This window comes from Vibrio sp. 10N.247.311.49 (assembly GCF_041467655.1).
Taxonomy (GTDB): Bacteria; Pseudomonadota; Gammaproteobacteria; order Enterobacterales; family Vibrionaceae; genus Vibrio; species Vibrio crassostreae_C.
The window spans coordinates 57,672-115,342 of the sequence record NZ_JBFSVA010000002.1; the positions used below are offsets into that span (position 1 = coordinate 57,672).

Below are 57,671 nucleotides of genomic sequence, written 5' to 3' on the forward strand. Positions count from 1 at the left end.
GTCGCAAATTTTGGGCTACGATTTAGTTATCACGTACGAAAGGGAATCCGTCAGTGAAAGCGTTTTGCGTATCAATACTTGCGTCAACATCCTTTTTGGCTAGCCCTGTATTTGGCCAGCAGCATGATATTTATCTCTACAATTGGGATGAATTTTTATCTGACAGCGTCGTTACCCAGTTGAGTGATACCTACGGCATCTCACTAAAGCAGCAATATTTTTCTGACGAGTCCATTCGTGATGAAGTGCTATTGAGTGAACGACGAGGTGCGTTTGAATTGGTTGTCATTGAAAGTATTAAACTGAAAGCGCTGGCTAAACAGAACTTATTCCACAACCTGAGCGACTTGCAGCAATCCCTTTCAAGCAACTTTGACTCAAGATGGGTGGATGGGTGTGGCGAATATGGAATCCCCTACGCTTGGGGGACATCCGGCATCTTATACCGAAGCGGAAAAGTTGAGACTCCCAAGTCTTGGGGCGCTCTTCTAGACCCTGAAACCAAAACCAGCGGCCGAATCAGCATGTATTATGAGCCTACGGATTTGGTGAGTGCTGCGCTTCTGATGAATCAATTTGAGCCGTTTACCAACAACGAACAAGAACTTCGAGTCGCTTACAAAACGCTACAAGCACAGAAGCCTCACCTTGAAAGTAATGAATACGTTGTCGATTATATTCGTCATCCCGAACACTTAGCCAACATCGACCTCGCCTACGGATACTCAGGTGACAGCTATGTGCTTAATGATGCCGAACCTGAGGCATCTTGGGCCTACACAGTGCCTCTAGAAGGAACAACCTTATGGTTAGAGTGTATGGCTGCAATTAACAACGGAGAGCGATCTCCACAGGCAACCACGATTCTCTCCTTCTTATCGCAACCCGAAATCGCCGCTCAAAACGCAATGGATTCATGGTTTGCAACGCCAAGTTCAAAAGCAAAAGCACTCACTTCTCAGGAGTATCAAAACGATCCCGAGCTTTTCCCGAATAAAGAAGTATTAGATCGCAGCTACCTTTATCAGCCGTTAGAACCGAGTAGCATTCAAATTCGCAATCGTATTGTCGACAGTTTGAGATAACTCATGCCAGTATTGAAGAAGCTCTATTTTGTACTTTTACCAACGCTGACATTTGTGCTCCTGATAGCAGGAATCGTGATGTACAACTTCGCATCAAATCATGCTAAGCACATGTATTTGGACAAGGTGCAATCTGATGTGAACACCGCTTTAGTCGCGGCGGAATACGAGCAGCTCGGCTTGTCCTTACTAGTTAAAGATATCGGTTCTTCGTTGCAGTTCCTCCGCTACATTCAAAACCCTGGCGACTACACGACTCTATCGCTATTGGAAAAACGAGTACTCCGAGTATTAAGCCAGAATCACGTCAATCAATTTGGGCAACGCAATGTTTATATCATGGACCCTAAGTTCAAATTAACGCTTTCGACTCTCAGAGCCGATCCTTTCGAGGGGTTAAAGATCCCTGACAAGATTTACGAAAGAGTCTTCGATATATACACCTCGTTAATCAGCAAAAATGAACTCTCCTACGAAGGCTTCTCTTATATCTCGATCAGTGGAGAGCTCAGATACTCGTATGTTGCAGCAATTGACCCTTACCTCCTTCCTCAAGACAAACGTGCAAGTAACAGTTTAAATCGCTACATCTTGATTGCTGACGGGCCTCTGATGCAACTCTCTAGCCTGCTAATCAAATACAATGACGATGACAATATTCAGTTCTTAATCGAGCCATCCTCAGACGCTGCCAACATTGAAAATACCCAATTCGTTATCAAATCAATTGAGCAAACCCAAGATAATATCAATGTGCAGATGACCAGCCGACATCTCATCGCGCAAGTAAATATTCGAGAACAAAAGTTCAACCATGAGAAAGCCATCATCGCTAAACAAACCTTGTTAGGTGGCTTTGGTACTCTCTTTACGATCATGTTGATCGTACATTTAGTGGTACGTTACCAACTCGTGCGCCCGCTTAAAGACTTACTGCAAGAGATATCGATCGGCGGGCTCAAACTTAGATACTTCAAACGCTCATCAGGGCAAAGTGAAGTTGATGGTTTAAAGAACGCGTACATAGACTCATTAACAGAGTTGAAGTTCGAAGCCGAATTCGACCAACTCACCAAGCTAGCTAACCGACGCTCTTTCATCAGACACCTTGATGTACGACTAAAAAGCTCGATGAGCCCACACTGCTATGTGGTTTGTTGGGACATCATCGATTTTCGTAAAATTAACGATCTCTACGGGGCAAAAGTTGGTGATAATGTACTGATAAGCTTAGCTAAAGCACTGAAAGAGACACTACAAAACCAACAAGCCTCTTTGGGCTTTAGTTGCAGTGATTACTCTTTAGCCAGACTGGGAGGGAATCAGTTTATCGCGATCTTGGAGATGGGTAAGAACCAAGTGATAAACGAAGAAATTGAGAACATCAACAATACGCTGACTGGCACCACCTTCCTTGACTACTATGGGTTTCGATTATCACTCGCAACAGGTGTTTTACCGCTCGACACGCCAAAGTTCGATGAGATTTGGCACCGATGCATCGATGAAATGTTAGCTAATGCGAAGTCTCATAGTGATGGCGAAAGTCGTATTGTTTATGGCGAAGAGTTGTTGCATACCTTGGAACGCCATGACGTTGTAGAGAAAAGACTCTTAGAGTGCTGCGAAAGTGACAACTTTGAACTTCGCTTTATGCCTATTTTTAACGCCAAGACACTTCAGATAGATGGCGCGGAGTGCCTGATTCGTTGCCCAGCCTTATTCGATATCGATGCGGGGCCAGAAGAATTTATCCCAGTTGCAGAAAAGAGTAACCTTATTGCCAGGCTCGACATGTGGGTCATTGGCACCGCGATCAAAAGCTATAAAGAGCTTTCAGAACTTCATAAATACAAGGGCACTCTGTCAATTAATATCTCGGCGATGGAGCTCTACAACCGTAATTTTGCCGACAACATCCGTAAAGTACTCGAACGTTATCAAGTGCCACCTGGCAACATTATTATAGAGATTACCGAGACCAGTTACGTGAAAAGTACCAAGCTTACGGTGCAGACTATCGAGAGCCTCAGAAGCTTAGGTTTAAAGGTCTCCCTTGACGATTTTGGTACGGGCTACACAGCGTTTAACCAACTTCTCCACTACCCTGTGGATGAGCTCAAAATTGATAAGAGCTTTATCGATAACATGGTAGACGACAAGGCCGCCCGCAAGATGGTCGAATCTATGGTTAACTTAGGCCACTCTTGTGACACGCTAGTCGTCGGAGAAGGTGTTGAGTCGATAGAACAGTATCATTACCTCAGAAAAGCCAACTGTGACCTAATACAAGGCTACTTCTTCAGTCAGCCACTCACTTACCTGGAATTCATCGAGTTTGTTCGAAACCATAACCCGCAAGCAATTTTAAACCCGCAGTCTGTTAGCAGTTCGAGATCTAACGAGCGAATCGTTGCACTCACTCAAAAGCAGTAACCTTAAACCTAAACCTCAAAGCCTCTCTTCCTATTCAAGCGCGGAAAGCCACTATAGCTATAACTAGTAGTAGAACTATCTTCATCAGAGCAGGAGCTCTCTATTGGCTGCACATTGAATGAGGAGGCAAATAAAGAATGGCAAAAGCCATGATAGTGAAGCGGGAGAATGGTGAGCGTACAGTCAACAAAACCTAATGATCTAACTTATCGCTGATGCGGGGATTAACTCTGCATTGTCGTTAGTAGCTCCATCATATCTTTAGAGCTGATGTTCTTCTTATGCCTGACTACAGCGTCAATCATCAATTCTAAATTCCCCGCAGAGATATAATCCTTGAGCACGTCATTGAATTTTTCCTGTATCTCATCACTTGTGTACAATTGCTCAGGAATGAAGAATAGAAACTGACTGCCACTACTACGAAACGAGATAGTACTTTCCGGTACCTTTGCCGTCAGGGACTTAGCAGCTGAACTCACCACCAAGTCTCCATATTCAAGTCCATACTTTTGGTTTATCTCACTAAGGTTTCTGATTCTTACAAAGTAAAGGTCGAAATTACCGTTTGTTGGATAGCTGTTCTTAACAAACTGCATGAGCGAGACTCGATTGCGAAAGCCAGTAATGAAGTCGGTAGAATGAAGTTTTCGTTTGATTGCAAAGTCGACGTAAAAAATCGCTCCTGTCACAAGCAGTAGCAACACCAGAAATACGCTGCTTATCTGATGCATCATCACCAACTTGTCGACCATTGTGGTGTTTTCTTCAATAACCGGGCTTTGAAGTCGAAACTTTTCGTTAATAAATTCGACCAGCGTGTTGTAACAAATATCAATTTTCTTCTGCAGTGATTCCTTAGGCAAAGCGCCTTGATTCACCAACTTAATTGAGGATTCTAGCGACTTAAATTTCTCAAACTCTCCGGTGAAATAAGGTTTGAAGTTGGCAGATTTAATGAAGTTAGAAGATTCGGTACTGTTGATCAGAATATCAAAGCGGCTCCACGTAATATCATAGGCTAACCACAAATCGTCGTAATTGAGATTATCCGAACGGCTCACCATCAAGAAATTCGCGTATTCCTTTACCAATTGGAAAACAAACCATGTTGCCTCATTTTGGCGATTAGAAAAGCTCTTGTTGATGTCATTAATTCGAGTAACGCTGTAGATATTGACGGATAGAACAACCACGGCCAAAGACAAAACAACGACTTTGATTGCAGCCATAGACAACAGCTTCTTCATAATTAGCCTCTACAGGTGAATATCACGAATCTGCCAAATCATCTTGGCATGGAAATCAGGGGTATTAGTCTCAGGATTCGCAGAGAGTGGGTAAATCAACCAAAACGGGCCTTTTTCTCTCACAGACATAAACTCACCATTCTTTTTAATCGCAATGATGGGTTCATAGGTATCAAAATCTTCTTTGGGCACGGCAATTTTATAGTCATTCAATGCCACAAAAGTAACTTGTGATGATATCGGTAAATCCATATTTCCAAGCACCGTTTGTAACGTCACGCCACTATAAACGGTCAGACCCTCGACCCAAGGCAAGGTGGTAGTAATTTCTTTTTGAGGAAGTGACAGGAGTTGCTCTCTACTAAAACCATGCTTTTGCCCAGAGTGGTCGAAAACCGTTAACTCTGAGGCTGCAAAAATCGAAAACGAGCAAAGCCAAAGCATCAACAAGAATACAGTTCTCATTCTAAACTCCATTTAAAAGGTCACTAAATTGAGTCTAGTATAAATTGACCATTTAACTTGTACCGATACCACTCAGATTGATTGGTATCACTTTATTCCGAATGCTCCTACACCTCGCTGTTTTTCAATAACTTCGCCGTTTCTCTGTCTCTTCCATCACCGCTCTCGTTCAGCGCTCCCTACCCGCTTGACGTATTTCTTCTCGACTGGTTAGTAAGAAAAACTCGTATTTTACTCTGCGTAAGTAAACCAATCAGCCTTATGAATACGTATCAAACAACAAAATTAACAATAAATATGAGTAAGTCAGTGGCGAGAATGCTGGTTGCTGCATAACCTTTAATCGAACGTAAGCAGCTTTAAGAGACTTAATAACGAGTTCCAGTCGTTTCTACTTCACCAGTTGATCTCGTGTATTGATCTTAGAAAGCTTACTCATTTCATAATCAAGGGAATCGAGAATGAGTTTGAATATAAAAAAATTTAACCCCATGGCGACACTTTCTACCCTAGTAATGACGCTGGTCATGTTTCCTGTTTCTGCTGAAGTTAATCAAGAACAATTCGAATTAGGTAAACAAAAAGCTAAAGTGTGTATGACCTGTCATGGCGCTGATGGCATCTCAACACAAGATCCCTACCCGAACCTTCGCGGTCAAAAAGTGGGTTATCTCATCTCTTCATTGAAAGATTACCAGACTCGAGAAAGAACCAGTGGCTTAGCGATTCTCATGCAACAACAAGCCGACACGCTCTCAGACCAAGACATCCGTGACATTTCCTATTTCTATTCTGTGCTCGGCAACGAAGCAGGCTCGCTCAGCGATTCAAATTAAGTCAGCGATTCAAAACCTCTAGGCAAGGAGCCTTGTTATGGAACAAGTGACAACGCAATACAGCATTAAGGTCGTGAAGTACTTCATCATTGCATCCTTAGTGTGGGCGATTGTAGGTATGATCATCGGCGTGATTCTCGCCGCGCAATTATATTGGCCAGTCTTAAACTTTGATTCTCAGTATTTCCAATTTGGTCGACTGCGTCCGCTACATACCTCTGGAGTAATTTACGGCTTCGTCGTGAATATCTTGATGGGGACGTCTTTGTACATTGCCCAGCGAACAGGCCATTGTGACTTGTTCAACAAAAGCCTTTCATGGATGGTATTTTGGGGCTGGCAATTCATCCTGTTACTTGCGGTCATTTCCTTACCCGCAGGCCACACTACCTCAAAAGAGTATGCGGAGCTTGAATGGCCAATCGACTTGATGATTGTGTTGGTTTGGGTGCTGTACGCGGTGTTGTTCTTTGGCACCCTTGCTAAACGAAAGGTCAGCCATATCTTTGTGGCTAACTGGTTCTTTGCTGCATTCATTATCGTCGTTGCAATGATTTTCATCGTGAACAACCTCGCGATGCCTGTGTTGGCGATGAAGTCCTACTCTGTGTTTGCAGGCGCTCAAGATGCGATTGTTCAATGGTGGTGGGGACATAATGCCGTCGGTTTCTTGCTGACCGCTGGTGTGATTGGCATGAACTACTATTTCATACCCAAAGCGGCGGATCGACCTATCTACTCGTACCGTTTGTCTGTGATCCATTTCTGGGGCTTGGTCGGCTTTTACACGTGGGCCGGAACGCACCATTTGGTTTATTCTTCTGTTCCCATCTGGATTCAGAACATCGGCATCGTTATGTCTTTGATCCTGTGGCTCCCTTCTTGGGCAGGCGCGTTCAATAGCGCAATGACCCTCCTACAAAATAAAGAAAAGCTGAAGTCCGACTACATTCTTTTATTCTTTTTCTCAGCGATTCTTTACTACTGCTTGGCAACATTCGAAGGTCCGCTACTCGCTATTCGCTGGTTCAACATGGTGGCACACAACACCGAATGGATCATCGGGCACGTACATTCCGCGGCTCTCGGATGGGTTGGGATGTCAGGGATAGCGGTTTTTTACTACTTCATTCCACGCTTATGGGGCCAAACCGATCTATGGTCACGACGACTGATTAAATGGCACTTTTGGCTTGCTCATGCTGGCGTCGCCGTCTATGCAATAGCACTTTGGATCGCAGGCATCGGCGAGGGATATATGTGGCTCGCTCAAAATGAAAATGGCGAACTGATTTACAGTTTTGTAGAAGCTATGGACTTTAAAGCACCTTGGCTATTCATGCGTTTCTTTGGTGGCGCGCTGTTTGTACTTGGATTGTTCTTAATGGCTTTCAACTTGTACAAAACGGTTCGTATGCCCGTAACAAATGATGCTAAACACACTGTTAATGAAGGAGCTTAAATGATGAGTAAAGACTTTACACATTCAATCGTCATTTTAATTTTGACCACTGTTGTCGTGGCCTCCTTCTCTTTATTGGTCTGGGTAGTGCCAAGCATTGTCCGTGGCGATGATATTGCCAAAGGCAGCTTAGCGATGCCTCTCACACCGATTGAGTTAGCAGGCCGAGACATATACATCAGTGAAGGCTGCCATGTTTGTCACACACAAATGGTTCGCCCTCTAGAGCCAGAAGTGAAGCGTAATGGTCGCCCGAACCAAGAAGCAGACGATATCTATGAGTTTCCTAACTTGTGGGGCTCTAAACGTACTGGTCCTGACCTCACTAACTTAGGTAGAAAGTATTCTGACCAATGGCATGCTATTCACTTAATTGACCCTCGAAAAGTCGTACCGACCTCGATCATGCCCTCTTACCCGTGGCTATTTGAGCAGACTCTGACTGGCGATGATATTAGCGCCAAAATGGAAGTGTTACGTACCTTAGGTGTGCCTTATACCGATCAAGAAATTGGTGATGCCCGTTTGCAAGTAAGAGGCAAAACCAAAGGTGAAGCTCTGATTCGCTATTTACAAAGCCTGGGTAAAGATACGTCACAGGAGGTATCACAATGAGCACATTCTGGAATCTATGGGCGGTACTCTTAACCTTAATATTCTTTGTTCTGATGGTGTCTGTTGTCGTTAAATACTGGCGTAGCAATCACAAGGCCGATCACGACCACACCATTGGCACCTTTGATGGTATTGAAGAGAAAGATGCGCCTCCACCTAAGCTGTTATTTATCAGTTATGCAGTGGCATTTCTTTTGTCTGCGGGTTATTTGGTGCTCTACCCCGGGCTTGGAGAATGGGAAGGCTTAGTCGATTGGGAACAAAGCGACGATAAGCTCAGTTCACCATCCACCACTCTCAATGAGCAATTTGCACAAACCAGCGAAACCACGTTAGAGGGATTAGCTGCTGTCCCAGAGATCGTGAACAGCGGTAGGATTCTATTCCAAACTCACTGTGCCGCTTGTCACCGAGATAATGCACAAGGTCAGAAACACTTCCCTAATCTTATCGACCAAGAATGGTTATACGGCGGCAGTGATGAAGCTGTGACCCATTCGATTGCCAAAGGGCGAAATGGAGCGATGCCGGGTTGGAGTGAAATCATGCGCCCAGACGAGGTGGCAAAAGTCTCCTACTATCTAGCCTCCCTCAACCAACGTCATACCGATGTGCCGGAGATTAAAGTCGAGCTCGGTAAAACCTTGTTCGTCCAATACTGTTCGTCTTGTCATGCCGATGGTGCTGTCGCTAACCCAGCGATTGGCGTACCTGATCTTTCCGATGATATCTGGCTTCACGGAGGGAGTATTGAAGAGATTCAGCACACCATCAATTACGGTTTGAACAACCTAATGCCTGCGTTTGATGAGCAGCTCAGTGAGAACGAGATACTCGCGCTTGGGGCTTATATCCGACACGCTGGTGACGTAGAGCAACAAAGGCTCGCGAGTTTGAAAGCGTCATCTGTTGAGCGCGGAGAATATCTCGCTTATGCCGGTGACTGTGTGGCTTGTCATAGTGCAGAAGGTGGCGAACCCTTTGCTGGAGGCCTACCGTTTGTGACCCCTTTCGGTACCGTGTATTCAACCAACATAACGCCACACACCACCGAAGGGATCGGGACTTATGACTTCGACGATTTCCGAGCTGCGTTAGTTGCAGGTAAAGGTAAGAATGGTTACCTGTACCCTGCAATGCCCTACACCTCTTATCAATACCTCACCGACCAAGACATGGTCGATTTGTGGGAATACATGCAGTCAATCACTGCCGTGCCACGACGCAATGATGACAACAGCATGATGTTTCCATCCAATATTCGCTTAGGTTTGCTTGGCTGGAACATCGTATTTATGGATACAGACCCTATTGATTATGAAGTACCAGAAGAGCTCAAAGGAGAAATTGAGGATGTCGATAAGTGGCAACAAGGCAAATATTGGGTCGCAGGACTTGGTCACTGTTCGGAGTGCCATACGCCAAGAAACATTGCCCAAGCACTGATACCAGAACGTATTTTCCAAGGTAACTTGATTGACGGTTGGAACGCGCCTGATATCACAGCTAATGAGCTCTACGTCGATGGTTGGGATGAAGCAACACTCACCGACTTTTTACACACCGGACATTCAGACAAAGGCACCGCTTTTGCGGGTATGGCTGATGTAGTGAAAAACAGCCTAAGCTTGATGACGCGTGAAGATATCGAGTCGATGTCCTATTACCTACTCAGTGGGGACATCAACAACACCATTGCCAGTGATGCCGTTCAGTTACAGCCTAAAGGGTTTGATGAAGCTGCGTATGCCAGTGAAATCTACACCACGTATCGTCAAACTTGTGGGGCGTGTCATGGTGACGATGGTAAAGGTCGCGACCCAATCGCCCCTACTCTGTTGAATAATGGCATTATCATGCACAGCGACCCATTCAACACCATTGCGGTAACGGTGCGCGGCTTGCAACCTACCTATCTCGACAAAGATCGAAACTTCATGCCGATGGCAAGTTTCGAGGATGTATTGTCGGATCAACGCTTAGCTGAGTTAATCACGTTTGTGCGTTTAAACCTTGGCGACCGAAATGAACCAGTCACGGCTGAACATGTTCGAGAGGTAAGAGAAACACTTGAAGCAGCGGGTTATGCGGGTGGATTACACACCACGCCTGAAATGTACGAAAATCGAGATAAGAACATTAACATACGATAGGCGCTGTAGCTGTGCGTAGCCGATTGGCTCAATAAACAGCGAACAGCACGTAACTTTTATCTTTGCTAACAAGCCAAAAGGAGACCACTGTGTCTCCTTTTCTTTTGCCCAAACCCAAGTTTTCGATACTTTGCCATACAACACAATTGTAACTAACTGATTACACAATTAAGCAGAGCTGCACATAATGCGATCAATCTCGCAGAACAAAGATGACACCAAGTGCATAATATGCAAAATTTTCTAAAGATGTACTAAGGACAGTTATGGATACAACTACACTCATCTACGATACGTTGGAAGGCCTATCGAGCGCAAAGCCACAGCAACACGCTCAAATCCGCCAAAATCTATATAACCAATTAGATTTATCATTTGAGAAGCAGTTGGCTTTGTATTCATCAGTTCTTGGTCCAGCAAGTGCTGGTAGATTGACCGATTTGGATAGTGCAGTGATGTCTGCACGCAAGATTGTTGGCTTAGAAAACAGCTAAGCAACCTTTAACCTATCTCAACTTTAACGCTGCCATTGTGCAGCGTTTTTTTATGGACGCTATTTACGATAAGTAAGGTTGGTTACGATAAATGCTGTTAGTTGCGATAAATACGGTTAGTTGCGATAAACGCGGTTAAGAAGATAAGTGCAGTTGGGTCTGTTTTTCAAGTTACACGTATTCTCATTTGGTTAATCTTATGTTCCATTTTTAACAGGTGTGTAACCACAATAATGGCGCTAATGTTAGTAGCACGTTAACCACACATCGGATGGAAGAATCATGAGAGTACTTATTGAATATACACAAACAGGCAAATACCGTGATCATGCGTGGGAAGCATTAACGATTCGTTCAAAAGGCGAAATTCAAGCTGTAACTCCCTCTTATGCGGCTCAGCTTATCGAACAGAACCGCGCCAGCTTATCGACCACTGAAAATCAAGATATCGTCATCCAACCTTAATGGCTTCAAGGGCTACCCCTCCTAGTTCCTTAAATCGAATAGTTCGATGACATAAAAAAACGCTGCATGGGTGCAGCGTTTTCTTGTTTCTGGCGTATCGTATTTCTAACGTAGATAGTTTCTAAAGTAGAAAGCTTCTAACGCATCTTGTTTCTAGTGCAAATAGCTTGATTACTTTGGCAGATTTTCTAACGCTTCAACCATCGTCATCAATTTATCGACAATCCTTTCGCCGTCTACTCGCAAGCCATTGTGTTCATATTCATTGGTGATCCACGCTTTCGAGTTAGGAATGTTCGCCAATGTTTCACGGCTGTAATCCAACTCAACGTACATGTCATCTGCGTAAACGGCACACGCCATTGGCACTGTATTCTTGCTCAACTGCTCTGCATTGTACAAAGTACCCCAATCCGATTTCTCAGCTAATAGATTGGCGGCTTCACGCAATGGCTTCAACGTTTCTAGTTGGTCGAACATCCATGGGTAGACCATTTCTCCGGTAAACCAGAACTCACTACCCGATTGGTAGTTGAAGTGTGGGTACTGCTCACGAACACGATGTGCAGCCCAGTTAGACGCTGTACCTTGACAGTAAATCGATTCATGCAAGATTGCGTAAATTGGGTTAGTTAAGTAACCCTGCTCTTGCTGCATTTGATTTAGGAAGCTGTAGCTCAGCTGTCTGTTACCGTTCACTTCAACAAACGCACTCTCCAGTGTGAAATACATTGGAAGGTTTGCTTCGCCGCCACCAAGATTAATACCTATTAGCTGGAACTGTTCAACTGTGAACACCTGACCGTTTGGCAGTCTCACATCGTTGTTGAGCAGGTAATCAGAGATCTCGCGACACATAGCTTGTGCTTGTGGGAACTGAGCAAAGAAAGCTCTGTTTTTGTCTTCTACACGCTTGTAAGTCGCACGATAAACATCGTCAGCTTCTCGTTCAATAGAAGGAATACCGCCCGTCACATAACAACGCTGCAAGCTCTGTGGGAACAGTGACAAATAGCTCAGTGTACAGAAGCCACCAAAGCTTTGACCAATCGTCGACCATTGCTTAATACCAAACTGTTCACGAATCGCTTCAGCGTCACGAACGATGTTATCCGCTCTGAAATGCGTTAAGTATTCGACTTGTTGTTCTGGAGACAAATGCGCCAAAGTTTCATGGCTGATAACCGTGCTGTTGCCAGTACCACGTTGGTCTAGAAGCAGAACACGGTAGTTTTGTAATGCACGCTTTAGCCAACCCGATTGACCACTCACCCGTGGAGAAGGAAAACCTGGGCCGCCTTGAAAGTAGATCAACCACGGCAGCTCTTGCTCATCTTTAGCGAGATCAACCAGCTCACGTGCGAAGACTTGGATCTGTTGTCCATCTTTGGCTTGATAATCAAGTGGCAACTCGAAAGAGTGCTGACGATACAGGGTGGTTCCATCAATAAAGTTAGCTTGCACGCTTCATTCCTTTTTATCTGATTCTAAAGTCATTGGTACGAATAAAAAAATGGCACCCTTTGGCACCGTAGTTAGCAAGATACGCATACTAGCTTGTAAATGAAACCGTTTGTTTAACCTGAATGTGAAGGTACTTCATTAAATCGGCAAATTAGCTTTATACGCGTAACAACTTGTTTCAAAACAGAAGGTTTAAGATGTGATCTATTGAGAAGAAGAACAAAAGTGGGACACAAATAAAAAGAGCTTAACGAGGTGAGGATACGTTAAGCTCTTTGGTTTTATCTGTTATAGCGTGTGTTATCAATAATGCTATCGATTCACTAAGCACTAAGCACCAAATTATGAAGTCGTTAGCTCCCCTGCACCTTGAATCGAACGCTGGCTGCTTTCAACAAGAATGGCCGTTGCGGTTTCTTTCAACGCGCCCCACTCTGCCTCATCAACTTCAATGCCATCGTTCCACGCTTTCTCTTGAGTTTTGAAAAGCGCTTCCGATTCAATGTGTGTTTGGTAGCCATCTGACAAACGTTCGATATCGAAATCCTGGACGGAAAGCTCGATGGTCATATTGTGGATATGATCGTCCGATGCCAGAGGCAAATCTGATAAAAACAGTTCTGGTGCAACGCAACCACGGTTAAGCACATACAAGGTGCTCTTAGGATTTGAGCCATTATCCCAACGTGCGGTACATGCGATGCCTTTCGCTGCCAGTTTTACAAGCTCACTGTACGCTAACCAACGGTTATGGCAGTTGTTTAGCTCGATTTTCAGCGTCTTTTTACCGACCATTTTTTCAATGGCGTAATCCATCACCACAGGAAGATGACACGCTAAGCTCGCCTTGTGCAGGTCCACTTCAACTGTGTTGTCGCTTGTCACTTGGATGTCTACAGGGCAATCGTCTTCTAGCCCCATAAAGTTGCTCGCATTGTTAAAATGACGAACACCATCCAAGCCAACCATTTGTAAATCTGCCACCATGTTCGCTATCACATCGGCTTCACCACATGTACGACGCATACCCAGAAAGGCTTTATTAACGGCCGCTACCAGTTCATTGTGAGAAACGATCATAACGATTTACCTCCATGTTGAGCGTTGATATGTGTAGGAACTTTATTTGAGTCAGCGATCTCCGCTTCACTTGGTAAGATTGGGAACACCCATTCGTCCTGATGAATTTCATCAAGCAACGGTGCACCTTGGAAAAACGTCACTCGTACCCAACGGTCTGAGCGAGGATCAAACTTAGTCGCTCCAAACATCGCTAGCTTACAACGCAGCAAATGCATTGGTGGCGAGTCTTGGTGCAGCACGTTCATTTGAATGTCGCCCATCGCCTTGTTACCTAACGTCCACACACGGCGCGCAATGGCACGATGCTGCGGTTGTTTAACAAGGAATTCAGCCAATGAAAGCTCTGGCGCGAATTGCAATAAAGCATGGTACAGACGGTAAGCTTGACGGCCGATATCCAACGGCAGTTCGCGCTCTTCGCCGAGTTCCTCGCCTCGAACACCGAGCCTTGGCTCTTCTTTGTCCTGAGAGCGATACCAGAACCAGTAGTTATTTTCTGCTTTCGTAAAGTCAGTCGTGATCGCCCAACGGTACTTTTCTTCTAACACAACCAATAGGTCTTGGATCTTTTTGCCACTAGGAAGCGAGAGTGTTTCGCTACAATTCATTTGCTCTTGATGGGCGTCCACTAATTCTGGGTACAATTCCATCAAGCATGAGATAAGGATTTCTTGGGCTTCCATACTCATGTGCTTAGATTGTTCAACTAACTGCGCCCATGTATCGCAATGGTTTACAGAAGCTTCTAGTGACTGTTCTGCGTGTTTCAACTCATCAACAGCGGTTTTGTTCAACTCTTGCTGATTTTCATTGATGGTAACAACTTGTTCTAAATGACAAATCGCTTTTTTAACTAATGTACGTAGGGGCTCAATCAATGCCGTATCCGTGTGATTAGCTAACACGTCAGCTAATGCATGCTCACGGGTTGTCATCCATTGATCGACAATACTTGGGTGGTTAATCAGATATGGCGCCATACCTAAACCTGTGGCATTACCCACACCTAGGTAGCGTTGTAAGCCTCTGTGCAAGGTAATCGCTTGTTCACCGCCTTGTTGCTCCGCTAGGTAATGAACCCAATCTAGGCTGAACTCACGCAGCATATAAACAGCACACATTTGAGCACTGAACGATTGATTAAAATCTGGATTCTTTTCCAAGATTTTAAAGTCAGCAATACCAAACTTACCATTACCATAAACCGCTGTGGTTCGTAGGATGTAGCCAACTTCCGCTAGCTCTTTTGGCGTTGGTTGAACACCTTTAGCCAAGTGACTAACAATATGTTCAAACACTCGTACACTTTTGTTGGCACGCGCTAAAACAAGCACATTGTTAGGGTTACGGCCTGCTTCTTGTAGCGGTACATTCGCACGAAGTCTCTCAAGTAGGGTGACATCAACATCACCAAGAACCAGAGCAAACGTTACGTCCCACTTTTCAGCAATTACACGGTCATTTCGTTCGTCGTCTGCAATCTCATCGCAGAAAACAACCAAATGATAAACATGGTTTGGCGTCGCAAGCTTATAGATAACATGACCAAAGCCCTGAGCGTCTAATTGCCATTCATGCTTAGTCACTTTCCATTGCTGTTGCGCCATTTTACGAATCAGAGTTCTTACGAAGCTGATGCGTGTTTGGTGCATAGCACCCAGTCTTTCCGGTGCCATGACGACCGTTGCGTCACGTAGTGCTGATTCAGTGTAGGTAGAACGATGTGCATCCATTTTGCTCACCACCTTATAGTTATAGGATTTTGCTAGCCATTCAGAACCGATCGTTGCTGTCTTTTGAAGCATATATAGCGACAGTATGTTGGTTAGCTTTCACGTTTTTAATCGTTATTGATATTATCGAGGCAAGCGAACTCGCCACTTATTATTTGTCCTGACTAGATCGATTGACCTAAATACGTGCCGCCCGGTGTATCTTCACCAGTACGGTTTTTATCTTCCTTCCGGAATCTTGTATCAGCCTTCTTTCAAAGGCTCACACCTTGTTTATCTTCAGTTTTTAGAGAGCTTTATCTCTACATTTTCTTCTTTATACCGGCATTGATGTTTTATAAGCCTTGATCTTTCGCCATCTTGATTGCGATTTGAGGCGCATTCCAAAGTGATGGCAGCAAGATTAAGGACACCGGTACCGCTGTGATAACTATGAATGATTGCAGCGCTGAAATACCGCCGGAACCTAGGGAAATCAGAATCAATGCTGTTACCCCCATCATCACACCCCAGAAAGTACGAATAATTGCGTTAGGCTCTGTCTCACCGCTGACTACCACACTGATGGTGTAAGTCATTGAGTCACCTGTCGTTACGATGAAGATCGTCGTCAAGATCAAGAACAGAATAGAGATAAGCATTGGCATTGGTAGTTGCTGAGTTACTGCCAGTAGCGCGCCAGGTAAATTAAAGCCTTCGAACGCTTTACTTACGCTGCCTGGGTCTGCAATTTCAAACGCAAGGCCAGAACCGCCAACAATGGTGAACCAGAAACATGTTACGAACGGTGCAATAAGACTGATGGTTGATACCAATTGGCGAATACTACGACCGCGTGAAATACGTGCGATGAAGATTGCCATCATTGGGCCGTAACCTAAGAACCAACCCCAGAAGAATACTGTCCACCAGCTCAACCAACCTTCGTCACCACGGTATGTTGCCATTGGGATGAAGTTGTCTATCATGCTGCCTACACCTTGGATGTAGCCGTTAAAGATAAAGTTTGTAGGGCCAAAGATCAGGATGTAGACCATCAATGCCATTGCCAGAATCACGTTGTAACGGCTTAGCATTTGCATTCCACGGTTAAGGCCGCTCAATGCCGATAATGTGTATAGAACGATAGCGAACAGGATGATGATAAGCTGCGTCGTGAAGCCATCAGGAATATCAAACAGTGCGTTCAGTGCGTAGCTCACTTGCAAGCCTAAGAAGCCGATAGGACCAATGGTGCCCGCCGCTACTGCGACAATACAACATGCATCAATCAATGCGCCGGTGTGACCTTTCAATGCTCGCTCGCCTAAAACTGGGTAAAGCAAAATACGAGGTTTAAGCGGTAAGCCTTTGTCGTAGTGAAGGTGCATCACCACAATAGACGTTAAGCTACCGACAATGGCCCATGCTAGAAAACCCCAGTGCATGAAGGATTGCGATAAGGCATTCACCGCGCCTTGCTGTGCGTTTTCTTGTGCGCCGTACAATGGTGGTGGGCTAACGTAGTGAGCGATAGGCTCTGCTGCTGCCCAAAATACACCGCCACCTGCCAGTAGCGTACAGAAGATGATCGCCATCCAACGGAAGCCGTCCATTTCAGGTTTAGCGATGCCGCCTAGGATAACCTTGCCTGTTCGCCCTGCCGCCAGGCCAAGACCAATAAGAAAAGTCAGAAGAAGAAGCATTTGCCAGTAAGGACCGAATACTTTTACAGACCATGCAAAGCCCGTATTTACTAGGCTTGATAACAGCTCGCCATCAAATAGAGCAAGTGCCACGAACAGAGCGATAAAACCGCCGCTGTACCAAAGTGCTGGGTTGGATAGGCCTAATTTGTCTGACGTAGACTCAGACTCGTTTGTGTTGCTTTTTGCATTAATTGTTGTGTGTGCTTGACCCGCATTTAAGCTTGAAGATTTCACGCTATTGGTTAAATCAGACATACTCTGACTCCAGAGGTTTCTTTGCAGCTGTCATTTGAATGATGACTACAAGGGTGTATTTAACACCTGCCCTATTGTTTTTTGTGTTGGGCAGGCTAATCCATGTTTGGGTTACCGCGTTGCGAAATAGACCGTTGTTCCTTTTGAATAGTGAAATTGGTTTAAGCAGCACTTGCTTATTGAACGTTTGTTAGAAGGCTGCTAATTCGATGATGGCTCGCGAGAAACCGTTAACCCTTGGTTTGAGGCTCTAGGCCATCTTTCAAGAAGTTAAACCAGTTTTCTCCCAAGACTTGCCCAGCTTCAGACTCGCTGAAACCATGACGCATCAATCCGTTATATATGTTTTCCATACCCGCACTACCACAGAACCAAGGCAACGCATCTGGCCAACCTGAGTTATTCGCAGAGCCTTCGCCGTAGTCCATTGCTTTAGACCAACGACCATTTCTCATCCATTCAAGAACGGCTTGAGGTTGGTTTAAGCATAGGTCACTGCCAATACCGAGGTGCTCTACGCCGACCATGTCAGCCGTAGTCGCAACCATCTGGCAGAAATCTTCCAAGGTACATTGGCTGCCGTTTGGTAGGTGGAATGGGTACAAGCTGAATCCGATTAAGCCGCCGCGTGCGGTTAGAGCTTTAATTACATCGTTTGATTTATTTCGTAGTGCATCATGAGCAAACGTCGGGTTCGCATGGCTGATACAAATAGGACGAGAAGACAAGTCGATAGCTTCAAGTGTTGAGCGCTCTGCACTGTGAGACATATCTATGATCATGCCCACTCGGTTCATCTCTTCGATGGCTTGTTTACCAAAGCGAGTAATACCTGTGTCGTTCTTCTCGTAGCAACCCGTCGCCAATAAGCTCTGGTTGTTGTACGTCAGTTGCATGATCAAAAGACCTTGCTTACGCATCACTTCGATAAGACCGATCTCATCGTCGATTGGAGAACAGTTTTGAGCACCAAGGAAAATGCCGACTTTGCCAGTCGCTTTTGCAGTCTCGACATCAGCCATTGAGTGAATCGGCATGATAAGGTCTGCGTTCTGCTCGAATCTTAAATTCCATTCTGCAAAGCGAGATAAGGTTTCACGAGCCGTCTCGTGGTAAACCGCGGTAGCGTGAACTGCTGTAATGCCGCTCGCCTTTAGTGTTTGGAAATATTCTCTGTTCCAATTGCAGTATTGCAATCCATCTATAACAATCCGTTGCTGGTACATAACCACTCCTATTGAAAGCTCAGTGTTCTAGCTCGGTTTTGAAAACACGCTCAAATAACATGTTTTCAAAAATGGGTTAAATCACTTGTCTAAGTTCGTTTGCTGCTTTGGTTTGAATGTTGGCCTGACTCTGTGAATCAGGCCAATTCGATAGCTGGATAGCTAGGAAGTTAATTCAGCTATCCAATTCTTATTTAGAAAGTGGATTAGTAAGGACGTTGGTAAGCCGTCTTAACCACTGTGTAGAACTCTTTCGCGTATTGACCTTGCTCACGAGGACCGAAGCTAGACTCTTTACGACCACCAAACGGTACGTGGTAATCCGTGCCTGCTGTTGGTAGGTTGACCATCACACAACCGGTCTGCGCTTGTTGCTTGAACATTGCGCTAGTACGTAGGCTCTGAGTAATGATGCCGCCTGTTAGACCGAAGCGAGTGTCGTTGGTTGTCGCAATCGCTTCTTCTAGGTCAGCGACACGAATCACACTTGCCATTGGTGCGAACACTTCTTCTTGGTTCACTTCCCAATCGTTCTTAGTGTTCAAGAACAGCGTTGGAGACATGTAGAAACCTTCGTGCTTCATACTCAAGCGTTCGCCACCAAATGCCAGCTCACCGCCGCTTTGACGTGCTTTCTCAACCCAACCTAGGTTTGCTTCAAGTTGGTTGCCATCAACGACAGGGCCCATGAACACACCCTCTTCCAGTGCGTGACCCACTTTCAGCTCGCTCATACGTTTAATCAGTGCTTCAACGTATTGGTCGTGAATGCTATCCATAACCACAAGGCGAGAAGACGCGGTACATTTTTGGCCTGCGCCAGAGAAAGAACCTGCAATCGTTGCATCAACCGCAGTTTGGATATCAGCATCGTCAGCAATAACAAGTGCGTTCTTACTGCCCATTTCTAGTTGGCATCGAACGAAGTTTGGCGCTGTAGCCGCTGCCACTTTACGACCCGTATCAACAGAACCGGTAAAGCTCACACCGTTCACTTCTTTAGAGTTGATCAGTGCATCACCTACTGTTGAACCGCTACCCAGTACAAGGTTAAACGTACCTGCAGGGATACCTTGGCGGTGGATGATCTCTGTAAGCGCGACCGCACTTGCTGGTGTTAGGTTTGCTGGTTTCCAAATAACGCTGTTACCGAAAGCCAATGCTGGAGCAATTTTCCAAGCTGCTGTTGCTGTCGGGAAGTTCCAAGGAGAGATAATGCCGATAACGCCCACCGCTTCGCGAGTCACTTCAACAGAAACACCCGGGCGTACAGAATCTGCGTTGTCACCAATTTGGCGAAGCACTTCAGCCGCAAAGTATTGGAAGAACTGACCTGCACGGTAAATCTCACCGCGACCTTCAGCAAACGGCTTACCTTCTTCACGAGATAGCAAAGTGCCCAGCTCATCACAACGGGCAATCAGCTCATCACCAATCGCTTGAAGCACCGCTTGTTTGCGTTCAATCGGCGTTTTTTCCCACTCTGGTTGAGCGTGTTTCGCCGCTGAAATCGCTTGTTGAACTTGCTCAGCACTTGCTTGTGCAAAGTTACCGATGTTTTCAGAAATATCTGATGGGTTAATGTTCGCTACGGTGCTTACACCCGCTTGCCATTCGCCGCCAATGTAAAGTGCGTTTTCTGCTTGAACATTCTGTAAGTGAGTCATCATTCTATCCTTGTAACGTTAGGTTGCGGTTGAGTCTGGCAACCATCGGATTAATTAATAAATTGTTAATTTATATAGAGAATAAGTATTAATTTTGTATCTAGACGTAAAACTATTCGCTTGTATCAGTAAAGATCTGCGTAGACAAACAGCTTTGATTGGCAAATTGCCTCAGTTCACAGTCCATTTATTCAGGTTGAGACGCCGATGCATAAACCACGAACTCAACCAACATCTCTTCTCTAGCTAGCCCTGCAACAACGACTGCTGCACGATTTGGATAAGGTGCGTTGAAGTATTCCCCGTATACGCTGTTTACCGTTTTCAGGTATTCACGGTCAGTCACGTAAATCAGAACCTGCAGCACAGAATCCATCGATTCGCCTGCACACTCCAAGGTATGAACAAGGTTGTTAAAAGTTTGACGCGTTTGCGCTTCAATACCGCCTTCTACTACTGCGCCCGTTTCATCGATTGGAATCTGAGCAGTGTATAGAGTGCCGTTATTAACGATTGCCCACTCTAGTGGTGCTTTTGAAGCAAAAAGAGCGGTTTTTACTGGGTGTTTTTTAGTTTGTGCGTTCACGATTCCATCCAACTTTGTAACAACTATGTTTCAAGATGGTTAAATACTGCACCTTGACGCCTGATAAATCTAACGGTAAATTTTGTGCATTTGATAAATAAAATCTATCACCTTTCAAAAAGTAAGGTATAGCAAGGGCTAGAGAAGGATCGGAGTCATGAGTATTAAGCTACAACAGTTAAAACATTTTGTTTTAGTGGTCGAAGAAGGTGGATTTCGTGCCGCCTCTCACCGAGCAAATCGCTCTCAAGCGGCACTGTCTACTTCAATAAAAGAGCTTGAGAAAATACTTGGTCAGCCACTGTTTGAAACAGGCAACAAATCTACACTGACACCTTTTGGAGAAATATGCCTACCAAAAATCATTCAATTCTTGAATGTTTACAAAGCATTAGACAACGACTTACGTGCAGCGGCGGCTGGGCAACAAGGAAGAGTTCGAATAGCGAGCGTGCCTTCGGTGGCAGCCAAATTGATCCCTAGTGTGTTAGGGGCCTTTTGTGAGCAATACCCGAATGTAGAAGTGAGTTTGATTGATGATAATGCGGCAGGTGTAGAAGCACGATTACTCTCTGGAGAAGTAGATGTCGCCCTAGGCAACACCTCCCATTTAGAAGAAGAGAGTATCGACTTCACCCCACTTCTTTCCGATCCTATCGGTGTGGTCTGCTTAAAGGACAACCCTATCGCCGCTCAACCTGAAGGGATCGAATGGCAAACTCTGTTAAAACATCCCTTCATTCGTAACGGGACTTGCACCCTACTGGACCCAACACCTGCGCGCATGCTCAGCGAACAAGCCCTGTACTCTGTCGAGAACATTACCTCGCTTTTTTCGGTGTTAGAGCTCGGGATAGGCGTGACCACGCTACCTAAGTTGGCTTTCCCAACCAATGAAACCCGCTTGGTGTGGATTCCGCTAATTGACCCACCCTTGCAACGACAAATCGGCATTTTCAGACTGTCTGATCGTACGATCTCGCCACAAGCACAGGCTTTCCATGACTTATGTATTCAATACCTCAGTTATGAAGAGTCATAAGAGAGCCTAGATTAAGTAAATTAGGCAGCGCTCTGCTGCCATTTACTTCCTCAAAACTCGGTGTTTCTTCTCCGCACCATGCTTCTCGCACACCCAGTCCCCCATTTCACTCCTATATCATCAACATTTAGGCGCTGAATTTTCACTCTCGCGCACGCAAATAGTGACAAGCTGACGACAATATAAAAAATATTCGCTTATTGATAAGGAGCGACGTACGTTTAATTTACCAGAAAAACCAGATCTTCCATCATTGCCTCAAACAAGCTTAACCCCTACCAAAATCACACTTCACAACTCAGCTTGTAAATGAACCTAAGTGTTTGAATAGTCGTAATTGATAAGATCATAAGTTGAAAATTTAGCTCGCTACTCCCTTCTAAAAAGACCCTCTTTTACACAAGGATAAAGCATCTTAAATATTCATGAATAAAGTGATAGAACTATTACTTTCATAAATGAAAAACATTCATTTCAAAAATGGAATTATTGATATCAATATTTGTCGTTTTGATCACATAATTTTAGGCGTAGTTTATATTTTGTCGAAACGAGAGCGAACTAGTTTATATCGTTCTATTTCGTCAGGAGATATAAAACCAGCAAGATTATCTCTTTGTTAACAAGCAAAGTTTTATTAACAAGTAAATGCGAGTAGCAAGACATATTCAAACTGTGTTTTATATGAGCTTACACTGTTAAATATAAGGTTTTATTATGAGGCTTAATGGGATAAGTGGTGACATTCTTGTTGCTGCTAAAAGAGTTGTTCTCTGCCAAGTAGTATTGGCCGTCGGTGTAGTTTTATATGAAGTGTTTTTTGGTAATAAAGTAGATATGGAATCGTCGGCTTTGGGTATCGGAATTGCGATGCTACCTCCGCTGTTTGGTTTTATATATGCAAGCCTAAAGGTGCGCAAGAATCCTAATTATAGTTTACGTGACTTAATGCAAATGAGTCGTGTCGTGAAAATAACTTATACGTTCTTAATGTTTATCTTGGCGTTCCAGTTTTTCAAATTGGATAACCCAGTAATATTGTACGCATATATTCTCACTATGGTTGGGTACTTCTTAACACCATTTATTACTGCCTCTACAAGATCGGAGTACGTGTAGTATGGATCAAGTAACTACCGCTCACGAATACATAGAGCATCACTTAACCTTCTTAACTACAGGTGATGGTTTCTGGGCGTTCAACATCGACTCGATGTTGGTATCTTGGATTACGGGTTTACTGTTTATTGGAGCTTTTCGATACGTAGTGACTAAGGGCACCAGCGGTGTTCCAGGTCGATTTCAATGTTTTATCGAACTGATATTTGATTTTGTAAACAACCTAGTAAAAGAGATTTTTCAAGCGGAGGATAAATTAATAGGGCCACTGGCATTAACCACTTTTGTTTGGGTGTTGTTAATGAACGCGGTCGATTTATTACCAATAGATTTCATACCAGCATTAAGTCGTGCAATGGGTCTAGAACACTTTAGAGATCTACCAACGGCGGACGTAAATATTCCAATGTCGATGGCACTCGGTGTATTTATCTTACTGTTGACTTATACATTTAAAAATAAAGGATTGAAAGGCTTTATCAAAGAGCTTACTACGCAGCCATTTGATAACCCTCTTTTATACCCTGTTAACTTAGTTCTTGAATTAATAACATTAATTTCAAAACCTATATCACTAGGCTTACGATTATTTGGAAACATGTATGCAGGTGAGATGATATTTATTCTGATCGCATTAATGCCATGGTGGATGCAATGGGCACTGAGTGTTCCTTGGGCACTATTCCACATATTAATCGTATTCTTGCAAGCATTTATATTTATGGTACTGACCGTTGTTTATTTAGGTATGGCAACAGAAGAACACCACTAATTAATAACTAAAAAATTTAACTAACAAATTATTTATCGGAGATACAAATGGATATCGTAAGCGCAGTTTTATATGTAGCAGGTGCATTACTGATCGGTTTAGGTGCAGCAGGTGCAGCATCTGGTATTGGTAACTTAGCAGGTAAATACCTTGAAGGTGTTGCGCGTCAACCAGACCTTACTCCAATGCTTCGTACTCAATTCTTCATCATGATGGGTCTTGTGGATGCAGTACCGATGATCGGTGTTGGTATCGGTCTATACATCATCTTCGCCGTGGCTTAATCAAACCGCTTTGAAAGATCGATTTGTAAATAATCAAGATTTAGTGAGGAAGGTATGAACTTAAATGCAAGCATGTTTGGACAAGCAATCTCATTCGTGATTTTTGTTTGGCTCTGCATGAAATATGTATGGCCCCCTCTCACCGCGATGTTAGACGAGCGCCAAAAAGAAATCGCTGATGGTTTACGCCACTCAGAGAACGCTGCGAAAGAGCTAGAACTAGCAAAATCAAATGGCGCGCAACTCATCGAAGATGCAAGAAAAGATGTGACTGAACTGGTTGAACAAGGCCGAAAACGCCGCAATGAAATCATCAGCTTAGCGCAACAAGAAGCCGAGCAAGAAAAGGCACGCATCTTAGAACAAGGTAGAGCTGAGCTAGAAGGCGAACGCCAAAAGATACGCCGTGAACTTCAGGCAGATATGGCAGACGCAGTAATTCAAAGTGCACAGAAACTGATTAGCAAAAACCTAGATTCCGCAACGAACCGAGCGCTAGTTGACCAAATGATTAGCGAACTCTAAGGAGAGGCAATATGTCAGATTACACCAATATTGCTCATCCCTACGCCAAAGCATCGTTTGAATTTGCTTTAGGTGAAAACCAGTTACAAGAGTGGCACTCAATGCTGTCCATTCTTGTGGCTGTCGCGGAAGAAGAAACGATCGCTAGTCAGATTTCTTCAGCAGAAGGTGCTTCTACACACCAAACAGAAGAGCTGGCAAACCTCATCATTCATATTTGCCAAGGACTCGTTGATGACCACGTCATTAATCTTATTCGAGTCTTGGCCGAGAACGGCCGCCTTTCTGTTGTAAGAGACCTGTTTGAATTGTACTGCGAGCTAAAGGACGAACATGAACGTGTAGTGCCTGTCACTGTCACCAGTTCAGAAATGCTGACACAAGATCAAGTTACGTCACTAACAGCTGCACTTGAGAAGAAATTAGAGCGTCAGGTTGAAATGAAGCAGGTTATTGATGACACGTTAGTAGGTGGAATGGTCATCAAGGCGGGTGAAACCGTTATCGATGGTTCTTTAAACACATCAATTGACCGATTGGCTCATCAACTTCACGCGAGATAGGTAACAATTATGCAATTAAATTCAAATGAAATCAGCGATCTAATCAAAGAACGCATCTCGAAATTTAATGTGAGCACCGAGGCTCGCAATGAAGGCACTATCGTATCGGTTCGTGATGGCATCATCACAATCAATGGCCTTGCTGATGTTATGCAAGGCGAGATGATTGAGCTACCAGGTGGCAAATACGCACTCGCACTTAACCTCGATACCCACTCAGTAGGTGCGGTGGTTATGGGCCCCTACACTGACCTCTCTGAAGGTATGAAAGTGAAAGGTACAGGTCGTATCTTAGAAGTACCTGTAGGTAACGGACTTCTTGGTCGTGTAGTCAACACATTAGGCGAGCCAATCGATGGCAAAGGCCCAGTGAGTTGTGACCGACTCGACCCTGTAGAAGTGATTGCACCGGGTGTAATCGAACGTAAGTCTGTTGATCAACCTATTCAAACTGGTTATAAAGCGGTTGATACCATGGTGCCAATCGGTCGTGGTCAACGTGAGCTTATCATTGGTGACCGTCAGACGGGTAAAACAGCGTTAGCTATCGATGCGATCATCAATCAGAAAGATTCTGGCATCAAATGTGTGTATGTAGCGATTGGCCAAAAAGCCTCCACTATCGCTAATGTGGTTCGTAAACTCGAAGACCACGATGCGCTAAAAAACACCATCGTAGTCGTGGCATCAGCATCAGAGTCTGCAGCGCTTCAATACCTAGCCCCTTATGCGGGTTGCACCATGGGTGAATACTTCCGTGACCGCGGTGAAGATGCGCTGATCATCTATGATGACCTATCAAAACAAGCCGTTGCTTACCGTCAAATCTCATTGCTATTGAAACGCCCACCGGGTCGTGAAGCCTTCCCTGGCGACGTATTCTACCTTCACTCACGCCTACTAGAACGTGCAGCACGAGTGAATGCAGAGTATGTAGAGAAGTTCACTAACGGTGAAGTGAAAGGCCAAACAGGCTCATTAACGGCGCTTCCTATTATTGAAACTCAGGCGGGTGATGTATCAGCGTTTGTACCAACCAACGTAATCTCAATCACTGATGGTCAGGTTTTCCTTCAAACCCAACTGTTTAACTCAGGCTTACGTCCTGCAGTAGACCCAGGTATCTCGGTATCTCGTGTGGGTGGTGCGGCGCAATGCAAGATCATCAAGAAACTGTCTGGTGGTATCCGTACTTCATTAGCTCAATATCGCGAGCTGGCGGCCTTTGCTCAGTTCTCTTCTGACTTAGATGAGATGACGCGCAAACAGCTAGACCATGGTGAGCGTGTTACCGAATTAATGAAGCAAAAACAATACTCTCCAATGTCAGTCGCTGAGCAAGCAACGGTTATCTACGCAGCAGAGAAAGGCTACTTGGTCGGTGTTGAGCTAAACAACATTGCCCGTTTTGAAGAAGAGCTGATTGCTTATGCCAAAGGTCAGAACCCTGCGTTGTTCGAAAAAATCAACGCGACAGGCGATTACAATGACGAAATCGACGGTGCTCTTAAAGAGATCCTAGAAGGTTTTGTTGGGATGAAAGCTTGGTAAGTGCTCCGGTTTGTTAGCTGGAAATCAAAACAAATAGGAGCAGATTATGGCAAGTACTAAAGAAATTCGCACCAAGATAGCCAGTGTTAGTAACACTCAGAAAATCACTAGCGCAATGGAAATGGTTGCAGCAAGTAAGATGCGCAAGGTTCAAGACAACATGACGCTAACTCGCCCCTACGCCGAGAACATGCGAAAAGTTATCTCTCATGTTGCATCGGGTTCCCTGGAGTACCAGCACCCTTACCTGCAACAGCGTGAACCTAAGCGTGTCGCTTACATCATTATCTCGTCCGATCGCGGCTTGTGTGGTGGCTTGAACTCAAACTTGTTCAAGAAAGTGTTAGAAGAAATGGAGCAATGGCGCACCAAGGGAGTCGAGGTAGAAACAACCTTAGTGGGATCTAAGGCTATCTCGTTCTTCCAACGCGGCGGCAACGTTATTGCACAAACGTCAGGTCTTGGCGATACACCTAAGTTAGAAGACATCTTAGGTACGGTGAATGCGATGCTCGGGCATTACGACGAAGGTAAAATCGATAGCTTGTATCTCGTTTACAACCAGTTCGTCAACACCATGGTTCAAGCGCCAACGACCTTGCAGTTGCTCCCCCACCCTTCGGATTCTGAGGAAGGTGGTGAGCCTAAAAAAGCGCGTCGTTGGGACTACATCTATGAGCAAGCACCCAAAGACATACTCTCAGAACTGTTACATCGATACATCGAATCGCAAGTGTATCAAGGCATTGTTGAGAGCATTGCCTGTGAGCAAGCAGCCCGAATGGTCGCTATGAAAGCGGCGACTGATAACGCAGGCCAACTCATTGATGACTTGCAGTTGGTCTACAACAAGGCGCGTCAGGCTGCCATTACCCAAGAGCTGAGTGAAATAGTCTCAGGTGCCCAAGCTGTCTAGGGCTAGAAAAGACTGGGTCAAGAACAGAATTTGAGGATTTAAGAATGAGTGTTGGAAAAATAGTTAAAGTAATCGGCGCGGTGGTTGACGTCGAGTTCAGCGGCGGCAACAGCCCACGCGTTTATGATGCATTGAAAGTGACTAGCGACGAAGCAAGCTCGTTAGTATTGGAAGTACAACAACAACTGGGTAGCAATATCGTTCGTTGTATTGCAATGGGTACGTCAGATGGCTTACGTCGTGGCCTAACGGTTGAAAACACAGGCTCTCCAATCACGGTTCCTGTCGGCGAAGAAACGCTAGGCCGTATCATGAACGTGCTTGGTCAACCTATCGATGAGTGTGGTGAAATCGGTCAGAAAGAAAACTACGAGATTCACCGTGAAGCCCCTTCTTATGAAGAACAAGCAAACAGCACTGAGCTTCTAGAAACAGGCGTTAAGGTTATCGACCTTATCTGTCCATTCGCTAAGGGTGGTAAAATTGGTCTGTTCGGTGGTGCTGGTGTAGGTAAAACCGTCAACATGATGGAGCTTATCAACAACATCGCCAAAGCCCACTCAGGTCTTTCTGTGTTTACCGGTGTAGGTGAACGTACTCGTGAAGGTAACGACTTCTACTACGAGATGAAAGAAGCAGGTGTACTAGACAAAGTAGCCATGGTTTACGGTCAAATGAACGAGCCACCGGGAAACCGTCTACGTGTAGCACTTACAGGCCTAACTATGGCTGAGCGCTTCCGTGATGAAGGTCGTGACGTACTGTTGTTCATTGATAACATTTACCGTTACACGCTTGCGGGAACAGAAGTATCAGCTCTGCTAGGTCGTATGCCTTCAGCAGTAGGTTACCAACCAACACTGGCTGAAGAGATGGGCGTACTTCAAGAGCGTATCACGTCAACAAAACAAGGCTCTATCACCTCTATCCAAGCAGTATACGTACCTGCGGATGACTTGACTGACCCATCGCCAGCAACAACCTTTGCTCACTTAGATGCGACCGTTGTACTGTCTCGTAACATCGCGGCACTGGGTCTATACCCTGCGATTGACCCGTTAGATTCAACGTCACGTCAGTTAGATCCGCTGATCGTAGGCCAAGAGCACTACGACATTGCACAAAAAGTACAAACAACGCTGCAACGCTACAAAGAGCTAAAAGACATCATCGCGATTCTTGGTATGGATGAGCTGTCTACTGAAGACAAACAGACCGTATCTCGCGCTCGTAAGATTGAACGTTTCTTAACGCAGCCTTACCACGTAGCCGAAGTGTTTACCGGTCAGAAAGGTGTCTTTGTACCGCTAAGCGAAACACTAAGAGGCTTTAAAGGTCTATTGAGCGGTGAATATGACGATATCCCAGAGCAAGCGTTCTTGTACTGTGGCTCTATCGACGAAGTGCTTAACAAAGCAAAATCACTCTAAGAGGCAGGTGCACCATGGCTATCGGAATTACAGATAATACATTTCAACTTAATATTGTAAGTGCGGAAGGTACGCTGTTTTCAGGTCCAGCGTATGCCCTAGCCGTTTCTGGCGCTGATGGTGAGCTGGGGATCCGCCCGGGTCACTCCCCGCTTCTCAGTAAAATAAAGCCAGGCGTGACCGTGTTTGTCACAGACCCTAAGTCAGAGGGGCAAGTGCTTTATGTTTCTGGTGGGATGCTGGAAGTTCAGCCGGATGTGGTGACGGTGTTAGCCGATACTGCCTTGCACGGCCAAGATATTGACCGCGCTCGCGCAGAAGAAGCGAAATATGCAGCTCTAGAAAATATCAATAAGGGCAATGTAGACATCAACTTTGCACAAGCTCAGCTTGAACTAGCAAAAGCCGTTGCTCAACTTCGTGCATCAGAACTGACGTCTTCTCGCACTCGACACTGAGAATAAAACTTAGATGCTTAGTGCTTGATGTGTAAATAGTCTACCCACTTAAAAAACAGTTTAAGTGGGTAGACTACATCAGGAACCCTTCTCTCCTTTCCAGCTTCCCCTCCCTTTCAACCGTCCCTAGTACATCCTTTTCAACAACGTTTACACCATTACTTCTCTGAAAAACGCGCTTGGTGCGGATCAAGTTCATGACCAAGAGGTTGTGTGAGTGAATGATATAACTCTGGCTTACGGCCACGAATCCAGCGTCTACCAGTACACATGTCTAACTCTTCTGCTTTTAGCTCTGCAATCACCATGTCGTTATCAACACTATCGGTCTCAGCAATGATTTCACCATAAGGGCTGAGGATCATCGCATTGCCTGTTCTTACTTCATCCATATCAACGCCGACACCATTACTAAACACCACAAACATACCGTTGTCGTGCGCTCTTGCAGGCAACCAACGCATTAACCACTCGCGGCCATTCTTGCCCTGCATTTCAGCACGAATCGCCTCTGGGTTTTCATCTCGGTTAAACCATAATTCAGGGTCAATTCGCTTCATCGCATTCGGGCTTCGTGAATGACAACCGCCCGTTTGGTGTGGCGCAATCAAAATATCGGCGCCTTTCAATGCGGTGATTCGAACGTTCTCAACCAAGTTGTTATCCCAACAAATCAAGATACCGACTTTACAACCATGGGGCGTATCGAACACCGTGTATTGGTCGCCGCTGCTCATATGTGGGCTCACAAAGGTGTGCAGTTTACGGTGTTTCTGAACTTCTCCATTGGGCATCACGAACACATAAGTGTTGTATAACTCGCCATCCACACCCTGCTCTATCAAACCAGCCCCAACACTGATGCCAAACTGTGTTGCCAGTGCAATCAGATTTTGAGTCGATTCACCACTCGGCACAGGTTCCGCTAGCGCTTCTATCTCGTCTCGCGACAAAGCAGACACATGCCAGTAGCCAGTGATGCACATCTCTGGGAAACTGATGATCTCCACACCACTCTTCGCAGCTTGTTGAACGTATTGACCTATCACCGACAAGTTATACGCCTTATCGCCTGCATGATGGTTAAACTGAACCGACGCTACTTTGATGTCTCTTTTCATTATTCGTCCTCAAATTTCGCTTTATCTGATTTGGTATGAACTCAGTATAAAAAATCGATTCAATTCCATATAATGAAAGATATTCTTAGTTCAATGAGCATTCGGAATGGAATTTGATTTACTGAAGGCGTTTTGTCAGTTGGCTAAGTCGGGCAATTATCGTATGGCATCAGAGCAGCTCTACATTACTCAGTCGGCACTGACCAAAAAGATTCAACGACTGGAATCCAATATAGGAGCGAGTCTGTTTTCTCGCGGCAGGAACGGCGCAGAACTGACACACGCAGGTAAAACCTTACTACCCGAAGCCCAACGTTTGGTTCATTCAATGCAAGCGTTTGAGCAGCTTTCAGGCTCCGTAGTGAATGGAACGCAGGGGCATTTGAACATTGGTTTTGGCGTATCTAATTATCACGAAGCACCTAAACTGATTGCCGCCTATAAACAACAGTACCCAGACGTTCACATCACCTTAAATGACACACCTTCTAAGCAGCAGACCGACGAGCTATTGAGCCATGAACTCGATATCAGCTTCAATCGAATACCCGACGCCTCGGATTTAAAGAGCCTAACGCTTTTCAATGATTCGCTTGTGATTGCGGTTCACAAAGATATTCTCAAGCAAGCGCCAGGTAACGATCAGGTTCTCTTTGAGTTATCGAAATGGCCTTATCTAAAATTGGCTCAGCACCGTGGCCCCGGATTAGACAGACAGATTCAACAATATTGTCTTGCCAATAAAATCGACTTATCTAAGACACAAGAAGCCGATGATATCCTCACCCTGCTTGCCTTGGTTTCGGCCAATATCGGTTTCACCATCGTACCCAGCAGTGCGCAGTACATTAGTAACACCGATGTGGAATTCATTGCGTTAGAAGGTGAACACGCGACTTGGCCTGTCGGGTTAATCTGGAATGGAGAGAGTGACAACCCACTCAGGGATAGGTTTGTAGAGTTTGTGGCTCATCAAAAAGGAAATTAGACCAGAAGCTAAATTTCACCAACAAAAAAGGCTCACTAAATAGTGAGCCTTTTGATATTTTCTTAACGTAAACCTAAGTCTAAGGTTGATTGCGTTTTGAAAGAATAGCTTTAGATCAGTAGGTTAGAGCTATAACTTAGAAGAACTCAATCGAATTACGGCCGCTTTTATCATCACGTGTTGGCTTTGGCGTATCCGCTTTCTTTTTCGGTTTCTTCTCTTTTTTCTCTTTCTTTGGTTCAGCCTTTGCGCTTAGCATTTCTGCTTTGCTTTTCTTAGATTCCTTCTTCTTAGAATCCTTTTTAGACTGACCTTTCTTCGCCTTGTTCTCTTTTTTAGGCGTTTCTTTCTTTTTCGGCTTTTCTGATTCTTCTTGTACTGGCTGATCACACACCACTACATAGTATTCTTGGTTGAATTCAAAGAAGTCGCCATCGTACATTTTACGACGCTTACGGGTTTCTAGCTCACCATTTACCGCTACGTAGCCTTCAGAGATGATGTGCTTAGCTTCGCCGCCACCACTCACTAGGTTAGCAATTTTAAACACTTTGTAGAGCTCGATTGGCTGTGATGAAACATCAATACCAATTGCTTCAATTTCAATCTCTTCGCCTTCTTCGCCCAGCTCTTGGCCTTCGTAATCAGCGTCTTCGTAATGTTCTTGGTCCATGGTGACCTCTACCTAAATATGTACTTCTGAAATATTGGGCGCAGTGTAATCTTAAAACAACTAAATGACCATGTTGAATTTATAGCTCAAGCCGAGGAAACGACAAGGCAAAACACGCACCATCCAAGTAACTTTCACCAACAGTGACATGTGCTTGGTGACGGTCACACACCTGTTTAACAATAGCTAACCCTAAACCATGGCCCGTTTTCCCCTTGTTCCTCGCTGCATTAGCGCTGTAGAAAGGATCAAACAAAAAAGGCCAATGCTCCGCTTCAACGCCTTTACCGTCATCATGAACCTCAATAACAAATTCATTGTCGGTATACCACAACTCAATAACGATCTTAGTATCGGCAAACTTAAAAGCATTCCTTACTATATTATCCACCGCCCTATTGAATAACTTTAGATCGACATACAAAGAGGCTGGGACTTTTAGTGGCACCTTAATGAGATCGAGTGTTGTCTCTTTCTCCCAAATGCTAAAACGCTCGTTTAGCCATTCATTGGCATCAATAGGTTGCTTAAGCAATTCAAAGCCCCCTCTTTCCAATCGAGCGTAATACAATAGCTCATCAACCATGTCTTCCATTTCATCCGTATCAGCAAGAATACGGGCTATCGCCTTAGATTGTTGCGGAGTTGGTGCTAAGTCACTCAACAACTCAGCCTGCCACTGAATTCGGAATATAGGCGTCCTTAGCTCGTGAGCAACGGCATTAGTCAAAGACTTATTACTATTGATTAAGTCTCTTATCTTGTCCGCCATAACATTAAAGCTACGGTTTAACGTACCTAATTTTATGCTATTTTTTTCGGAAGCTCTTTCTAGTAGATCCCCATGAGAAAAAGCAACCGTCGCCATTTCAAGGTTATTTAATCGGCGCTTGATTCTCCAAACCAAAAACAAGCCGCTAAACGCGAAACCTGTTATTGCAAAAACCCAAATAAGCCGGTTTTCAAATTTGATTTGCTTCCTCAGATAAGAATTTTTGTTCTTAGATAACTCATATAAATCATCACTTCCAACTAACCTTAACCACAGGAAGTATTCGTCATGGTAGTAAACATTTCGGCCTTGCTGCTGAAACGCTTTTCTCACTAGTTCTGGAGCGTTATCAAAAGGTATGATTCGCAGGTTCTGCCGAGTCTTATCCGCATAACTTTTTAATAGATTCTGCGTTTCAAGCAAACCTTTTTCACGGAAAACCACATCAATTAATTCTTGATAAGCTTCTGCTTCATGGTCTCGTAATATGTATTCGTAGTCAGTGCTTAACTTGTAAACAATAAAAGCATAGGAATATATACTCACTAAGAAGATGACTGTCAGCCCCGCTAGGTATTCAAAATAGATACGTCGCATATTATTTATTCAGCTACCGTTACCAACGTTCTGGTACGAACAAGTAGCCTTTACCTCTTACAGTGATGATCTTTTTAGGTGGGACAGTTATGTCATTAAGCTTTTTACGTAAGATTACGATTTTATTGTCGATAAAGCGGTCAATGCCATCGTAATCAATACCTCTCAACTGTTGAGTCAAAAAATTACGTGATAACACCTGTTCTGGCGAGGAAGCCAATAGCCAAAGCAGTTCAAATTCACTCTCCGCTATGGATATATCTTTTCCAATATGCGTACAGGCTTTGGTTGTGCGGTTTAAATTTAACTTACCAAAAACTAACTCATTCTTACTCACTTCAGCACTTATTGAACTGTCAGGAGTGCGACGCAAAAGCATCCTCACTCGAGCAAGTAATACTCTTTGGCGAATTGGTTTACTAATAAAGTCATCGGCGCCAGTTTCTAACGCTGCAACATGGTCAAAATCATCATCACTAGCTGTAAGAATGAGTATCTTTCCCTTAAACTGACTCCGGACTTGCCTACAGATAGTTAGCCCATCAACTTCTGGCAACATAAGATCAAGTAGAACAATGTCGGGCTGAATATTTAAGATTTGCTCACTCGCTGATGCGCCATCAGAAATAGTGATTACATCAAAAGATTGGCTTTCAAAATATTCCTGTAACATCTCTCTTAAGATGGGATCGTCTTCTACGATCACTAGTTTCGGGTTGGTCATAAATCCTTCTCACCATTCCTATTGCTACCTTGCGAACCCGCGCCTCTCTATTGCGAAATTCAGCATATTCTTTTTACATAGCTTGTATTTATAAAATTAACAAAAACATCTATATAACATATAAATATAAGGTAATGCAGCTAAAAATAGACCAAAAGCTCTTAATTTTAGACTCAAAAAAACCGGTCACCTTAGTAAGGTAACCGGTTCAATTTATGGGTTTAATTAAACATTTGTTGTCTAGTCATCATAAACAGGGAACTGTTCAAATGCGCGACGATAATTCACGTACTCATTAGAGCTCCATAACCTCAATTCTTCTGGGTCATAGTTGTACACTTCTTTATGAGCCGCATTTGTGGAACTGGTGTTGTTATCCGCAATCTGATTACCAAAGATTTGTGCTAAATCGAATATACGTTCGTGCTCTTCATCTTCGAATTTACCAATCGAGCTATTTTGTACCGTCTGCAAACTGGATTGAGAGTTACACTTACGTTTCATGTGATCTTCGGTCGACTCGCCATCGACTTTAAATCGTAAACACTTCTGACCATCTTCATCATATTCTTCGAACTGATTATCAAACATAAAAAAGCGTGCGAAACCAGTGGTGTCACGAAGAGCAACGAGCGCCTCTTTATCACCGACAGCGATAATACGAGCTTCGTTGCGATCTCGCGTATTCTTAAACACAGACAGCGCGTTACGGACTCGGTAAGGCAAACCGTTTAATTTTTCTACGCGAGCTTGCTGCTCTTCTGTGTATAAGGCGCGTGAAGCTAAAGCATTTGCAAGTGTGTTACGTGAACTCAACGAGTAATTTGTCCCTTTCCAAGTAAAGTTAATCCCATCTTCGTCGGCATAACTACTATTTGCATAGTTGACATGGATAGAGTCGCTAAAACCAGATACTGAGTCACTCAAACCATATTCATTTGCACGATTATACTTGTTTAGGTTAGCCAATAAGGTTCCAAAGTACGGCACCTTCGTATCTTGGCTAGCTCCCTCAGTCCAATACACAAATGCTTCATTACCGCCCATTGAGAAATAGCGCTTCATTGGCCACAGGTATGAAGGTGTAGCCTCAATTGTTTCGGTAATGTCTTGTTTGTATTTCAGAACCGTTTCTACGTAATCCCCTTTCCCATCAACAAAGATAGCTTGGCGAGCTTCAGCTCTACCCGTTAAATCGGATAGATACGTATACAAGTGTGAAATTTTGTCTGACATATCAACCAACGCTAAGCTCGAATTCTCAGTTGATTTGAATGGTGTATCACGCCTAACTAACATCTGTGCTGCTAGTAGTTTGTCTGGCCATACGCCTAACAAATCGACAGAAGAAGACGATGTTTGATAAGGGTTGTTCGCTTTTAAGCTCGCCCATACTTTTCCATCTCGAGTTTCAGAGCGAATGACGATCTCGTTAGCTTGACTTGCTAACATCTGAACTAATTCCTCATCGAAACAACTGGTTGGAACATCGCGATTTTGCGACATGCCGCCTTGGTAGGTTAACCAAAGGTCAGATAACTTAGCGAAACGATAGCGGTTAGGAACTCCAACAACACCACTCAATTCTTCTAATTCACAAACTTTATCTGGTGCTGTTAGCACTTCTAAAAAGAAGTCTGCTGCCAAATTTGCTGCATTATAAGTATCACAAATTGGACGAACACCCGCAGACAAGTTCTCTAATGGAATAGCGTTACCGCGAAAATCCACACAGTTGTTTCCGGCTATTTCTTCAAAAACCTGCCCTTTGTTATTCGTCGTATTTGCACCTAAGTAACGAGCAAACATAAAGTCAATTTCACCAACGTTTTCAACGATATCGCGAATTTTTTGGAACTCCCCCATTCGATATAAGAAGTAGCTATATTGATGAAATTGTTCAAATCTCTCACGTCCATTTCTTTGGTTAACCGTGTCGTAGCTATCTTTGTATCGCTGAATTCTAAACTCTGTGGCTTCTTGAAGGCTTGTACCTTCATCAAAACGATCACATAACAAGTTAGTGGTCGTGTGTTCATCCGTACAATAGCGATAGCTCACTAACGAATCTGGAATACCATTTTGACCAGCGTTAGCTCTCAAGTGTGCAATAACACCCGTCGGATAAACCTTATAGTCATTAGATAACTGACGGTCATACTCAGCCAAAGAATAGACTTTGCGCTTTTGTGCTCCTGTGGCGTCTACTACAGCGACATCGTCTCCCTCGCTATTGGTGTTAACGATAAGTTCATTTGTTTCAACCTGACGAGCATAAGCGAAACGTAAAGCGGCCTTGTCATACTTACCGAACGTCAACAGTTCATCAAATATTGATGCACCGTAATCCATGATCGAACTGTACGCAGCTGGCTTATCAAGGTGCCCAATTTTGCTTTGTGCAAGCTCAGCCTCTGTATAAAAATGGCTTTCGTCCGTTGAACCCATAAAGTTATGACGTAAACCAAGGTTATGCCCGAGCTCATGAATCAATGTTGATTTAAACATATGCTTTGAAATCGCTTGGCTTGCTAGCTTCTGCTGATCAATCGTTAGCGCTTCCCACGTTTTCATTTTGCTCTGATCAGCATCGGCGAAGAAGCCACCTTGGATATAGTCTAAACCCTTCACTAAGCCCTTTGACTGGGTACTTAACCACATCGCATCAACGCTATATACATTCTGCTCAGAGAATCGCTTCAACATATCTTGGCGTTTATAGAATGATTGCAAAGCGAGGTCTTGGTTGCTGGTATCGTATTTGAAATCCAAATCGGCTTCAGGCAGTGAATCGACTAAATTATCTTTGCCCACCAAATTAATTTCGCGTTCACTCAACGCTGGAACATTGATCGAAGGTCCTCGATCTTCCTCGAGCATTTTATTGAACAAATCGATTTCGGTTGGCTCAGAGCTTGATTTCGAAGCGTTGCTTTTTTCCGCCACAACCACAGGTTGTACTTTTTCAATTTCTTGGCGGTTGTAACGCTTAGCGAGATCATTCCACGTATGGCGACTTGCGGAACGAATCACACCTAAATATTGGTTAACATGCGCATGAATAATTTCACCCGTTAATGGGTTAGTGGCAGATGGGCCATAGCCAAGAAGGCCGTTGTCAACCGGATCCTCGATCAGGTTGAATACGTTGTAACGTAAGTCACCCGTTTTTACACCCGCTTTCTTGTCACTATTAACAATGTTAATGCGAGGAACACCTGTGCCTTCTAATGACTGATTTACCTCTTTCATGGTATCGAGCGTAAGTTGCAGGTACGCTTCATTGCCATCATCGAAGTAGCTGTCGCTTAAGTAGTAATCGATCGACTCTAACTTGGGATTGAATCGGTTAATATAAGAAAAACGAGAACCCTGTACGTTACTCTCACCAGTGTGAGTTTTTACTTCTTTGCTATCGTTGAAGAACCCAAAGTATGCGCTGTCTTGGCCTTGGTAATAGATAGGTTCGTAATTTTCACTTGCTAACTTATCAAGCTTAACAAGAGAATAGAAAAAACGTGTTTTGAATGATAAGTCTTTAAGCTCGCCACCAAACTGGTATTGATCTTCCGCTTCTGCAGTAAAGGTTCGTTCTACTTCAACGTTAATTACCCCACCTTCAGGATCGTATTCGTATGAAATCAAACGAGGCTCTGCAGACTCCGTAACATTACTGGAGGTATACCAAGCTCTAATTGTGTCTTGAGATAGTGATTTAATCTCTTCATATTTAGGTACAAAGTGTGTGGCTTGATCCCAAGAAACGTCTTCATCTGCGTTAATTTCTTCTTTATTTGTACATTCGCCATAACCGTTCTCAGCACAGCGATACTGACGGAATTCTCCAGGAATTTTAAGCACAGGAGCACGGTTAATTTCCGTATCCCAACGACTTTCATCTGTCGAATTCACTTTGTCGCGATCAACTTCTTCGACATAAATACCATTTGTTTCATCAAAACGAAGCGTCACCAACTTTGGATCGCCTTGGAAAAAGCCGCGCTGAGTCATTGCATAACGAGGAGCATCGCCGGTTGACGGCATGTACATCCAAAGTGATTCCGTATCTAAAGATTGAACAGAAATCTCTTCGGTTGGTTTTTCATAGGTGTCATAGGCACGATCTTCGGCCCCACACCCGCTGAGGATTGTGGCAATACTTGCTGCGATAATTGCTTGTTTAAACATAATTTACCTATATTTATAATTATATTACATTTTTACTTCTAACTATTTAAATTCAATGCGAACGGAGCAATATTAGAATTGATAGTTAATCACTGCGTAATAAGTTGTTTTCTTTAAATCGACTAAATCATTAAGAGGGTTTGAGCCTCTTTCTGGATTGTAATAACTAATGCCATTAGTCAAACCAGCAGAAATAGAAATACTCTTAGTTATTTGGTAACCCACCTCTTCCCCATGTAATAAAGTTGGGTCAAACGTGCTCCCGTTATAATCCCATGACTGTCTAGGCATTACGAAAATGTTAAAATAGAAGTCTTCTGAAAAAACATAATCAAGAGAAAATTGGCTGCTCAATTGGTATTCAATAAGCTGATTACCACCAGCTGTTTTATATTCGTGAAAGTTTTTTCTAAGTAATAACGTATTACTTAATGAAAGCCCTTCAATCCAATTATCGAATGGAGCACTCCACCTGACTTTCAACCTAGTTCCTAACGTTAGATCGTTCCTCCTTGACCATTTGGACGTTGGCAATATTACTCTCACCTCACCACTCAGTGATGAACCATCAGTTGGTTTGAATAATCCATTGCGCCCCCATGAGATGGACGTATCATTCCAGAACTGTCCCCTAGTCCCATATTCATCACCGTCGGACAAGTGGTAACCTGACGCCACAACTTGGAGTCGAGATTTGTCTGAAAACGAATATCGGACAACGCCAGTTGCAGAAGCCGAACGGTTTGCTAAAGACGCACTGTCTTCATATCCGTTTCGAGAATAGTCAGCACTAATGTATCCAGACCAAGGGTTTTCATTGTTTTTGGACTCCCACTCATCTTGCAAATTATTTGCTAGGGCGAGCGAAGGCGCCACCAGCATGAACGCTGGCAACATAAGTAGTTTATTCATATTTTCCTTCTTGTATTACACTTCCGTATTATATCTACATTTTCTTTTTCCAGTTTTAAGCCTGTTTAGCTAACCTCGTTGTTTTTATTTTATTCCTTTGAGATGGATGCGTTATTGGAATCGACGCCAATAGAGTTTTTGTATATTCTTCTTTTGGGTTTTTATAAACGTCTTCCACACTTCCAAACTCAATTATTTTACCTTTTTTCATTACGACCACATTATCTGAAATGTGCTTAACGACAGAGAGATCATGTGAAATAAAAATAATGGAAAGGTTCATCTCTTTTTGTATTTTTAGTAATAAGTTCAATATCTGTGCTTGCACAGAAACATCTAATGCCGATACTGACTCATCGCAAATCAATAACTTTGGCTTTAATGCTATTGCTCTTGCTATGCCTATACGCTGCCTTTGCCCTCCAGAAAACTCGTGCGGATAACGGGTTACGGCGGAGTGAGGTAATCCGATCTTATCGAGTAGATCTAAAACCCATTGCTTTCGGTCTTTCTTTGAACCAATCCCATGAATAATAAAAGGTTCTTCAAGTATGCCGCCTACTGTATGCCTCTGATTCAATGATTCTAGAGGATCCTGAAATACAATCTGCATATCTCGACGAAGTGGACGCATTCTTTTTGTACTGTAATGGGTGATGTCTTCGCCTTCGAAAAAGATCTTCCCAGCGGATGGCTCATACAGTTTAAGTAATGTTCTACCAAGCGTACTTTTTCCACAGCCAGACTCTCCAACCAAACCTAACGTCTCACCTTGCTTCACTGAGAATGAAACGCCGTCAACAGCCTTGATTACATAACCTTTCTTAAATAGGTTCTTACCTGATAGAAAATGCTGCTTTAGCCCTTCAATTCTAATGACTTCTGACATAATCAACTCCCCTTGTATTCTGGGAATTCATTCAAATCAATTGGGTTGATTTGAATGGTTTGTTTCGGCTCGACATTGAGATCTGGAATTAAGCTCAAGAGTCTTTTTGTATACGGATGTTGTGGGTGATCGAAAAGTTCGAAAATTTCTGCATGCTCAACAATACGTCCGTCATACATCACAGCGACTTCATCGCAAATTTCCGCAACAACACCTAGATCATGAGTGATAAAGATCACTGCCATCCCGGTCTCTTCTTGAAGCTCTCTTATCAGTTCCAAAATTGATGCTTGAACCGTTACATCTAATGCAGTCGTCGGCTCATCACATATCAAGATGTCAGGCTTACATGCAAGCGCTATCGCTATCATTACCCTTTGTCGCATCCCACCAGACAGGCTATGAGGGTACTCTTTAAAACGTAGTTTCGGCATTGGAATTTCAACTTTCTCAAGCAAACCAATTGCGTACTCTATCTTTTCAGACTTAGACATCTGGCTATGGTGCAAATCCAGAACCTCGACAATCTGCTTGCCAATTGTCTGAACAGGGTTCAAGGCAGTCATAGGGTCTTGGAAAATGATTGAGATACGGTTCCCACGCATCTTATGCATCTCATGTTCAGGTACCTCAGTAAGGTCTGTATCACGATAAATTATTTTTCCAGCCGTGACCTTTCCATAAGGCTTAGGAAGTAGTCCCATAATAGACATGGAAGTTACGCTCTTCCCACTGCCCGACTCTCCAACCAAACCGAGTGTTTTGCCTGATTTCACGTCAAAGGACACACCTTTCAGTATCTTGACAATGCCCTCATCAGTATTGAACTCTGCTTCTAAGTCACGAACTTTTAATATAATATTTTGGTTCATTCCACGGTCATCCTTAGAGCTTATATCTGTCATCAATGATGGTGATGGGTGGATATGCCTTACCTTCTTTAGAAGCCAACTGAGTTTCTTCTTTTAGGTCTGTATCAATCCAGAAATTACTGGTATCTAAAATATTAAACATGGCGCCAGTCTTCTTCGTCATTGGGTTCTTTGGGAACTTAATCCAACGCCAGTAGGCATCTCGCGTATAAGGCACCATATAGCCAGGCACAATCACATACGCATCCTTTATTTTTCTTTGGATGTTCTGAGATAGCTGCTGTTTTCTTTCCATATCAAACTCAGAAATAAACGCCTCAATTTTTTGATCTAGCTCTGGTGAACTGAAATTTGTATGGTTATTAGTTTGAGGACGGTTGGCATTTGTCGAGTGAAAATACTCTTTGTAAGCTGGTATCTCCCCTCCGCCCATATTAAGAAAAGCAAGCTGGTGCTTTTTCTCGAGAATAAATTTGAATGCAGCAGAACCATCGACAAGGTTTAAGTCGAGCTCTAAACCAGCTAACTTCGCTTGCTCTTTTAGATAGGCAATTCTTGGTGTCCAAATGTTGTAGCCATACGTAATCTTGAAACTCAAACGAAGCCCATTAGCATTCATTCGGATACCATCAGAACCGATATTATCGAAGCCTGCAGATTCAAAATAACCAATCGCAAGTTCAGGCCTAAACGGTGGCGGCTCTACGCCTTCTAAATCGTATTTTCCATGCCCAAACCCCATAGCATGAGGTTTTCTAGAGTAATCGCCTCGTAACACGTTTTTGATCATGCCGTCGAAATCAGTCGCGTACGTGATGCCTTTCCGAACATTAATGTCGTTCAGCAGTGGCATGGATGTATTGATCCATAAACCGCCTGCGCCTTGTGGCCTTTGATTAAAGCCCCAGAATTTCTGTATAAAGCCATGACTAAAAGGTTCTGAGTTAGTTTTCTCATGCCACAGTTGAGGCTGTACCATTGCAAACGTGTCTAACTTTCCTTTTTCAAAATGCTTGCGTGCAATATCACTATCACGAATTACCTTGATGCGAAGTTTTTCCACGTTAAATCGGTTTTTATAATATTTATTTCCGTAACCCCACCAGCTATCACCAACATGTGAAAACGTAATGCTGCGGCCTTTATTTACTTTTGATATAAAATAAGGCGATGTTGTTGGCTCTGCCTTGAAGTTGTATTTGCGAACAAAATTATCATCCATGCCATCCTTATTCCCATCGTTAATATCAACAAAATGATGCTTTGGACGAGGCTGGACTCCGTGACTCGGCATATTGATAAGAGCCATAAGTTCATCATTACTTTTAGGCTCGGCCATCGTAATACTTATCGTATAGTCATCGAATTTTTCAACGGTCGTGATGCTATTGCGGAAAAAGTCGCTATACCAAGGATCAATAATGTCTTTGGAACGGTAATACGTAAGCATAAATAGATAGTCGTCAGCCGTTACAGCTTCCCCGTCAGACCATTTCGCGTCAGGATTCAGTTTGAAATAAACCGTCTGGTGATCGTTCCCAAATGCCCATTCATTCGCCAGTTGTGGAATCCAATTGTCGGTATTTGGATGTCGTTGTGCCAATTTAGGCGTGCCATCCATTAAATAGAAACGAATACCTGAATTCGCGTCGGGGCCCACTGAACGTAATGTTTGTGGGAAACTAGGCATAAAGCTACGTAAAGTACCGCCACGCTTAGCCTCTTCAGAAGCAAAAACGGGATCATCCCAATTACTTTGCCATTCCAAGTTATTTGGTGTTTGTTGTGCTTGAGCTAAGAAACTCAACAACAAAGCGAATAGTCCGTATCTGTACATCATCACTTCCTAGTGCCTATCTATAAACTGTGTATTTTTTGGGATCAAAAGCCGTTCTTATCGCTTCACCGATGAATGTAACCATGACCAACACACCGACTATTGCCGTCACAACAGAGCCAACAATCCATGGCGAATCGAGATTCGACTTGCCTTGTTGAAGAAGCTCTCCCCAGCTTGGGGTCGGTGGAATAAGACCTAAACCTAAGTAGTCCAGTGCAGTTAATGCAGTGATATTGGCTGCAATAGTGAAAGGCGCCAGAGTGACGATCATCACCATCGTGTTGGGTAAAATATGATTGAAGAGGATTCTTGCTGTTGATGCTCCTAGCGCCTTTGCAGCTAACACATACTCTCGAGCAGATTCTCTGTAGGTCATCGTTCGCATGTACCAAGTAATACCCATCCATCCAAAAGTCACATTGATCAATACAAACAGCATGAATGTGGGTTGTGCTATCGAGACCAAAATCATGATCACGTAGAGGAACGGCACCATTGACCAAGTCTCAATGGCTCTTTGAACAATCAGATCAAATTTGCCACCAAAGAAACCCATCGCACACCCCACCGTTACACCAATGCTGTATGCGATGACCATAGTTATCAGAGCAAACCCCATTGCTGTTCTAAACCCGTAAACCAATCGTGCTAAAATATCCCTCCCGATTACGTCAGTGCCCAAATAGTGCTTTGAGTAAGCACTTGGAGCATGTGGCGGATATTCACCAGAGAAGTCTTGTTCATACGGATTCCAAGGCACCAAAGGTAAAATCGCAAAGTCACCATTGTTTTTATCTTTAAGCGCTAATTGAAGTAGTCGATAGTTTGCCTCTCCCGAAGACTCCAAACCAAATGTCTTGCCGGAGTAAACATCAGATACAATTGGAAAGTAATATTCCCCCTGATAACGCACCACTAAAGCCTTACTGTTGATCAACGCTTCAGCAAAAAGAGACAGTAATAACATTACAGATAGAATGATCAGCGACCAGTATCCACGCTTTATTTGTTTGAATCGCTTGATCTGCTTTAGCGTCAACGGATTTAATTTAATCATCATCAAGCTCCAAACTTCACTCTAGGATCGACCAATGCAACGCAGACATCAGACAAGATATTGCCAAGTAGCAATATGCAGGCGTTGATTGCGACAATACCCATAACCACTGGGTAATCTCTTTCTACAATTGATTCATAACCAAGCAGGCCTATGCCATTAATATCGAAAATGACTTCAATTAAGAAAGAGCCCGTCATGAAGAAAAGAAGAGAGTTGCCAAAGTGGCTAGCGATTGGGATTAAACTATTGCGTAGTGCGTGTTTACGAATCGCCTCTCTAAAAGGCAAACCTTTAGCGATAGCAGTGCGAATGTAATCTGACGATAAGTTTTCCATCAAATTATTCTTCATGGTCATGGTTAACGTCGCAAAGTCACCTATCAGATAACAAAGCAAAGGTAAGACCGCATGCCACAAAATATCAGTAATTTGCTCTGAGAAAGTATTGAAGTCGTCGAAGTCATCATCCACAAAGCCCCCCATTGGGAACCACTCTAGGTGATAACTGAAAAACGTAATAAGAAGCACGCCGACCACATATCCTGGTAAGGCATAGCCGACAAAAATCATGATTGATGAAACAGAATCAAAGACGCTGCCGTGCTTCATCGCCTTAAAATAACCAAGAGGAATAGAGACAAAATAACTAATGAAAAAGGTCACACCACCATACATAGCAGAGACGGGCAGGCGCTCAAAAATCATGTCACTGACCGGTTCGTAGTAGCGTGTCGACTCGCCTAGGTCAAAATGAACAAGTCGAACTAGCCATTCGAGATACGCTTCCGTTACCGGCTTATCCAATCCATAAAATTTATTAAGATCGGCGAGTTGGTCTTCAGACAAAGCTGAGTTTTGGCCAACGAGACTAGACGCACCACCATCCCCTTGAGGCTGCATGTTAGCGAGCATCCTCTCGACAGGGCCACCTGGAACAAAACGCGTAATCGCGAATATCAAAATCGTAATACCAAGAAACGTAGGTACAACTAAAGCAAAACGTTTCAGTAAATATGCAATCATCCTAACTAGCCAAATTCCATTTAAAGCAATATTTCATCAATTTAATCAATAAAACAAAGTAGTCAAATGGTTACATTTACCTACATTAACTTACAATTTCATTTAGTTTGGATTAATTTACTTAATAAATTTTAATCTTAATAATCAAAAACTTAAATTGGACACCAGAAAGGAATTTTGAATTAGAAGGTGTGGGTAATCTTTGTTTGTAACTTAGAAAGTGAACTGCTTAGACAATTCAAACATGTTTGTAAGCTGCATTGATATGGTGACAAATCGAAATCAAATACAAAAAAATCGCCACTGTTAAACAGAAGCGATTTATTGGTCTAATGAATGAGGAGTTAATCTATGAATAATGTATTTGGCTACACACCACCAACGTTCGAGAGATTCACCAACTGCTTGGTATATTCATGCTGCGGATTACCAAACAAAGTCTCAGTGTCGCCCTTCTCTATTACCTCGCCAGCTTTCATGACGATGGTGTAATGACACAAGGATTTCACGACATTCAGATCATGACTGATAAACAAATAGGTCAGGCCATACTTTTCTTGAAGTGACTTCAGCAAATCCAATACTTGAGCTTGAACGGTTCTGTCCAATGACGATGTTGGTTCATCGAGCAGGATAAACTCTGGCTTTAAAATCAAAGCACGAGCAATCGCAATACGCTGCCTTTGACCGCCAGAAAACTCATTTGGGTAACGGTGACGCGTTTCAGGATCGAGGTCAACCTCTTTCATTACGTCACAGATGCGTTGGTCGAGTTCGTGCTCATCCAATTGTTGATGCACTAACAAACCTTCGCCAATCACCTGAGCGACCGACATTCTCGGGTTTAGCGCAGAAAACGGGTCTTGAAAGACTACTTGCATACGGCTTCTAAACGGAAGCATCTGTTTTCGATCTAAACCTTGAAGCTGTTCACTCGAGTAAGTGATTGACCCTTCACTATCTACCAGCTTAAGTATCGCCATACCGGTCGTCGATTTACCAGAACCACTTTCGCCAACCAAACCGATTGAGTGCCCTTTCTTCAAAGTGAACTCCATGTCGGTCACAGCTTTAACATGAGAAATGGTGCGCTTGAATAAACCGCCCGTGATCGGGAACCAAACACGAAGTTGATTTACATCGAGTAGCGGTTTGCTTTCGGGTGACACAGGAACGGGCAAACCTTTCGGATCAGAGTTAATAAGTTTTTGAGTGTAAGGGTGAGCAGGCGCGTTAAACAGGGTATGACAGTCGTTACTTTCGACCAAGCGACCATCTTTCATTACTGCTACTCTGTCGGCAATCTTACGAACGATACTCAAGTCATGAGTAATGAAAAGCATTGCCATACCCAGCTCTTGCTGCAGGTCTTTTAGAAGGTCGAGGATCTGCGCTTGCACCGATACATCCAAAGCCGTTGTCGGCTCATCAGCAATAAGCAGCTCTGGTTCATTGATCAGTGCCATCGCGATCATCACGCGCTGGCGTTCTCCACCAGATAGCTCGTGCGGATAGGCTGAAATCTTTTGCTCAGGATAGCGAATGCCAACCTTTGAAAGCCACTCTATCGCCAAGGCTTGTGCTTTGTTGGTTCGCATACCACGATGAATTGCTAAGGTTTCAACAAGCTGTTTTCCAATTCGATGAAGCGGATTTAGGGAAACCATAGGCTCTTGGAAGATCATTCCAATACGACCACCACGAATCCCACGTAGCTGTCTTTCAGAACAACTCAGAATATCGGTGCCAGAGAAATTGATCTTACCGTTTAAGTAATGAGACGAGCCTTTTGGTAACAGCTTTAAAATCGAGTTAGCCGTGACCGATTTTCCGGAACCACTCTCACCCACCAGCGCTAATGTCTCACCTTTGTATATTTCTAAAGAGACATCTTGTGTCACTTGCTCTATCGAGTTTTTTCGCCCGAAACCGACAGACAGTTTATCTATGGTCAAAACCGGAGAAGCAGGCGTTGTATTTGAATTCATAACCTATCCTTACTTCTGTTGATGCGGGTCGAAAGCATCACGCACCGCTTCACCAACGAAGACCAGTAACGTAAGCATCAGTGAAAGCACGACGAAGGCAGAAATGCCAAGCCAAGGCGCTTGTAAGTTAGCTTTACCTTGCGCCAACAACTCGCCTAACGAAGGCGAACCCGCAGGAAGACCAAAGCCCAAGAAGTCTAACGAAGTCAGTGTGGTCACCGAGCCTGAAAGAATAAACGGCATCATGGTTAACGATGCAACCATCGCGTTAGGTAACATGTGACGAAGCATAATACGTTTGTCATCAACACCCATGGCTTGCGCGGCTCGCACATAATCGAAGTTTCGGCAGCGTAAAAATTCCGCTCGCACGATGCCGACTAAACTCATCCAACTAAACAGCACCATAATCCCGAGCAACCACCAGAAATTCGGCTCAATAAAACTCGACAAAATAATCAGCAAGAACAGGGTCGGCATACCAGACCAGACTTCAATGAAGCGTTGTCCGAATAGATCAACCCAGCCACCGTAGTAGCCTTGTGTTGCGCCAACCACGACACCAATCACGCTCGATACAATGGTCAGAATAAAACCAAATAGAACGGAAATACGGAAGCCATAAATGATACGAGCTAATACATCTCGCCCCTTATCATCAGTCCCTAACCAGTTCACCGAATCGGGCTCCGATGGCACCGCACCTGAAATATCGAAGTTTATTGTGTCGTAGCTAAACGGAATGATTGGCCACACGATGTAACCGTTGTCTTCAATGAGCTCGATAACATACGGGTCTTTGTAGTCGGCCTCGGTTTCAAACTCACCACCAAACTCCGTCTCGGCATATTCATTGATAACAGGCACAAACCACTGATTATCATAAGAAACCAAGAGTGGTTTATCATTGGCAATGATCTCAGCGAACAGGCTCAAGCCAAACAAGATGGTAAATATCCAAAGGGAGATAAAACCACGCTTGTTTGCTTTAAAACGTAACCAACGAGCTTCAGCTAAAGGGTTGTTAAACATTTATTATCAATACCTTGTTATTCGTTCGCCATTAACGCGCTTCAAAATCAATTCGAGGATCAACCCAGGTATAAGTCAGGTCGGAGATAATGCTCAGCACCAAGCCAAGCAAGGTCATGATATAGAGAGAGCTGAACACCACGGGATAGTCACGTTGAATGGTTGATTCAAAGCCAAGCAAGCCAATGCCTTCGAGTGAAAACATCACTTCAATCAACATAGAACCCGTGAAGAAAATACTAATAAATGCGCTTGGGAAACCCGCAATAATGATCAGCATGGCGTTACGGAAAACGTGCTTATAAAGAATACTGCTCTCGTCCAAGCCTTTCGCTCTCGCAGTCACTACATATTGCTTATTGATTTCATCAAGGAAGGAGTTTTTGGTCAGCATGCTGAGCGTGGCGAATCCACCGATAACCATGGCGAAAATGGGCAACGCCAAGTGCCAGAAGTAGTCGCCAATTTGCTGATACCAGTTGAGCTGGTCGAAGTTACTCGACACAAGCCCTCGCAATGGGAACCAACTGAAGTAGTTACCGCTTGCAAACAAGATAATCAGAATAATCGCAAACAAGAAGCCCGGCACCGCGTAGCCGACAATCACCACCGCGCTCGACCAAATATCAAAGCGAGAGCCGTGATGTATCGCCTTCATGATGCCTAAAGGTATCGAGATCACGTAGATGATTAAGGTACTCCACAATCCCAAGGAGATGGAGACGGGCAGTCGCTCGATGATCAAATCAATAACGTTGCCGCCCTTAAACAGGCTTTCACCGAAATTAAAGGTCGCGTAGTTTTTCAACATGTCGAAGTAGCGAACGTGAATCGGCTTATCAAAACCAAACTGCTTTTTGATCTCTTCAACCACTTCAGGATCAAGCCCGCGTGAGCCTTTATAGCCACTGGCAGATGCTTGATCACTTTCACTTAAATCAACTTCTTGTCCACCACCAGAAAAACGCTCCATAATGCCAGAGTTATGCCCTTCTAATTGAGCAACAGCTTGCTCTACCGGGCCTCCAGGCGCTATCTGGATGATGAAAAAGTTGATGGTGATGATCGCCCACAGCGTGGGGATCACCAACAATAAACGTCGAAATATATACGCGGCCATGCTAACTAACTCCTAGCGACGTTTTTCAGGAAGCAAAGCCGCCTTCTCTTCTGAAATCCACCATGTATCGATACCTAAATCGTATTTAGGCAATACATCTGGACGCTCAAACTTGTCCCACATTGCTACGCGATACTCGCCAACGTGCCATTGCGGGATGTTGTAGAAATTCCACTGCAATACTCGGTCTAGTGAACGACCTAGTGTAAGAAGCTTTTCAGGGTGCTGTTGGTTACGCGCAATTTCTTCTGTTAACGCGTCAACCACTGGATCGATAACACCTGCAGTATTGTAAGTAGAATCAATGTAGTTAGAGTTCCAAACGATCATTAAGTTCGGGCTAGGATAAGGGTTTGCGGAAAATGACGACGAAACCATGTCGAAATCACGATCACGCAAGCGCTTGATGTATTGAGTGGTATCGATGGTACGGATCTTCATCTCAATACCCATGCGCTTAAGGTTCTTTTGAACCGGCGTTGCGATACGTTCCGTGGTTGGGCTGTAAATCAACAACTCAAATGACATCGGCTTGCCAGTCTTTTCGTTGGTCATGACTTTGTCTTTCAGCACCCAACCCGCTTCTTTCAACAATTTGAAAGCGGTACGCATTTGGCTACGAATACGACCGCTACCATCGGTGACGGGTGGTTGGAATTCTTCGGTGAAAACTCGCGGTGGAATCTGATCTTTGTATTGAGACAACAACTCGACTTCAGCTTCGCTTGGTAAGCCTTTCGCTTCGTAGTCGGTATTTTGGAAGTAGCTACGAGTACGCTTGTACTGACCATAGAACATGTTCTTGTTCATCCACTCAAAGTCCATCGCGTAGGTTAACGCTTCACGCACTTTAGGATCCGAGAACACAGGAGATTGGATATTAAAGACGAAACCTTGAGTCGTTTCAGGCTTCTCGTGGTTAATCTCTTCTTTAATGATGTAGCCTTTATCGAAGTTCGCGCCCGTATAAGAGTTGGCCCAGAACTTAGCCGAGTTCTCGGTTCGAAGATCGAACTCCCCAGCTTTAAAGGCTTCCAACATTACCGTGTCGTCACGGTAGTAATCGTATTGCACTTGCTTGAAGTTATTACGACCAACGTTAACCGGTAGGTCAGCTGCCCAGTAGTTTTCATCTAGACCATAGGTAACACTTTGGCCTGATTTATAACTGATGATCTTATAAGGACCACTACCGACTGGTGGCTCACTTAGAGGTTCAGACAGCTTTCTGTCTTTCCAGAAATGTTTCGGTAATACACGAGTGCTTTGCGCAAAGCTGAACAGTTTTTCGCGGTTTGGAATGTTCATTTCAATACGAACAACCAAATCAGAGACCGCTTTTACTGACTTAATATCTTTGTAATACACACGATACTGAGGCACGCCCTCGGTTGAGAACTTGTCAAAAGTAAAGGCAACATCATGCGCAGTGATAGGCTCGCCATCTTGGAATTTAGCATTTGGGTTGATGTCGATTTCCATCCAAGTGAAATCACTGGAGTAGCGAACCTTTGAAGCGATCAATGGATAGTACGCATCAATCTCGTCACTCGGAGAAAACATCAAGGTATCGTAAATCTCTCCGGTATAACTTGCAGCAACGCCGCGGGAACCGAATCGATTAAAGCTATCGTACGTACCTATGCTGCCATAGGTCACTTTGCCCTGCTTTGGCGCATCAGGATTAACGTAATCGAAGTGAGTGAAATCGGCTGGATATTTTGCTTCACCAAAACCAACCAGTTGTGTGGTTTCAATAACGGTGACAGCAGGAGTTGATTGGGTTTCAGAAGCGTAAGTAACGGAGGGTTGTAAAGCAATAAGCGGCAACATGATTGCACATGACTTCAAATTAAACCTGAAAAACTGAGTGCGTTGCGAAGCTTTGCGTCGAAAAACTGTTCCCATTTGACTCTCCCTTCAAATGTCATGAATTCTATATTCAAGTTGATTTATCGGCTTTGAATGCATGCCGTTAAATCAAGTATAGGTTCAAAACTAACATCATGTAATAACTAATAAAACCATCAGCACTCTATCTCTGACGGTTTATTTACAAATTACTCGTCACCACTCGAAGTTATTGGATGCAGTGAGCTTTGATTGCTTTGGTTCCTTTGATTGAGTTGATTAGCTTGGTGGCGTTGGAAAGCACGGGGGAAGGCAGAAGCACTAAGATTGCTCTAGCCTGAATGACACAAGCCTCAACGGCTAAGATTCCTTTGGTTGGCTTCTAAAGTGAAATTTAGGCTCTAAATAATCAACAAACTATACTTTTACTGGAGTATCCTTGCAGCCTAGGTCTAAATGGAATGACACTTTGAACAAACCAAACCAAATAACATTCGCAACGTTCAACCTTCTGAACTATCTCGAGCCACCGAATGCTTATTATGATTTTGAGAACATCTACAGCTTCGAAGAATGGCAGAAGAAGCAACATTGGATGGCTGAAGCGATTCGTTCATTAGATTGCGATGTGATTGGCTTCCAAGAGATATTTAGCCCGCAGTCTTTAGAGCAATTGATGAACGACCTAGGTTATCCATACTTTGCAGTGGTCGATAGCGCACACGTTGAAGATGATTACCTATACACCTCACCTGTCGTTGGGATCGCTTCCCGTTACCCGATTGAAAACGTGCAGCCTGTTACGCCAGATTCGAAGTTACTGAAAGCATTCAACCTTGACGACAAATTCTCATTCAACAGAACGCCTGTTCACGCGACGATTACGTTACCCCATTTAGGTTCAACCGACTGTTATGTGGTGCACTTCAAATCACAACGTCCGACAGAGCCAAAAGCAGAATCTGTCGATGCGGACAACACTCAGCAAGGTGCAAAACCACAAAGTGACACGCTCACTCGTTTTCACCAAGAACAGCTTGGCTCTTGGCTATCAAGTGTCCAACGCGGTCTAGAAGCTCAGATGCTGCATCAATACATCACCAACCAACGCTACCAAACCGAGCAACCTGTTGTGTTGATGGGTGACTTTAATAAGCCACTGTTTAATGATGAGTTTAAAGGGCTGTTGAATTACTCAATCAACCGAGACGAAAACAGCAAGCATTGGCTATCCCACTTTCGCTTGAAAGACAGCTGGGATCTTTACCATCAACTGCATGAAGAAGACTTGCTTGAACAGCGAAAGCCAACCCATTACTACGGCGCTTCTGGATCTGTACTGGACTACATTTTGATGTCGAACGAGTTTGATTGTCAGAACTCTTCAAGCTTAATGGAGATCTCTAGCTACACAGTGTTAGACCATCACCTGATTAATCCTAGTTTTGAACACGACCAATTCAGTACCGACCATGCCATCGTGTCTGTCACCGCTCATATTCGTGAAGCCTAGAGTTAAACATAAAAAAGCCGCAGTCAAAAACTGCGGCCTTCCACTTTAGTTAAACGGGTTGAGCCAACCGACGCCCCATTTAGAAACCGATTTACCGTTTAGCAAAGTGTGAAACTTAGAATGTGTACATTGCGCCTAAGTAGAAAGAGTCCAGAACAACAGTATCTTCTGTCTTGTGTCCGTTTTCGTAATCTTCGATATCAAAAGCATCGGCTTCGTATGCTAAGCGAAAGCTCAACGAAAGACATTGTAGGTGGCGTGTATTCAACACCAACACCCATACGGATGCCATCTCCCGAATCATCAAAACCATCTCCTGACGGGCGAGAGCCATCAGCAAGCTTCATGTCTAGATCAATAGTCGACAGACCGATAGTGCCAAATGGACGAATGCCATTATCAAACGTGTAACCGAGGTTCGCCGTTACCGAAAAGATTTGAGGTGTCCAAGTGAAAACCTTATTACCAGATTTCGTTTTCAGGGCGATATCACCAAAATCTGTGTATTGAGCTTCAACCGAAACAATGCGGTTAAATTTGTAACCAGCAATTAATCGGTAAGTATTGTCTTCGGCTTTAAAAGTAATAGGCTCACTGATCGTGTCAGTTAACCCGCCCACTTCGACCATTAGCACACTTAAATAATTACCCGCTCCAACAGCAGGCCAATTTGCTCAATCTCCACAATTTAGAATAAGACGAACAGAAAACACGATGAACCACACAATAGACTTCAACGGCTTAATCATTGATATCGACGCTCGAACGATTACCAACCAGCAAGGAAACAAAATCACTTTGCGCCCTCGCCTATTAGCAGTGCTCTGCTTGTTATTGGAAAATGTGGGAAGACCGATTTCAAGAGAGCATATTGTTGATGTGTGTTGGGACGGACAACTCTCGTCACCACATGTTCTTGCAAACGTAGTCTATAACCTACGCAATGTGTTCGCGCGATTAAGAGCATCCAACGTCCAGATCATTACCATTAGTAAGTTCGGATATGCGCTATCGATTGAACCCACGTAAAAGGATTTATGCAATCAATGGCGGTGACTAAGATCACCAAAAAACGCCCCATCGAAACGTTTCGATGATCATTATCACACTCTAAAACAATCAAACGTGCAAATGATAAATCAGACACTATTATCACTATCGAAACGTTTCGATGGCTTTTCTTGAGTTGTTCTCAACCCATCAAGCGTTATTTTTCGATAGGTCGTGATATGAAAAAAAGTACTTTAATAAACTCTGAACTCTCTTACCTAGTGGCGACTCTTGGCCACACAGATGAAATCACGATTTGTGACGCGGGCCTGCCGATTCCAGACCACGTAACTCGTATTGATCTTGCTTTGACTCACGGTGTCCCAAGCTTTCAGCAAACGGTAAAAACCATGCTGGATGAATCTCAAATCGAAGGCGTTGTGATTGCAGAAGAGTTTGCGAAAGTAAGCCCAGAGCACCACGCAGCGCTGATTGATTTAATCAAGACAGAAGAAGCACGTTGTGGCAAATCGCTTTCTATTACTTACATCACTCATGAAGAATTCAAACAGCGAACGCATGAAAGCCGCGCGGTAATTCGCACCGGTGAATGCACACCATACGCAAATGTTATTTTCCAAGCTGGCGTAACCTTTTAGCTCAAGCAAAACGCAACGACAGCTCAGTGTCATCACTGAACCAAAAACAATACATAGACAGAATAATCAAATACAACTGGCCCCGAGTAAAGGAACCGACATGACTCAAGCCATTTTAGAACTTAACTCAATTGAGAAAGCCTTCCCTGGTGTTAAAGCACTGGATAAGGCAAGCCTCAACGTTTATCCAGGACGCGTAATGGCGTTAATGGGTGAAAACGGTGCAGGTAAATCAACGCTCATGAAAGTGCTGACAGGTATTTATCACTTGGACGGCGGCACTATCGCCTACCAAGGAAAACCTGCTGCATTTAAAGGGCCACGTGATTCTCAACAAGCAGGCATTAGCATAATTCACCAAGAACTGAATCTAATTCCTGAGTTGACCATCGCCGAGAACATCTTCTTAGGTCGTGAAATCACTGGCACCATGGGTCGTATCTTGTGGAACGAGATGTACCAAGAAGCAGACAAGCTACTTAAACGCCTTAACGTGAAACACAGCTCGAAAACGCCTCTAGGTCAGTTGAGCCTTGGTGAGCAGCAAATGGTAGAGATTGCGAAAGCCCTATCGTTTGAATCTAAAGTCATCATCATGGATGAACCAACCGATGCGCTAACCGATACCGAAACTGAATCTCTGTTTAAGGTGATTAACGAATTGCGCGATGAAGGCTGTGGCATTGTTTACATCTCTCACCGTTTGAAAGAGATCTTCGAGATTTGTGATGACATCACCGTGCTGCGTGACGGTAAGTTCATTGGTCAGTGTGAAGTAAAAGACACCGACGAAGATGGCCTAATCGAAATGATGGTTGGTCGTAAGTTAGACGAACAATATCCACGTATCGGCCAGAGCCATGGTGAAACTTGTCTTGAAGTGATTGGCCTGACGGGTTCTGGTGTTCACGATGTGAGCTTTACGCTAAAACGCGGTGAAATCCTGGGTGTATCTGGCCTAATGGGTGCTGGCCGAACTGAACTGATGAAAGTGATTTACGGTGCCCTTCCAAGTGAACGCGGCGTCATCAACCTAGAAAACAAAACCATCAACCCTATAAGCCCGAAAGACGGCTTGGCCAATGGCATTGCTTACATCTCTGAAGACCGTAAGGGCGATGGCTTAGTGCTCGGGCTTTCAGTGAAAGAGAACATGTCTCTGTGTTCACTGGATCTACTGACTAAGAGTGGCCAAATCCAACATAAAGACGAAGTAATCGCGGTTGATGACTTCATCAAGTTATTTAACATCAAGACCCCGACTCGCGAGCAAATCATCGGCAACCTTTCTGGTGGTAACCAACAGAAAGTAGCTATCGCTAAAGGCTTGATGACCAAACCAAAAGTACTGATTCTCGACGAGCCAACGCGTGGTGTCGATGTCGGTGCGAAGAAAGAAATTTACCAACTCATTAATAAATTTAAAGCCGACGGCATGAGCATCATTTTAGTCTCATCTGAAATGCCAGAAGTGTTAGGAATGAGTGACCGCATCATGGTGATGCATGAAGGCCGTGTAAGCGGTGAATTTGATGCTAAAGAAGCAAACCAAGAATTATTACTGGCGTGTGCGGTCGGTAAAAAGATCAACGAGGACGCAGCATGAGTACTAAAACCATGAGCAAAACAACTGAAGCTCCAAAGAAAAAACCGTTAATCAGCAAAGAGTGGCTGATTGATCAAAAGTCATTGATTGCTTTGCTCTTCCTGATTGTTGTCGTTTCTTTCTTAAACCCGAACTTCTTTACTGTCGACAACATCCTAAACATTCTGCGCCAAACCTCGGTTAACGCAATTATCGCTGTAGGTATGACGCTGGTTATCTTAACCGCGGGTATCGACTTGAGTGTTGGTTCTGTACTGGCGCTTTGTGGTGCGTTCGCAGCCAGCATGATTGGCATGGAAATCCCTGTGATGATCGCAGTACCAACCGCTCTTGTAGCAGGTGCAGCATTAGGTGCGATTAGTGGTGTGATTATCGCTAAGGGTAAGGTTCAAGCCTTCATCGCAACGCTTGTCACCATGACACTACTTCGCGGCGTAACCATGGTTTACACAGATGGTCGTCCTATTTCAACAGGCTTCACAGACACAGCAGACGCATTCGCTTGGTTCGGTACTGGCTACGCAATGGGTGTACCGGTTCCAGTATGGATCATGGTCGTGGTATTCGCAGCAGTATGGTACCTACTTAACCACACACGCTTTGGTCGCTACGTTTACGCACTGGGTGGCAACGAATCAGCAACTCGCCTATCAGGCATCGACGTAGACAAAGTAAAAATCGGTGTTTACGCAATCTGTGGTCTGCTAGCTGCAGTGGCAGGCATCATCGTGGCATCGCGTTTGTCATCTGCTCAACCAACCGCAGGTATGGGTTATGAGCTAGACGCTATCGCAGCCGTAGTTCTTGGCGGGACAAGCTTAGCTGGCGGTCGTGGCCGTATCATGGGCACATTGATTGGTGCTCTGATTATCGGCTTCCTAAACAACGCCCTAAACCTACTAGACGTATCTTCTTACTACCAGATGATTGCAAAAGCAGTGGTTATTCTTCTGGCAGTATTGGTCGACAACAAAAACAAATAAAACCTATTCACACTCTAGGTTAATACAAGTAACACCCTGTTTTACCTTAAAATATTAGAATCTATAAATAATGTAACAACGAGCTAGGACTCACCTCTTAGCTCCCCCTACACAAAGGACTTACACCATGAAAAAATTAGCGACTCTTATTTCTGCTGCTCTTCTTTCTACAACAGTATCTGTGTCTGCACAGGCGCAAGATACAATGGCAATCGTTCTGTCTACATTGAACAACCCATTCTTTGTAACCATGAAAGATGGCGCAGAAGCGAAAGCTGAAGAGCTAGGCTACAAGCTTATCGTTCTGGATTCTCAAAACGACCCAAGCAAAGAGCTGTCGAACATTGAAGATCTAACCATTCGTGGTGTTAAGGCAATCCTGATCAACCCAACAGATTCAGACGCCGTGTCTAACGCAATTCGCATGGCTAACCGTTCAAACATCCCAGTACTAACACTAGACCGTGGTGCAAGCCGTGGTGACGTAGTAAGCCACATCGCTTCTGATAACGTAATCGGTGGTGAAATGGCAGGTCACTTCATCATGGAAAAAGTGGGCGAAAAAGCGAAAGTAATCCAACTTGAAGGTATTGCTGGTACTTCTGCAGCTCGTGAACGTGGTGAAGGCTTCATGAATGCAGTAAACGG

At 44.0% G+C, this 57,671-nt stretch carries 49 protein-coding genes and 1 pseudogene (1 of these 50 only partly in view); 25 read left to right on the top strand and 25 right to left on the bottom strand.

What is annotated here, in order from left to right; all coding sequences use genetic code 11:
* The first annotated feature begins 53 nt into the window (after positions 1–53).
* On the top strand, positions 54–1,085 hold the full coding sequence (locus tag AB6E54_RS03060) for a PotD/PotF family extracellular solute-binding protein (RefSeq protein WP_102393763.1): 1,032 nt from the start codon (positions 54–56) through the stop codon (positions 1,083–1,085).
* Between the two features lie 3 nt (positions 1,086–1,088).
* On the top strand, positions 1,089–3,521 hold the full coding sequence (locus AB6E54_RS03065) for a putative bifunctional diguanylate cyclase/phosphodiesterase (RefSeq protein ID WP_372105982.1): 2,433 nt from the start codon (positions 1,089–1,091) through the stop codon (positions 3,519–3,521).
* Between the two features lie 224 nt (positions 3,522–3,745).
* On the opposite strand, the gene AB6E54_RS03070 is transcribed toward AB6E54_RS03065, so the two are convergent.
* On the bottom strand, positions 3,746–4,771 hold the full coding sequence (locus tag AB6E54_RS03070; protein ID WP_017060027.1) for a GGDEF domain-containing protein: 1,026 nt from the start codon (positions 4,769–4,771) through the stop codon (positions 3,746–3,748).
* Between the two features lie 9 nt (positions 4,772–4,780).
* On the bottom strand, positions 4,781–5,236 hold the full coding sequence (locus tag AB6E54_RS03075) for a hypothetical protein (RefSeq protein WP_017060028.1): 456 nt from the start codon (positions 5,234–5,236) through the stop codon (positions 4,781–4,783).
* 461 nt (positions 5,237–5,697) lie between these two features.
* Between AB6E54_RS03075 and AB6E54_RS03080 the strand changes: the two genes are divergently transcribed.
* From AB6E54_RS03080 to AB6E54_RS03105, 6 genes are all read left to right on the top strand, one after another.
* Positions 5,698–6,072: a cytochrome c gene (locus AB6E54_RS03080; protein ID WP_029235248.1), complete on the top strand. Its 375-nt coding sequence runs from the start codon at positions 5,698–5,700 to the stop codon at positions 6,070–6,072.
* A gap of 37 nt (positions 6,073–6,109) precedes the next feature.
* On the top strand, positions 6,110–7,534 hold the full coding sequence (gene ccoN / locus AB6E54_RS03085; RefSeq protein ID WP_065584625.1) for a cytochrome-c oxidase, cbb3-type subunit I: 1,425 nt from the start codon (positions 6,110–6,112) through the stop codon (positions 7,532–7,534).
* The gene (locus AB6E54_RS03090; protein WP_017064719.1) at positions 7,535–8,149 is read left to right on the top strand and encodes a cbb3-type cytochrome c oxidase subunit II; all 615 of its coding nucleotides are present in this window, start codon (positions 7,535–7,537) and stop codon (positions 8,147–8,149) included. It abuts the gene before it with no gap.
* A complete protein-coding gene (locus tag AB6E54_RS03095) occupies positions 8,146–10,302 on the top strand; it encodes a c-type cytochrome (RefSeq protein ID WP_372105980.1) in 2,157 nt (718 codons plus the stop codon). Before AB6E54_RS03090 ends, AB6E54_RS03095 begins: the two co-directional genes overlap by 4 nt.
* A gap of 266 nt (positions 10,303–10,568) precedes the next feature.
* Positions 10,569–10,796 carry a PAS factor family protein gene (locus AB6E54_RS03100; protein ID WP_004730426.1) on the top strand — a complete coding sequence of 76 codons (228 nt, stop codon included), beginning with the start codon at positions 10,569–10,571 and terminating at the stop codon, positions 10,794–10,796.
* Between the two features lie 282 nt (positions 10,797–11,078).
* Entirely contained in the window at positions 11,079–11,261 is a 183-nt protein-coding gene (locus AB6E54_RS03105) for a hypothetical protein (RefSeq protein WP_004730424.1), read from the top strand.
* A gap of 171 nt (positions 11,262–11,432) precedes the next feature.
* On the opposite strand, the gene AB6E54_RS03110 is transcribed toward AB6E54_RS03105, so the two are convergent.
* From AB6E54_RS03110 to AB6E54_RS03140, 7 genes are all read right to left on the bottom strand, one after another.
* Positions 11,433–12,725, bottom strand: a complete 1,293-nt coding sequence (locus tag AB6E54_RS03110; protein ID WP_372105978.1) for an alpha/beta fold hydrolase — start codon at positions 12,723–12,725, stop codon at positions 11,433–11,435.
* 342 nt (positions 12,726–13,067) lie between these two features.
* Positions 13,068–13,805 carry a DUF3726 domain-containing protein gene (locus AB6E54_RS03115; protein ID WP_372105976.1) on the bottom strand — a complete coding sequence of 246 codons (738 nt, stop codon included), beginning with the start codon at positions 13,803–13,805 and terminating at the stop codon, positions 13,068–13,070.
* Entirely contained in the window at positions 13,802–15,613 is a 1,812-nt protein-coding gene (locus tag AB6E54_RS03120) for a hypothetical protein (RefSeq protein WP_372105974.1), read from the bottom strand. Before AB6E54_RS03120 ends, AB6E54_RS03115 begins: the two co-directional genes overlap by 4 nt.
* Positions 15,614–15,876: 263 nt before the next feature.
* Positions 15,877–17,484: a BCCT family transporter gene (locus tag AB6E54_RS03125; protein WP_372105972.1), complete on the bottom strand. Its 1,608-nt coding sequence runs from the start codon at positions 17,482–17,484 to the stop codon at positions 15,877–15,879.
* Between the two features lie 230 nt (positions 17,485–17,714).
* A complete protein-coding gene (locus tag AB6E54_RS03130; protein WP_017060833.1) occupies positions 17,715–18,710 on the bottom strand; it encodes a membrane dipeptidase in 996 nt (331 codons plus the stop codon).
* 206 nt (positions 18,711–18,916) lie between these two features.
* Entirely contained in the window at positions 18,917–20,377 is a 1,461-nt protein-coding gene (locus AB6E54_RS03135; RefSeq protein WP_017060834.1) for an aldehyde dehydrogenase family protein, read from the bottom strand.
* A 187-nt stretch (positions 20,378–20,564) separates the two neighbouring features.
* On the bottom strand, positions 20,565–20,963 hold the full coding sequence (locus AB6E54_RS03140) for a RidA family protein (RefSeq protein ID WP_004741170.1): 399 nt from the start codon (positions 20,961–20,963) through the stop codon (positions 20,565–20,567).
* Positions 20,964–21,120: 157 nt separating this feature from the next.
* Between AB6E54_RS03140 and AB6E54_RS03145 the strand changes: the two genes are divergently transcribed.
* The 10 genes from AB6E54_RS03145 (at position 21,121) to AB6E54_RS03190 (ending at position 29,623) form a co-directional block, all read left to right on the top strand.
* The gene (locus AB6E54_RS03145; protein WP_136978936.1) at positions 21,121–22,005 is read left to right on the top strand and encodes a LysR family transcriptional regulator; all 885 of its coding nucleotides are present in this window, start codon (positions 21,121–21,123) and stop codon (positions 22,003–22,005) included.
* 717 nt (positions 22,006–22,722) lie between these two features.
* Positions 22,723–23,124 (top strand): hypothetical protein, encoded by a 402-nt coding sequence (locus AB6E54_RS03150; protein WP_017060837.1) that lies wholly within the window; start codon positions 22,723–22,725, stop codon positions 23,122–23,124.
* Between the two features lies 1 nt (position 23,125).
* On the top strand, positions 23,126–23,896 hold the full coding sequence (gene atpB / locus AB6E54_RS03155; RefSeq protein WP_017060838.1) for a F0F1 ATP synthase subunit A: 771 nt from the start codon (positions 23,126–23,128) through the stop codon (positions 23,894–23,896).
* 47 nt (positions 23,897–23,943) lie between these two features.
* A complete protein-coding gene (atpE, locus tag AB6E54_RS03160; RefSeq protein ID WP_004730405.1) occupies positions 23,944–24,180 on the top strand; it encodes a F0F1 ATP synthase subunit C in 237 nt (78 codons plus the stop codon).
* 54 nt (positions 24,181–24,234) lie between these two features.
* Positions 24,235–24,705, top strand: coding sequence for a F0F1 ATP synthase subunit B (locus tag AB6E54_RS03165; RefSeq protein WP_017060839.1), 471 nt, complete (start codon positions 24,235–24,237; stop codon positions 24,703–24,705).
* An 11-nt stretch (positions 24,706–24,716) separates the two neighbouring features.
* Positions 24,717–25,268: a F0F1 ATP synthase subunit delta gene (locus AB6E54_RS03170; protein ID WP_017060840.1), complete on the top strand. Its 552-nt coding sequence runs from the start codon at positions 24,717–24,719 to the stop codon at positions 25,266–25,268.
* 9 nt (positions 25,269–25,277) lie between these two features.
* A complete protein-coding gene (gene atpA / locus AB6E54_RS03175; protein ID WP_017060841.1) occupies positions 25,278–26,819 on the top strand; it encodes a F0F1 ATP synthase subunit alpha in 1,542 nt (513 codons plus the stop codon).
* A 46-nt stretch (positions 26,820–26,865) separates the two neighbouring features.
* A complete protein-coding gene (gene atpG, locus AB6E54_RS03180) occupies positions 26,866–27,735 on the top strand; it encodes a F0F1 ATP synthase subunit gamma (protein WP_017064727.1) in 870 nt (289 codons plus the stop codon).
* A gap of 44 nt (positions 27,736–27,779) precedes the next feature.
* Positions 27,780–29,165, top strand: coding sequence for a F0F1 ATP synthase subunit beta (gene atpD, locus AB6E54_RS03185; protein ID WP_017060843.1), 1,386 nt, complete (start codon positions 27,780–27,782; stop codon positions 29,163–29,165).
* 14 nt (positions 29,166–29,179) lie between these two features.
* Positions 29,180–29,623, top strand: a complete 444-nt coding sequence (locus AB6E54_RS03190) for a F0F1 ATP synthase subunit epsilon (RefSeq protein WP_004730391.1) — start codon at positions 29,180–29,182, stop codon at positions 29,621–29,623.
* A 158-nt stretch (positions 29,624–29,781) separates the two neighbouring features.
* Here AB6E54_RS03190 and AB6E54_RS03195 read toward each other — a convergent pair whose 3' ends face one another.
* A complete protein-coding gene (locus AB6E54_RS03195) occupies positions 29,782–30,744 on the bottom strand; it encodes a nitrilase family protein (RefSeq protein ID WP_102332885.1) in 963 nt (320 codons plus the stop codon).
* A 106-nt stretch (positions 30,745–30,850) separates the two neighbouring features.
* Between AB6E54_RS03195 and AB6E54_RS03200 the strand changes: the two genes are divergently transcribed.
* Positions 30,851–31,732 carry a LysR family transcriptional regulator gene (locus AB6E54_RS03200; RefSeq protein WP_102332886.1) on the top strand — a complete coding sequence of 294 codons (882 nt, stop codon included), beginning with the start codon at positions 30,851–30,853 and terminating at the stop codon, positions 31,730–31,732.
* Between the two features lie 136 nt (positions 31,733–31,868).
* Here AB6E54_RS03200 and AB6E54_RS03205 read toward each other — a convergent pair whose 3' ends face one another.
* The 14 genes from AB6E54_RS03205 to AB6E54_RS03270 all read right to left on the bottom strand — a co-directional run bounded on the left by AB6E54_RS03205 (position 31,869) and on the right by AB6E54_RS03270 (position 51,329).
* Positions 31,869–32,405, bottom strand: coding sequence for an RNA-binding S4 domain-containing protein (locus AB6E54_RS03205; protein ID WP_017064730.1), 537 nt, complete (start codon positions 32,403–32,405; stop codon positions 31,869–31,871).
* A gap of 79 nt (positions 32,406–32,484) precedes the next feature.
* On the bottom strand, positions 32,485–33,774 hold the full coding sequence (locus AB6E54_RS03210) for an ATP-binding protein (protein ID WP_017064731.1): 1,290 nt from the start codon (positions 33,772–33,774) through the stop codon (positions 32,485–32,487).
* A 19-nt stretch (positions 33,775–33,793) separates the two neighbouring features.
* Entirely contained in the window at positions 33,794–34,498 is a 705-nt protein-coding gene (locus AB6E54_RS03215; protein ID WP_017064732.1) for a response regulator, read from the bottom strand.
* 240 nt (positions 34,499–34,738) lie between these two features.
* On the bottom strand, positions 34,739–38,686 hold the full coding sequence (locus AB6E54_RS03220; protein WP_102332887.1) for a zinc-dependent metalloprotease: 3,948 nt from the start codon (positions 38,684–38,686) through the stop codon (positions 34,739–34,741).
* Between the two features lie 72 nt (positions 38,687–38,758).
* Complete coding sequence (locus AB6E54_RS03225; protein ID WP_210459106.1) at positions 38,759–39,598, bottom strand: hypothetical protein; 840 nt, start codon at positions 39,596–39,598, stop codon at positions 38,759–38,761.
* A gap of 55 nt (positions 39,599–39,653) precedes the next feature.
* Positions 39,654–40,487 carry an ABC transporter ATP-binding protein gene (locus tag AB6E54_RS03230; protein WP_017064735.1) on the bottom strand — a complete coding sequence of 278 codons (834 nt, stop codon included), beginning with the start codon at positions 40,485–40,487 and terminating at the stop codon, positions 39,654–39,656.
* A gap of 2 nt (positions 40,488–40,489) precedes the next feature.
* Entirely contained in the window at positions 40,490–41,359 is an 870-nt protein-coding gene (locus AB6E54_RS03235) for an ABC transporter ATP-binding protein (protein WP_102332934.1), read from the bottom strand.
* A gap of 13 nt (positions 41,360–41,372) precedes the next feature.
* On the bottom strand, positions 41,373–43,196 hold the full coding sequence (locus tag AB6E54_RS03240; protein ID WP_102332888.1) for an extracellular solute-binding protein: 1,824 nt from the start codon (positions 43,194–43,196) through the stop codon (positions 41,373–41,375).
* Positions 43,197–43,212: 16 nt separating this feature from the next.
* Complete coding sequence (locus AB6E54_RS03245; protein ID WP_029235249.1) at positions 43,213–44,256, bottom strand: ABC transporter permease; 1,044 nt, start codon at positions 44,254–44,256, stop codon at positions 43,213–43,215.
* A gap of 2 nt (positions 44,257–44,258) precedes the next feature.
* Positions 44,259–45,281: an ABC transporter permease subunit gene (locus AB6E54_RS03250; protein WP_055319460.1), complete on the bottom strand. Its 1,023-nt coding sequence runs from the start codon at positions 45,279–45,281 to the stop codon at positions 44,259–44,261.
* A gap of 368 nt (positions 45,282–45,649) precedes the next feature.
* Positions 45,650–47,269 (bottom strand): microcin C ABC transporter ATP-binding protein YejF, encoded by a 1,620-nt coding sequence (gene yejF, locus AB6E54_RS03255; protein WP_102332889.1) that lies wholly within the window; start codon positions 47,267–47,269, stop codon positions 45,650–45,652.
* Positions 47,270–47,278: 9 nt separating this feature from the next.
* Positions 47,279–48,301: an ABC transporter permease gene (locus tag AB6E54_RS03260; protein WP_017060847.1), complete on the bottom strand. Its 1,023-nt coding sequence runs from the start codon at positions 48,299–48,301 to the stop codon at positions 47,279–47,281.
* 31 nt (positions 48,302–48,332) lie between these two features.
* Positions 48,333–49,421, bottom strand: a complete 1,089-nt coding sequence (locus tag AB6E54_RS03265; RefSeq protein WP_004730359.1) for a microcin C ABC transporter permease YejB — start codon at positions 49,419–49,421, stop codon at positions 48,333–48,335.
* A 12-nt stretch (positions 49,422–49,433) separates the two neighbouring features.
* Positions 49,434–51,329 (bottom strand): extracellular solute-binding protein, encoded by a 1,896-nt coding sequence (locus AB6E54_RS03270; protein WP_102332890.1) that lies wholly within the window; start codon positions 51,327–51,329, stop codon positions 49,434–49,436.
* Positions 51,330–51,741: 412 nt separating this feature from the next.
* Between AB6E54_RS03270 and AB6E54_RS03275 the strand changes: the two genes are divergently transcribed.
* Positions 51,742–52,785, top strand: a complete 1,044-nt coding sequence (locus AB6E54_RS03275) for an endonuclease/exonuclease/phosphatase family protein (protein WP_102332891.1) — start codon at positions 51,742–51,744, stop codon at positions 52,783–52,785.
* A 115-nt stretch (positions 52,786–52,900) separates the two neighbouring features.
* Here the strand turns inward: AB6E54_RS03275 and AB6E54_RS03280 are convergent.
* Positions 52,901–53,405, bottom strand: a pseudogene (locus tag AB6E54_RS03280) (outer membrane beta-barrel protein); the annotation flags it as partial.
* Positions 53,406–53,499: 94 nt separating this feature from the next.
* On the opposite strand from AB6E54_RS03280, the gene AB6E54_RS03285 reads away from it, so the two are divergent.
* The 5 genes from AB6E54_RS03285 to rbsB form a co-directional block, all read left to right on the top strand.
* Entirely contained in the window at positions 53,500–53,814 is a 315-nt protein-coding gene (locus AB6E54_RS03285; protein ID WP_017060852.1) for a winged helix-turn-helix domain-containing protein, read from the top strand.
* Between the two features lie 200 nt (positions 53,815–54,014).
* Positions 54,015–54,434, top strand: coding sequence for a D-ribose pyranase (rbsD, locus tag AB6E54_RS03290; RefSeq protein ID WP_017060853.1), 420 nt, complete (start codon positions 54,015–54,017; stop codon positions 54,432–54,434).
* A gap of 100 nt (positions 54,435–54,534) precedes the next feature.
* On the top strand, positions 54,535–56,040 hold the full coding sequence (gene rbsA, locus AB6E54_RS03295; protein WP_372105970.1) for a ribose ABC transporter ATP-binding protein RbsA: 1,506 nt from the start codon (positions 54,535–54,537) through the stop codon (positions 56,038–56,040).
* Complete coding sequence (gene rbsC, locus AB6E54_RS03300; RefSeq protein ID WP_017060855.1) at positions 56,037–57,023, top strand: ribose ABC transporter permease; 987 nt, start codon at positions 56,037–56,039, stop codon at positions 57,021–57,023. The genes rbsA and rbsC overlap by 4 nt, the downstream gene beginning before the upstream one ends.
* 127 nt (positions 57,024–57,150) lie before the next feature.
* Positions 57,151–57,671, top strand: the 5' portion of a protein-coding gene (rbsB, locus tag AB6E54_RS03305; RefSeq protein WP_017060856.1) for a ribose ABC transporter substrate-binding protein RbsB. The gene runs 358 nt beyond the window's last position; only the first 521 of its 879 coding nucleotides appear in the window; it begins with the start codon at positions 57,151–57,153; the stop codon falls past the right edge of the window.

What these genes read in the sequence shown, in the direction of transcription:
- AB6E54_RS03250 (WP_055319460.1), bottom strand. Translation starts at nt 45,281, where the DNA reads ATGATTGCATATTTACTGAAACGTTTTGCTTTAGTTGTACCTACGTTT.
- AB6E54_RS03135 (WP_017060834.1), bottom strand. Translation starts at nt 20,377, where the DNA reads ATGACTCACTTACAGAATGTTCAAGCAGAAAACGCACTTTACATTGGC.
- AB6E54_RS03265 (WP_004730359.1), bottom strand. Translation starts at nt 49,421, where the DNA reads ATGGCCGCGTATATATTTCGACGTTTATTGTTGGTGATCCCCACGCTG.
- AB6E54_RS03120 (WP_372105974.1), bottom strand. Translation starts at nt 15,613, where the DNA reads ATGCTTCAAAAGACAGCAACGATCGGTTCTGAATGGCTAGCAAAATCC.
- AB6E54_RS03200 (WP_102332886.1), top strand. Translation starts at nt 30,851, where the DNA reads ATGGAATTTGATTTACTGAAGGCGTTTTGTCAGTTGGCTAAGTCGGGC.
- AB6E54_RS03095 (WP_372105980.1), top strand. Translation starts at nt 8,146, where the DNA reads ATGAGCACATTCTGGAATCTATGGGCGGTACTCTTAACCTTAATATTC.
- atpA (WP_017060841.1), top strand. Translation starts at nt 25,278, where the DNA reads ATGCAATTAAATTCAAATGAAATCAGCGATCTAATCAAAGAACGCATC.
- AB6E54_RS03190 (WP_004730391.1), top strand. Translation starts at nt 29,180, where the DNA reads ATGGCTATCGGAATTACAGATAATACATTTCAACTTAATATTGTAAGT.
- AB6E54_RS03205 (WP_017064730.1), bottom strand. Translation starts at nt 32,405, where the DNA reads ATGGACCAAGAACATTACGAAGACGCTGATTACGAAGGCCAAGAGCTG.
- AB6E54_RS03220 (WP_102332887.1), bottom strand. Translation starts at nt 38,686, where the DNA reads ATGTTTAAACAAGCAATTATCGCAGCAAGTATTGCCACAATCCTCAGC.
- AB6E54_RS03065 (WP_372105982.1), top strand. Translation starts at nt 1,089, where the DNA reads ATGCCAGTATTGAAGAAGCTCTATTTTGTACTTTTACCAACGCTGACA.
- atpG (WP_017064727.1), top strand. Translation starts at nt 26,866, where the DNA reads ATGGCAAGTACTAAAGAAATTCGCACCAAGATAGCCAGTGTTAGTAAC.
- yejF (WP_102332889.1), bottom strand. Translation starts at nt 47,269, where the DNA reads ATGAATTCAAATACAACGCCTGCTTCTCCGGTTTTGACCATAGATAAA.
- AB6E54_RS03195 (WP_102332885.1), bottom strand. Translation starts at nt 30,744, where the DNA reads ATGAAAAGAGACATCAAAGTAGCGTCGGTTCAGTTTAACCATCATGCA.
- AB6E54_RS03235 (WP_102332934.1), bottom strand. Translation starts at nt 41,359, where the DNA reads ATGAACCAAAATATTATATTAAAAGTTCGTGACTTAGAAGCAGAGTTC.
- AB6E54_RS03215 (WP_017064732.1), bottom strand. Translation starts at nt 34,498, where the DNA reads ATGACCAACCCGAAACTAGTGATCGTAGAAGACGATCCCATCTTAAGA.
- AB6E54_RS03150 (WP_017060837.1), top strand. Translation starts at nt 22,723, where the DNA reads ATGAGGCTTAATGGGATAAGTGGTGACATTCTTGTTGCTGCTAAAAGA.
- AB6E54_RS03130 (WP_017060833.1), bottom strand. Translation starts at nt 18,710, where the DNA reads ATGTACCAGCAACGGATTGTTATAGATGGATTGCAATACTGCAATTGG.
- AB6E54_RS03170 (WP_017060840.1), top strand. Translation starts at nt 24,717, where the DNA reads ATGTCAGATTACACCAATATTGCTCATCCCTACGCCAAAGCATCGTTT.
- AB6E54_RS03115 (WP_372105976.1), bottom strand. Translation starts at nt 13,805, where the DNA reads ATGATCGTTTCTCACAATGAACTGGTAGCGGCCGTTAATAAAGCCTTT.
- AB6E54_RS03070 (WP_017060027.1), bottom strand. Translation starts at nt 4,771, where the DNA reads ATGAAGAAGCTGTTGTCTATGGCTGCAATCAAAGTCGTTGTTTTGTCT.
- AB6E54_RS03225 (WP_210459106.1), bottom strand. Translation starts at nt 39,598, where the DNA reads ATGAATAAACTACTTATGTTGCCAGCGTTCATGCTGGTGGCGCCTTCG.
- atpD (WP_017060843.1), top strand. Translation starts at nt 27,780, where the DNA reads ATGAGTGTTGGAAAAATAGTTAAAGTAATCGGCGCGGTGGTTGACGTC.
- AB6E54_RS03285 (WP_017060852.1), top strand. Translation starts at nt 53,500, where the DNA reads ATGAACCACACAATAGACTTCAACGGCTTAATCATTGATATCGACGCT.
- AB6E54_RS03260 (WP_017060847.1), bottom strand. Translation starts at nt 48,301, where the DNA reads ATGTTTAACAACCCTTTAGCTGAAGCTCGTTGGTTACGTTTTAAAGCA.
- rbsC (WP_017060855.1), top strand. Translation starts at nt 56,037, where the DNA reads ATGAGTACTAAAACCATGAGCAAAACAACTGAAGCTCCAAAGAAAAAA.
- AB6E54_RS03080 (WP_029235248.1), top strand. Translation starts at nt 5,698, where the DNA reads ATGAGTTTGAATATAAAAAAATTTAACCCCATGGCGACACTTTCTACC.
- ccoN (WP_065584625.1), top strand. Translation starts at nt 6,110, where the DNA reads ATGGAACAAGTGACAACGCAATACAGCATTAAGGTCGTGAAGTACTTC.
- AB6E54_RS03105 (WP_004730424.1), top strand. Translation starts at nt 11,079, where the DNA reads ATGAGAGTACTTATTGAATATACACAAACAGGCAAATACCGTGATCAT.
- rbsA (WP_372105970.1), top strand. Translation starts at nt 54,535, where the DNA reads ATGACTCAAGCCATTTTAGAACTTAACTCAATTGAGAAAGCCTTCCCT.
- AB6E54_RS03100 (WP_004730426.1), top strand. Translation starts at nt 10,569, where the DNA reads ATGGATACAACTACACTCATCTACGATACGTTGGAAGGCCTATCGAGC.
- rbsD (WP_017060853.1), top strand. Translation starts at nt 54,015, where the DNA reads ATGAAAAAAAGTACTTTAATAAACTCTGAACTCTCTTACCTAGTGGCG.
- atpB (WP_017060838.1), top strand. Translation starts at nt 23,126, where the DNA reads ATGGATCAAGTAACTACCGCTCACGAATACATAGAGCATCACTTAACC.
- AB6E54_RS03270 (WP_102332890.1), bottom strand. Translation starts at nt 51,329, where the DNA reads ATGGGAACAGTTTTTCGACGCAAAGCTTCGCAACGCACTCAGTTTTTC.
- AB6E54_RS03245 (WP_029235249.1), bottom strand. Translation starts at nt 44,256, where the DNA reads ATGATTAAATTAAATCCGTTGACGCTAAAGCAGATCAAGCGATTCAAA.
- AB6E54_RS03075 (WP_017060028.1), bottom strand. Translation starts at nt 5,236, where the DNA reads ATGAGAACTGTATTCTTGTTGATGCTTTGGCTTTGCTCGTTTTCGATT.
- AB6E54_RS03145 (WP_136978936.1), top strand. Translation starts at nt 21,121, where the DNA reads ATGAGTATTAAGCTACAACAGTTAAAACATTTTGTTTTAGTGGTCGAA.
- AB6E54_RS03125 (WP_372105972.1), bottom strand. Translation starts at nt 17,484, where the DNA reads ATGTCTGATTTAACCAATAGCGTGAAATCTTCAAGCTTAAATGCGGGT.
- AB6E54_RS03210 (WP_017064731.1), bottom strand. Translation starts at nt 33,774, where the DNA reads ATGCGACGTATCTATTTTGAATACCTAGCGGGGCTGACAGTCATCTTC.
- AB6E54_RS03090 (WP_017064719.1), top strand. Translation starts at nt 7,535, where the DNA reads ATGATGAGTAAAGACTTTACACATTCAATCGTCATTTTAATTTTGACC.
- AB6E54_RS03230 (WP_017064735.1), bottom strand. Translation starts at nt 40,487, where the DNA reads ATGTCAGAAGTCATTAGAATTGAAGGGCTAAAGCAGCATTTTCTATCA.
- atpE (WP_004730405.1), top strand. Translation starts at nt 23,944, where the DNA reads ATGGATATCGTAAGCGCAGTTTTATATGTAGCAGGTGCATTACTGATC.
- AB6E54_RS03240 (WP_102332888.1), bottom strand. Translation starts at nt 43,196, where the DNA reads ATGTACAGATACGGACTATTCGCTTTGTTGTTGAGTTTCTTAGCTCAA.
- AB6E54_RS03165 (WP_017060839.1), top strand. Translation starts at nt 24,235, where the DNA reads ATGAACTTAAATGCAAGCATGTTTGGACAAGCAATCTCATTCGTGATT.